The following is a 57,671-nucleotide window of genomic DNA, read 5'->3' as shown; positions in this document are numbered from 1 at the left end:
CCCACTCATGAGCACATTCAAAACCCTAGCTTGTGCCAAAATGCTAAGTGATATGGACAGCGGTAAGCTAAGTAAAAATGCGACCGCAAAAGTCGATGAGCGCAGTATCGTTGTATGGTCTCCAGTGATGGATAAGCTCGCAGGCCAAAACACACGCATAGAGCACGCGTGTGAAGCCGCTATGTTAATGAGTGATAATACCGCAGCCAACTTAGTATTAAATGAAATTGGCGGCCCTAAGGCCGTAACAATGTTTCTGCGAACAATTGGAGATAAAGCAACGCGCCTAGACAGAATAGAACCTCGCTTGAACGAAGCCACACCAGGCGACAGCCGCGACACAACCACACCTAACGCCATACTAAACACTCTTCGAACTTTGGTCGAAGGCGAAACGTTGTCTTATGAGTCTCGTGTACAATTAAAAATCTGGATGCAGGACAACAAAGTTTCAGACTCGTTAATGCGTTCTGTATTACCAACAGGTTGGTCTATTGCAGACCGTTCTGGTGCGGGAGGTCATGGTTCGCGGGGCATTAACGCGATTATATGGAAGGAAAATCATCGACCTGTTTACATTAGTATTTATGTCACAGAAACCGAGCTCTCACTTCAAGCTAGGGACCAACTCGTTGCGCAGATAAGTCAGTTGATTTTACAAAAGTACAAAGACAATTAAGTCACCACTCACCTGACCCTATTTGTATCCTTTTCTAGCCCTTCTCTTCCAGAAGGGCTCATTCTGTACTTCCATCTTAAAAACACCACTTATTGAGTAATGACTTACTTATAAATAGGTATAAGATTTACTTATTTAGGGTGAGTTAACGCCCACATTAAGCAACCAAATTCACACAAATGGCGATAATTAAACCATACTCTTACCAAGAAGCACATTTTCTACAAAATAGCTTCACGTAATTTATTGTTGTTATTTGCAACATTGCCAAGGAGATGTCTATTGAGACTTGAAAGAACTTTTAACCCTGATGACTTATCGATGCAAAACATGGAAAGTCCGATATGTATGCCGATAGGGTTTGTTCACTTTTTAGCTCAATCGGAAACACTACAGCAAGTACTTGATACGGTGGCAGAATGGATAAATCGTATATTTAATTCTGACCGTGCGAGTATCACACTTTATGAAAACAATGATCATTTAAAGGTCTACTCTTTCTCTGGTAGTAAAGCGATTCCCGCTGAATTTTTAGTGCCCATTCATCAAGCGTTTGTTGGCCGAGTGTTCAAAAAGCAACAACTGATGATCTGCGACGATGTTACGCAATCTGATGAGATCGATTGTGTGATGCTCGCATCCAATGGTATGGGGACGTGTATGGACGCGCCTTTAATGCACGGTAAAGTCTGCCTAGGAACGCTTAATGTTGCGCATCATCAAACGCACATTTACACAAACGAACAAGCGGCACAGCTTCAGTGCATCGCTAATTGGATTGCTTTAAACATTGCCCTTCATATACAGATTATGAAAATGGAACACCTCGCCACGACGGATGATCTAACAGGTATTCCAAACCGCAGAGAGTTCATGCGACAAATCGAAAGCCGCCTAAATGAATACCGAACCCTGGGCATTGACTTCCATGTTGCTATTTTAGATCTCGACAATTTTAAAAGCCTCAATGACCGATTTGGTCATGACGCAGGCGATAAATCACTGATCCATGCAGTCAATACTATTAAAAGTCATCTACTTGATTGTGACTTACTTGCCAGAGTTGGCGGTGAAGAGTTTGCCATCGTATTAAGAAGTCGCTCATCACAGCAAGCTCTAGACACATTAGAAACAATTCGTAATGCACTAGAAACGACGACCGTTCAACATTCAGGTTGTGATATGAGCTTCACCGCGAGTATTGGGGTCACTCAAGTCTGTCGTCTCGACGACTCATTTGAACCATTAGTTAAACGCGCCGACTTAGCACTTTACAAGGCAAAAGAAACTGGAAGAAATCGCGTTGAGTTTCATATTGGTGAAGAAAGGTAGAAAAAATAAAAAAAGGTAGCGACTCATTGCGCTACCTTTTATCGATTCTAACCCGCTTAAAATAACTAATACGAACTTTAAGCCAGTTTAAAATAAGAATGAGCAAATTTAATTATGCTTTCTTAAGATCTTTAGCTGGGTAAGTTAGTGTTTTTTCGCCTGCTTTTACATGTGTGTAAAAACCGCCACTGCTTAAACCTGTAACAACCATTTCGCCAAGATCGATACCTTTAGTCGCTACTACTACGTCACCGATTGAAAACATATTGAATACCTTGTTTGTTTAGATTAAGACACTAAGTCGTTGCGCGGTATTTAATACGATATTAGGCAAAGCACCTAATCGAGTTTTTTATCGTAAAGATTAATTTATATTTGTCGTGAACTCTAAGTTTCCACATTGAAAATCACAGGATATTTTCCAAAAAAAGATGCGCTATTCTTGTGAAATACGGTAATATTTTCTAGCATCAAGTGCGGAGGTATTCTCCGCCCTCATTGGAGAAAAATGATGAAGAAAGGCCTAAAAATGCGTGCATTAGAGCGTTCTGATTTGCGCTTTATTCATGAACTGAATAACAACCGAAATATCATGGCCTACTGGTTCGAAGAACCTTACGAGTCTTATGACGAGCTCGAAGAACTTTATCGAAAACATATACATGATGACGCTGAAAGGCGTTTTGTCGTCGAAGATGAAGACGGCATCGTAATTGGCTTAGTTGAGCTGATCGAGATTAACTACATTCACCGCAGCGCGGAATTTCAGATAATCATCGCCCCAGAGCATCAAGGCCGAGGTTATGCGACAGAGATGATTAATCGTGCGTTAGATTACTCATTCTCAATTCTTAATCTACGTAAAATCTACTTATTAGTCGCAGTGGATAACGAAGTCGCTATTCACTTATACAAAAAGTGCGGCTTTATCGAAGAAGGTCACCTTGTAGAAGAATACTTTATTAACGGCGCTTACAGCGATGTTAAGCGCATGTATATATTAAAACACCAATACCAGAAAAAGATCGAAGAAAACAACTCAATTCACTAGTTCATTCTATCAAAGTAAAAACGCAGCTATTTGGGCTGCGTTTTTATTTATTCAAATTGATATTGATATGATAATACGATGCGCTTGTCTGCTTCATCCAAATAGGTGTTGTTGTCCATGACAAACGTCATTACGTTAAAAGAGTGGCGTTTGCTCACGAGGTAACCAAGACCAATACCACCAAAGAAGCCTTTGTAGTTCTCTCCTTCACTGTTTTCTGAGCCGTAAGTGCCTGCTGCGAAGCTGATTAACGTCAGCTCTTTGGTAAACGATTTCAGCGCAAATGCACCAACGTAACCGCTACTGCCTGAAGAGCTCATCATATTGAAGCCATTCTCTGCACTTGGCGTACCCGTAAAGTTAGGCTCGCTACAGAGACTACTTTCTGCACCGTCACAAACAGGAACATCACCAGTGTTGTACGTATAGCCTGCCATTGGGAAAATTTGGAAGCCTGCTGGCTCAATCCCGAAATAACTTAGCGGCATAAAGGTACCAACGCTGTAGTTGGTTTGATCCGCGCCGTTTACGTATTCATTTTTACCGAAGTTGAAGTTCACGATACCGACCGGAAACAACCACGAGCCACCAATACGCCACTCGCTCGCATCATCATTGATACGCAGGTTGATTTTGCGCGCTTGGTCAAGCGCAAGTGAGCCCGAGAATGAGATGTTTTGATCATCAAAATCGTAGTTGTTTGCGTATGAGGCGCCAAATTTCGTGATGACTTTTGTTGGGTCATCCGCCAACTTGTTTTTATTGTCTTTTACTCGATGCTCGGCACCATGAGCCAGCGTACTGACCAACAAAGTCGTACACACTAACGCTAGTTTATTTTTCATTTTTTAGTCCTTTGAGATGTTGAATACCCGCACTTAGCTGCGCAGAGACTTTTTGAATCATCACTCACTGGATGTGACAGAAGCGCCCTAACTACCTTAGATGGTGTGACAGCATCCAGTGCAGGTAGTTAGGGTGGAATGGCCTGTAAGGAAGGCGTTTTAGCGATTAGGAATGATTAGTTTTTCCAGTTGTAGCTCATGCTCATGAAGTACAGAGCAGGCTCATCAAAGCCAGCTTGTAAGCGTGGCGTTTCCGACGATTCCATCAAGATCGCTTCCAACGCGAAACCAATTGAGTTTTCTGAATCCAATTTGTAATCAATGCCTGTACCAATGCGGTACGCCTTGCCAGTAGGAACGGTAATGTCACCGTTTGATTGACTTTCATACATGCTGGTATCGAATGCAAAACCTGCATTCCACATCATTTTTTCATTCAGTTTGTACTGAGTACCTAATGCGATTTGGTAAGTGTCTTGTGTCTCTACGTTCAGCGTGGTTGTGTATTCGCTCCAGTCTTGCCAGTTCACGTTCCACATCACCGCTAGGTCATCATTCACTTCGTGGTAAGCACTGAAGATCAGTTGTTGTGGAGCAATGGAGTTACTCTTGTCGAATTCAAATTCGGCTTCAGAAGAGTAAGACAGACCAAGACGCGTGCCTGATGTTGCCTCATAAAGCACACCTACTCGGCCGTTGACCTGAGTATCTTGGTCTTCGTCATTGAAGTTCAAGACTCCCTTCGTTTCCACTTCATACATACCGTACTGAATACCAAGCGCCGCACCCACAGACCAGTGATCATTGATGCGGTAAGAAGCGGAAGGTTGAATGGTTAAGGCTTGCGTCGTTGCTGTAGGAATATCTAAATGATTATCCAAAAGACCTTCGTACTCGAGGCCAAGGCCGTAGTTGCCATACAGACCAATACCCAGCGTCCATTTGTCGTTTACTTGTTGGCTGTAAAATGCCGACGCCATAGGAACAAAACCAATCACGTTGCCCGCATCGCCAGTCATCGTGTCTAGTTGCGCGTCACCGTAAAGGCCAATCAGGTTACCAGAGAAAGATTTACCAGAAACATTCGCCAGACCAGCCGGGTTTGCTGCCATTACTGAGGCATCTTGCGCACGAGCCGCCATACCAGCGGATGCCAAACCAATATCCGATGCAGTTGTTTCGTAAAGGTATAACCCACCCGCTTGCGCAGCAGCACACGTCAGTAGAGAGCTCGCTACGACGATTTTTGAAAGATTTTTCATGCTAAAACCTATTATTGTTTGGGGAACCCACGCTGCGACGGTGGTTGTATATCAATGAAAGGCATTGGCCAATCGCACACAGCGTGGGGGTGTTGTGGAGTCAGTCAGTTGAAATCAGCGTTATTGCTCGCTCACCTCAAGTTCAGTGGGTTTCTTTCGCTTAAACTTCTCGCGCAGATATTGCATCATCACGAAGAACACTGGCGTCAGTAACGTGCCTACAAACGTAGAGAGAATCATGCCGCCGAATACTGCAAAGCCCAGTGAGTGACGAGATGCCGCACCGGCACCCGATGCAATCACCAACGGGAATACCCCCCAGATGAAGGCAAATGCGGTCATCTGTACTGCACGGAAACGGATTCGAGCAGCTTCTTTGGCAGCATCAATGATGGATAAGCCCTTTTCTTCTCGCAGAACTTTGGCAAATTCCACGATAAGAATCGCCACTTTGGCGGACATACCGATCAAGATGACCACACCAATCTGCACGTACAAGTCGAACGGTTGTCCCACCAGCAGTAGCGTGCCCATTGCGCCGAGAATCGCGACTGGAACCGCCATCATTACCGCTGCAGGAATGGTCCAACTTTCGTACTGAGCCACCAAGAACAAGTATGTGAACAGCAAAGACAATGCGAACGCGATCGGCGCCATGTTGCCTGCTTTCATCTCTTGGTAAGTCATGCCTGACCACTCGTATGAGTAACCACTTGGCAAAGATTCCGCAGCCAGTTTTTCAATGGCTTTTACAACATCACCCGAGCTGTAACCTGGCGCTGGCGCACCGTTCACGGTTGCAGAACTGAACATGTTGTAGTTCGACAAGGTATCTGGGCCGAAGATCGGCTTCACTTTCACTAGCGTTGCCAGTGACACCATTTTTCCAGAGCTTGAGCGAACAAACAGATGGTTGATGTCGTCGATATTGTCACGGTATTGCTCTTCTGCTTGCACTTTCACTTGGTACGAACGACCAAACAAGTTGAAGTCAGAAATGTAGGCGCCGCCCAACTGTGCTTGCAGTGTGCTGAAGATTTCATTCAACGGTACGCCCATCGAAATCGCTTTATCGCGATCAATATCGATGTAACGTTGCGGAATATTCGCACGGAAAATCGAGAACGCACGCGCCACTTCAGGCAGTTGGTTGATTTGGGCAACAAAATCAGCGGTTGTTTTTGCCAACTCTTGTGGAGAACGGCCCAAGTTGTCTTGCAGCACAAGGTTGAAACCATCTACCGCACCCATACCTTTGATTGCCGGCGTCGCGAAAACGAACGAAGCGGCATCTGGTGTTGAGTTCAGCATTTGGTTAACTTTATTCATCAATGCGCGTTGGTGTAGCTCAGGGTCTTTACGTTTGCTCCAGTTATCCAGTTTGATGATCAACATGCCCGAGTTTGGAATCGACGCCATGTTAATTACCGAGAAGCCCGCAACCGAAACCACGTTCTCCACACCTTCCATCTGTTTTAGTTCATCAACGTACTTCTTCATTAATGGTGCAGTACGCTGCAATGCTGCTGCGTCTGGCAAACGCATTTCGACCATGAACACGCCTTTGTCTTCGTTCGGTACGAAAGAGGAAGGTACGGTCATGAACGCAAATGCCAGCACCGCAATAAGCGCGCCATACACACCGATACTCAGCACAATACGACGGCTCAAGAAGCCAACTAAACCTTGGTATTTGCGCGTTATTGCTTCAAAACCTCGATTAAACGCACGCAAAGGCGCAATAGGTTGCGAGTGAGTTGATTTCAACATCAACGCACAAAGCGCTGGCGTTAACGTTAATGCGTTGATCGCAGAGATCAGCACCGACACACAGATGGTGACTGCGAACTGGTTGAACATTCGACCGGAAATACCCGGCAATAGCGCAACCGGTACGAATACCGCCAACAAAATAAGCGTTGTTGCCAATACTGGCCCCGTCACTTCTTTCATAGCTTGGATCGTGGCCGGAATCGAGTCTAAATGCTCTTCATGGATAACCCGCTCCACGTTCTCTACCACGATGATCGCATCGTCCACCACGATACCGATGGCGAGGATCAAGCCAAACAACGAGATCGTGTTAATGGTCATGCCAATCACGCCCATGATTGCGAACGTCGCAATGATGGAAACCGGAATCGCAAAGGTTGGAATGATAGTCGCTCGCCAGTTCTGCAAGAAAACATACACAACGAAGGTGACAAGAAGTACCGCAATCACCAACGTCTCGTACACTTCATCAATCGATGTCTCTACGTATTCGGTAGAGTCATAAGCGATGTCGTAAACCAAATCATCTGGGAACGATTTCTCGTACTCTTTCATTGCCTCTTTCACGCGTTCCATCACGTCTAGCGCGTTCGCTGTCGGCAACTGGTACAATGCCAGAACGGCGGCTGGTTCGTTATTCATACGACCATCAGCTTCGTAACCTTGTGCGCCAACTTCCACACGAGCCACATCTTTCAAGCGAATCAAAGAACCTTTCCTGCTCGCGCGGATGATGATGTTCTCGAACTCTTCCGCAGAAGTAAGGCGGCCTTTGGTTTGCAAAACATATTGATATTGCTGGTCACCCGGAGCTGGCATACCACCGATCTTACCCGCCGCCACTTGGATGTTTTGCGTTTTAATTGCGCCAATAACATCGCTAGCAGAAAGCTTCAAGGTAGCCAGTTTATTTGGGTTCAACCAAATACGCATTGAGTAGTCTTTCTTACCCAGCAGCGTAATGTCACTCATACCTTCGATACGTTTTAGACGCTCGACAATATTGAGATCCGCGTAGTTAGAAAGGTAGATACTGTCGTGAGACTGTTTCGGAGAACGCAGTGTGATAACGCCCAGCATGTCGGAAGATTTCTTCTTAACCGTCACACCGATTTGGTTTACTTCTTGTGGTAGAGACGACGTCGCCTGTGCCACCAAGTTGTTCACACGAACCTGCGCCATATCGCCATCTGCGCCCACTCGGAAGTAAATACGCAATGTGTATGAGCCATCGTTACCAATCACAGAAGACATGTAAATCATGTCTTCAACGCCGTTGACTTTGGCTTCTATCGGTTGTGCTACGGTCTTTTTAACCACGTCCGCGTTTGCCCCCGGATACATGGTGCTCACCGTAATTACCGTTGGAGAGATTTGAGGATACTCAGAAATTGGCAAGACTTTCAGGGCGATCATGCCCATCAATGTCATAGCCAGTGAGATCACCAAAGCAAACTTCGGCCGGTGAATGAAAAATTTACTTAACATCAGTACTCACTCAGCCTTGTTCACTCTGTAGCTCAACGTCTTTCACCGTTGCACCCGGACGCACTTTTTGTAGACCATTGACGATGACTTTTTCGTTAGCCGCCAAACCAGTCAGCACAGCACGTTTCACACCGTAGGTCTGACCGAGTTCAACGTTACGACGAGACACCACGTGATCATCACCAACCACCATGACGTAGTCACCCGCTTGGTCTTGTTGAACAGCCGCCGATGGGATAAGCAAACCATCAATGGTTTTGTTGCGCAGCTTGATGGTCAAGTTGCCATATTCACCCGGCATAAGCGCGTAAGTTGGGTTATCGAATTGTGCTTCTGCTCGAATTGAGCCTGTTTCTAAATCGATCTTGTTGCCAACGGCGTAGATCTTGCCATCAAGTGGATACAATGAGCCGTCTGAAAGCGTCAGTGTTAAATCAACATCCAGTTTGTCATCGTTACGATGAGCCACATCAATGGCACTTCTTACGCGGCGGTAGAGCTTCTCATCCACATCAAAGCCAAAGCGAATTGGGTCGATTTGAGTGATCGAAACAAGAGGAACGAGTTGAATTTTCGAAATACGGTCACCCACTCGGAAGTTGCTGAAACCCACGCGACCAGAGAAAGGAGCACGCACAGAGCTAAATTCAAGATCGAGCCTTGCTGAAACCAGCGTCGCCTTCGCCTCTTCTACCGAAGCAATCGCTGCGGCTTGCGCGGCAATGGCGTCATCGTATTGCTGCTCACTGATGCTTTTATCTTTGATGAGTTTCTTCACACGTTCTGCATCACGCGTAGTTTGAACGAGTTGTGCTTTTGCTTTTTGCAACGACGCTTTTGCATACGCCAGTGCCGCTTTGTAAGGACGGTCGTCGATTTCAAACAGCAATTGGCCTTTTTCGACCATATCGCCATCTTTAAAATGAATCGCGGTTAATTCTCCACCGACTCGAGGCATAATATCAACGTCATTTACCGCTTCAGTTCGACCGATAAAAGTATGATAAGGAGTGATTTTTGTTTCGGTTAGGGTAACGGTTTCAACAGAGGGTGCTTGAGCAGTTTTCGTTGCGATATCGCCAGTTTTGCATCCTGATAGTAATGCAGAAGATATAGCAATAGATACCAACGCAAATTTATATTTGGCTTTCATGATAAACCTACTTTATGTAGAAAGTGCCCTAGCCTAAATATTTAAATATATGGATAAACACACTTTCTATTCTGGAAATAAACGAGGGAGTTAGAATTGGTAGTTAAATTCGATACGGTGATCACCATCACCGAAATTAACGTGATCATTCCAGTTTGCAAAGTAACGAATATTTGCGCGAGGATTAATTTGATAAGACAACGCAAACTCATGAGCCAAGATATTATCTTCACCTGCATAATAAGTATCTTTATATTGACTAGACCCTGACAACGTATGCATATACATTGGGTTGTAGTTAATCCAGATTTTATCGGTTAATTCAATTTTTGAGTACATACCCACAACAGTGAAAGTAACTGGAATTTCATAACCTTTGTCATCACCACTAAAATCATTAGCAATAGTGACACCCGCACCAGCTAAAGGAAATAGCTGCAACATACCAAACTTAGGTAGACCTTGAATAAAGCTATAAGATGCATCTAATTTATCGTTATCAACGTCGTAGTTTACATCTAATTGACGGCCTAGACCTTTTGCGACTTCTACTTGGAAATTACGTAGTCGGAAAGAGTCAATGCTGTCATCAACGTTGGCATATATTGGATCGTCATTGTCGCGAATGCCAAATAGCTCACCACCAATGCCTTTCATTTCAATGATGTTCATCGCCATGGTACCAGGCTGGCTAGATTGGTAAGTTTGACCGATTTTGATGTTCGCGCCTTTATCAGTAATACCAAAGCCAGCTTGGGTGTATACCGCAAGTGGGTCAGACATATCTTGTAGTTCTTCGTTATTGTTTGTCTGCGCATAGGCAGAAGACGCGAGTTGTAGGGCTGCAACCATAATGGCAACAGACGGTTTCACTAAATTCATAAAACTGTATCCATTTTAATGATTATAAAATTATTCACGTCATGAGGTCATCATAAATAGCAAGCAACACAACTCGCTTTGGATAACATAAATTATCAAAGCAAATTCAATAATGACGAAACATTCGACGCTTTAATTAAAATAAAATAAAGCATCGTAAAAGTTCAATCACCGCTACTTATATCTTATATAACTTGAAATTTGGTAATACTAACGAAGAAGGAAATATTAAAACTTATTAAAATTCAATTATCATTAGAACGAATGATTAATTAATCTTACCATATAAATAGAGAGTGCAATGGATTTAGGTGATCGCGATCAATGTTTCATTTCGATCGTACAACACTCTTCAGATTAATTAGAACATTATAATAATTTAAAAAACCTTAGTTTGATTAGCCTCGCATCAGATTAGAATAGTAGCCCTATAATAAATAAAAAGGGAATCACTCTCTGTGATTCCCTTTTTATTATCGAGCGATAAAGCGCCGATGCATTTCGATAACTAAAACGCAAACAATTCGCACTATTGCAGTTTCTCTATTCCCATATTGAACAGTGCAAAACTATAAATATCTGCATTTGTCTCAATTATTTTACGCGTTGGTGTGCCTGCACCATGTCCTGCATTGGTTTCGATGCGAATTAAGGTCGGATTTGAACCCGCTTGCTTCGATTGCAATTCAGCAGCAAATTTGTATGAGTGAGCAGGAACAACACGGTCATCATGATCACCGGTTGTAATCAATGTTGCTGGGTATTCCACCCCCGCCTTTACATTGTGCACTGGCGAATAATCTTTCAGATATTGGAACATCTCTTTACTTTGCTCTGCCGTGCCGTAGTCATACGCCCAACCAGCACCTGCGGTAAAAGTATGGTAACGCAGCATATCCAGTACGCCGACTGCTGGCAGCGCCACTTTAAACAGCTCTGGACGTTGCGTCATAACGGCCCCCACTAACAAGCCACCATTCGATCCACCGTTAATGGCTAACTTGTTTGATGACGTTACCTTTTCATCAATTAGGAATTCAGCCGCAGCAATAAAGTCATCAAACACATTTTGCTTTTGCATTTGAATGCCAGCGTTGTGCCACTCTTTGCCATATTCCCCACCACCACGAATGTTCGCTACCGCGTAAACACCACCAAGCTCTAACCAAGCCGCACGTGTCGGGCTAAAAGATGGCGTGAGGCTAATGTTGAAACCGCCATAACCATATAGGATGGTTGGTGCACTGCCGTCCATCGGTGTCCCTTTTTTATAGGTGATGATCATCGGCACTTTTGTTCCGTCTTTTGAGGTGTAAAACACCTGGCGAGAGTCATACAAAGCGGGATCAAATGGCGCTTTAGATTTGTAGTACACCTCGCTATCACCATCTTTGATGTTCAGACGATAGGTAGTGCTTGGCATCTTGTAGTTGGTGAAAGAATAGTAGACTTCGGTTTCATCTTTTTTACCCGAGAAACCGTATGCGCTGCCAATATCAGGCAATTTGATTTCTCGGATGAGTTTGCCGTTCATGTCGTATTGCTTCACCATCGAGATCGCATCAACAATATAGCTCGCAAACAAATTGCCACCCGCGGTAGAAACACGTAACACGTTCTTTGTTTCAGGAATCAAATCTTTCCAGTTTTTGGGCTGCGGCTGACTTGCATCCACCGTCACGACGCGTTTGTTCGGTGCATTAAGGTTCGTAACCAAGTACAGTTTCGTGCCTTGGTTGTCTATCACCCAAGTATCAGAACTGGTGTTATCTAAAATGGTTTTCAGCGGGCTATTTGGCTTACTCAGGTCTTTGAAGAACAGTTTGTTGCCCGACGTCGATACGCTGGCTGAGATAAACAAGTAGCGTTCATCTTCCGACGTGTAACCCCCAACGTAGCGATACTTTTCGTCCTTTACACCACCGAAAATTAATTGGTCTTCACTTTGTTTCGTCCCTAGTTTATGAAAGTAGAGCTTGTGTTGGTCTGTCTTCGCGGAAAGTTCACTCCCTTTTGGCTTGTCATAACTTGAGTAATAGAAGCCTTGATTGCCGAGCCAACTGATGCCACTGAACTTAATATCCACCAGCGTTTCACCGACGGGCTTTTTGGTTTCTGTGTCTAACACAATGACTTTGCGCCAATCGCTACCGCCTTCCGAAATGCTGTATGCAACCAAAGATCCATCTCGTGAAAAGCTCACTCCCGCTAACGATGTGGTGCCATCTTCACTAAAAGTATTTGGATCGAGGAAAATTTCTGCTTCACCATCACCTAGCTGCCGATAAAGCACGTCTTGGTTTTGTAACCCGTCATTTTTGTAGAAGTAAGTGAACTTACCCTCTTTGAACGGCTGGCTTTGTTTTTCGTAATCCATGAGCTTAGTAATGCGCTCTTCAATCTGCTCGCGGTAAGGGATTTTCGCCAGATAATCAAACGTCACTGCATTTTGTGCCTTAACCCATCCTGCGGTTTCTGGGCTGAGATCGTCTTCCAACCAGCGATAAGGATCACTCACTTTTGTACCAAAGTAGTCATCGACAACATCCACTTTTTGTGTGGTTGGATACGTGATGGTTTTCGGGGTTACCTGTTCAACCGACGATTGCGCCGCTTCATTGGCATACGCCACAGACAACACACTTCCGAGTGCGAGAGCCGTTGTGAGTGCTAGGGTGTTCTTTTTCATGAAATTCCTTTTTATTTTTCTGTTGTCTTTTTGTGCAATACATCAGAACTCTACTATATATCGACAAAATGAATCTAATTTCATTAAACGAGTTGTGAAAGCCATCCTAACTCCCTCATTTTCTTCCAGTTCTACAAACTAGTAAGTGGAAGTGTAGAACTTGGGAACAATACTGAAGAGCCACGATGGCGTTTACTCTCTTTCGTCTAAGTCAGCTCGATTTGGCGCAAAACCCCAGACTCAGAAGCGAAATCTTGGTCGTGACTAATCAGAACAAATCCACCTTTGTATACATTTAACGCCTGACTAAGCATTATTTTTGACTCGAGGTCGAGATGGTTATCTGGTTCATCAAGCAGCAGCAAAGGCTGAGAATTTTGGTTGCTGACTATCAGCATCGCGAGCTTCATCTTCTCGCCACCGCTCAGTAGGCGCCCCAATCGAAACACAGCATCTCGACGAAAACCGATCCCGGCCAATAAGGTCCTCGCTTCACTTTCCGTCATCTCTTGGCAGCTCTCCATTACGTTCTCAAGTAACGAAAGATTTGGATTCACTGCACCAAAATGTTGGTCGAGATAGTACAAAGGCGTATTCACTTGCAACTCACCACTCTGCAACGATAACTCGCCAAGCAACGTCTTTAACAAGGTTGATTTTCCGCAGCCATTTCTCCCTTTGAGATGGACTTTGTCGTTCGCAAAAATCTGCAACGTGATAGGCGTAGAATTCCCAAAAGGTAATATACCTTCTTGTATCGACAACACTTTTCGCGAACGGTTCGGATTATCTGTAAGATAAAGCTTTTGCGCCTTGAGTTGCTCATGTCGCGATTGCAACGCCTGTTCTTTGGCTTGTAAATGCGCTTGTCTGAGTTGCTCATTCTTATTGCGATTTGAAGCGCTGGCGGTCGCGCTATCCTTTTTTCCATCAAGCAAAATTTTGGGCTGACTGCCGTCTTTGCGCAGTTTGTTCCCTTGCGCGGCGCGTTGGTCTGCTTTTTCGCGATTTTTCTGGGCTTGCTCGGCTAACCGTTTTTTCTGTTTATCGACTTGCGCTAACTGCCTCTCAACCGCTTGCAGTTCAGTGCGTTTTTTCTCGGCGTACACATCGTAATTTCCACCAAAAGCCTGTAAACCTAGGCCCGATAGCTCCCAAATTTCCTCCATCTCTCGCAGCAGCTCACGATCGTGACTGATGAGTAAAATCGCACCGCTGAAATGCGTCATAGACTCTATCAACCATTGTTTCGCCTCGGTATCGAGGTGATTGGATGGTTCATCGAGAATCAAAAGCTCCGTTTCGTTTTCAAACAACTGCCATAACTGCAAACGTGCCAACTGACCACCACTGAGCCGAGCACAAGAGAAGTCAGGGTCTTGCGGCAAGCCCATCGCAGCAAGCTGCTGTTTGAGTTTCAGTTCAATATCCCACTGTTCGCCAACCAGTTCGAACCAATGCTCAGAAACATCACCTTGTTCAATCTGCTTCAAAGCATGTAAGGCCGAGTCTGTTCCTAGAAATTGGGCGATCGATTGCTGACCTGAAAGCAGATCAGACGGCTGCTGGCGATACATCATGAAAGAAGAGGGAGCAGTCACAACACCGCTGGCAGGCTGAATTTCTCCCGCTAAAATGGAAGCCAAAAGCGACTTGCCGATGCCATTGCGCCCAACCAAACCAACACGTCGTTTAGTCATGGAACAAGAAATAGACTGGAATAGCGTATCGCCATTATCAAACTGATGGCTAACATTAAAAGCTTGTAAAACTGGCATAATTTGCCTCCTGTATGACAGGGACAACAGCCGTAGCTATGATTTGAAATGGCAACAAAACGCGTGCACAAACGCATTAAGCTCTATGTAAAGCTCGACGATATACGTCAAATCAAAAAGTCGTCTTGTTGCAAAGAAATATCGGAAAGTGAGCTACGCCTACTAACCCTGCAGATCCAAAAAATAAGTAAAAATATGGATGACAGGTTTAGTTCTTCATGTTGGCGTAATCTCCTAGAGAAATGATGCGCAGAGTGTAGCCGCTTTTTTGTTCAAAAAGCAAGCTTTCTAACCAAATGTGAACAAAAAGAAAGTTTCACAATAAGTTGTTATATCACATTAACTTTTTAACAAGTCTTTGAACAATTTCGAGATCTTAGCAACACAATTTTTATCCAAGCCATACTATGCTTAGGGTAAAGATAATCCACATAAGGGCGTGGTTATGAAATACAAACATATCCTTGTTGCACTCGAACTGTCAGATGAAAGCACCGTGCTTATCGACAGAGCGGTATCAATGGCAAACTATCTCGACTCCGATATATCCTTTATTCATATTGATGGTACGCACGGAGAAATCTATCGTGAGCTTGTAGACATTAAAGAAAACCCGGATCAAAGGCCGTTGAATGAGCATTCAATGGAATGTTTAAAAACATTTAGTGATTACATGGATTACCCACTTAAACATTTCTTCGTAGGTACTGGCGACTTGGCTGATAAATTAGAGGTCACCATTAAAGAGCAAGAAGTGGATCTTCTGATTTGTGGTCACCACCAAGATTTCTGGAGCAAGATTATTTCTTACTCCAGACACTTAATTAACAAGTCACCGGTGGATATTCTAGTCGTCCCTATTCATGATTAGTAAAACGTAACGCTTCCCAAAACCACCAATTTATTTGGTGGTTTTTTATTGATATTGAAACAGCTTAAACAGTTTTCCAAACTAGCTTGGCGATCATTTATGAGTTACATTTTCTAACCAACCCGCGCTCCTACTGGGCATGGTTATTTAGATAGCAAGGATCCCTATGGCAAATAAAAAAGTACTCATTCTCTTTGCTCATCCTTCCCAGCATCGTTCAGAAGTGAATACTCCACTTTTCAAAGAAGCTCAAAAAATTGAAGGCGTGACATGTGTTGATCTCTATGGCGAATACCCTCGTTTCGATATTAATATCGACCGTGAGCAGCAACGCTTACGTGAGCATGACGTGGTGATTTTCCAATTTCCACTATATTGGTATTCAACGCCTGCGATTTTAAAAGAGTGGCAAGATCTGGTTTTGGAATATGGCTTTGCTTACGGTACAGATGGCACAGCACTGCAAGGTAAGACCATGCTTTGTGTGCTGTCTGCAGGGGGTAAAGAAGAAGCTTATAAGGCAGAGGGCTACAACCACTTTACGATTCGTCAACTGCTTGCGCCTATTGAACAAATGTCCGCACTGACCGGCATGAACTACATTGCCCCTCTCGCGATGTTTGGCGCACGTACAGCAGATGAAGAAGGGCGAATCCCTCGTCATGTCGAGCGGTACAAGAGCCTGCTAACAGCTTTAGTCGAAGATAGGTTGGATGTTGAAGCTGCGGCGTCATTAATCAAGCTTAACAGCGCATTGCCAGAGCTCATTAAGGAGGCTTCATGACAGGGATATTCTTACAAGCCTTCGTATATTTGATTGCTGCTGTAATTGCAGTCCCACTTGCTAAGCGTTTGGGACTTGGGTCCGTTTTAGGCTATCTCATCGCAGGTGTGGTCATTGGCCCAATTATCGGTTTAGTCGGTGAAGAAACAACAACAATCCAGCACTTTGCCGAGTTTGGCGTGGTGATGATGCTGTTTCTCGTCGGTTTAGAGCTCGAACCCAAAATGTTGTGGGCGATGCGCAATCGCTTAATGGGTTTAGGAGGTCTGCAAGTCGGTGGTACCGTCGCGGCGATTATGGGTATTGCCTTGTACTTTGACCAGCCTTGGACCATAGCCTTAGCCATAGGTTTGATCTTCGCCCTCTCTTCTACTGCGATTGTTTTGCAAACTTTTAGCGAAAAAGGATTAACGAAGACGGAAGGTGGACAAAACGCTTTCTCCGTGTTGCTTTTTCAAGATATTGCAGTGATACCAATGTTGGCGTTCATTCCTCTATTGGCCTTACCTGAATTAATTGAACAGGCACAGTCCGCGGCTCAAACAGCCGCAGCGCACCATGAAGAATTAAGCCTCGTTGCGGGGTTGCCCGGCTGGGCATACGGCATCGTAATCACAGCATCGATTGCAATCGTCGTCGTTGGTGGACACTTTTTAAGTCGACCTCTGCTCAATTATGTGGCTAGCTCTGGTTTGCGAGAAATCTTTACCGCAACTGCACTCATGCTGGTCATTGGTATCGCTGCACTGATGAGTTTAGTGGGCTTATCTCCTGCCTTAGGAACCTTCTTGGCTGGCGTTGTATTGGCGAACAGTGAATTCCGCCACGAGTTAGAATCCAATATCGAACCATTTAAAGGTCTATTGTTAGGTCTGTTCTTTATTACCGTTGGCGCAGGGATCAACTTCTCGGTCCTTTTTGGTGATTTCTGGTTGGTCATGGCATTGACCATTGGCGTGATGGTTTTGAAAGCCTTGGTGCTGTTTATTCTTGCACTGATATTTAGGGTGAAAGGCAGCAACCGCTGGCTGTTTACCCTAAGCTTGGCTCAAGCAGGTGAATTCGGCTTTGTGCTTCTAAGCTTTTCAGTGCAAAACCACGTCATCCCATTTGAACTCTCACAAACTCTTGCGTTAGTGGTTGCGATTTCGATGTTCCTGACACCAGGTTTGTTTATTCTGTTTGATAGAGTGATTCTGCCGCGCTTTGAAAGCCAGTCAAATGAACGCGAAAGCGATACGATTGAGGAAACAGGCACGGTGATCATCGCCGGCATCGGCCGCTTTGGACAAATAGTGAATCGCCTATTGGTATCAAACGGCGTGACTACCGTGGTACTTGACCATCAATCTGACCAAGTCGATAACATGCGCCAGATTGGCACTCGCGCCTATTTTGGCGACGCGACTCGACCAGATATGCTACATACAGCCGGCATTGAGCACGCCGCTGCGTTGGTTGTGGCGATTGATAACCAAGAATCGAGTGTAGAACTGGTGAAGTACGTTAAGCACACGTACCCAAAAGTAACAGTGATTGCACGTGCCTTTGACCGTGGACATGGCTATCTTTTGCGTCAAGCGGGGGCTGATATTATTGAATCAGAGACCTACCATTCTGCATTGGAGATGGGCGGTCACACAATGAAAGCCCTTGGCATTCACCCCTTCTTTGTTGAACAACAGAAGGCGACATATAAGCGTGTTGAAGCACGTAAGTCAGAAATACTTTACAAAGCTTGGGAAGATGATTCTGAAGGTGAACGCTATGACAACAATTTCCGACAACTGTTTATTCAGTTAGAGGAGAAAATGGCGGAAGAGATGCAAAAAGATCGTCATGACAAACTATCGCGGTCAGAACGTGGTTGGACACCGCCACCTAAAGGTTACGCAGATGACTTTAATGAAGATAACGTCCAAGAGCTAACACCACCAAGAGAAGAGCCTATCCAACGATAACGCACTCCATATTAAAAACCTCCCGCTTGGTAGGTTTTTATTTTTTCAGTACAGAGCCACACGCCGTGCAGGATAAAATGATCTTCTCGATATTACATAAGATCATTCATTAAAATCTCATACTCTTCGTTTGCTTCTTCCACTAAATGAGAAAGCTCTAACGCATCAGTAACTGCAAGATTGAACTGCCACGGAGTTGTGTCTTCTTTACCACAGATTCGAGTTTCACACCCACGACTCTCAAAAGACAAATCATCAAACTCTGTGGTGTGGCGCTCTTGAAGTTCAACAATCTCAACTTCTAATTTACCAACAGGGTTGACTTTAACGTGGGCATGTAACTCCGAACTGTTAGACAAACAATAATCTCTATGAACCGCAATCATGGCCGCCTCCTTGGTCTGCCAACTGACAACTCAACATTGAGTGTAGACGAGGGATTTTGAACGTGGCGTGAAATAATAATGAAGATTGATCTGTCTCATTAGAACAGACAATTGTTGTCATGAAGGCATTAGCCAGCATGAATCTCATCTGATTTAAATTGTTCTGAGATCGTAATAGTTGGCATTTACCGAGACTTTCCCTATTATCGAAACAAAATTACTGTGGTCATTCTTTAGAGGTCAGTATGGAGCTTGAAGCCGTTGCTAAAGCACTAAAAGAGTTAGGGCATCCGACTCGTTTAAGTATTTACAAAGAAGTCGTCAAAGCGGGATACAAAGGTATCGCGGTAGGCGGCGTACAAGAAAAGCTTGGCATTCCAGCATCCACTCTCTCTCATCATATCTCGAGCCTTGCTTCAGCCGGTCTTCTCACCCAGCGCCGTGAGGGTAGAACCCTTTTTTGTGTTGCAGAGTATCAGTGCTTAGATGACGTAATTGGTTTTTTAAAAGCAGAATGTTGCGTTAACGAGTGCTCATAAATTTCTAGCAAAAACGAGAGAGTTTGAGTTTATATTGAACTTCAGCAGAACGTGAATGACGATGAAAAACATACACACCGAAGTTGCTAACCTCGGTGTGTACATCTTCTACTTCGCGACGAGTAACATCGACGACTTAGATGGTACGATTAACTTACCGTCAGTTGGAATGATTTGTTCTGTCATCAAATCAACCCAATTACCATCGATTTTTAATGTCAAAGACTGTTGACGCTGTGATTTATTAAGCACCACAATACCTTTGTCACCTCGCTTAAGTACGAGCATGTCATCGTTACCTTCAAGAACACTCATCGGCTCGCCATGCGTCATATTATGGAACTGGATCATTTTTGCCATTCTCGGATCGCTCCATGCACCTTGCCATCTTGGCTGACCATTTTTACCTTTAATACCGCTGGTGTTTAAGTCGGTATAAATCAACGGCACACCACCATCTCGGCCTAGAATATAGGCATAAGCTAACCATTCGTTTTCCTCGTCCATGATGAGATCAAGAAAGACATCATTGTTAGGAATATCATGTGTGATAGCAAATGTAATCGCACGACCGGGAGACAGAGCCTGACCAAAACAATAGGGATCAATCAGAGACTTGAAGCTGCCCTTTTTAGCAAACGCCTTAAACATGGTTGAGAACAAAGGGAAATCGTACGCACCTAGGCGAGTTTCCTGTAGATACGGCTCAAGAAACAGCTGATACTCTTCTTCCGTCGCACCGCCATCGGTAATAATTTCACCAAATATATGCACATCCCGCGTGATGTCGTCTGTCCAAACACGCTTAAGATGCTCTAACGTCATGTGTTTCGCAGCGTCAATACGAAAACCTTTCACACCAATAGCTTTCAGCGCCTTTAGGTACGCTCGCTGCTGCTCAACAACATGGTCACAAACACGAAGAGTTGGCAAGCCAGGATCGGTTGGCCCACCTGTGATACGTCCGTTTTGAACCTGCCACTTATCTTTCCAGTCTTTGATGCCGAATGCTTCAACAAAGTCCTCTTCATCAAAAAGTGGTTGAGATAGATCGCCAAACAACGCTAGCGACTGATATTTCTGTTTGTTGTTCTGGTATTCCTCCAAGACCTCTTGTCTTGGGTACTGAAGGTCTCTGCGAAGGTGGGCCTCATTTGCCATATGGTTAAACACTACGTCGGCATAAACCCACACACCAACTTGCTCCAGTTCACGAACCATATGAATAAAATCTTTGGTATCACCCAAGGCATTATCGATAACACGATAATCCTGTGGTTGATAACGCTGCCACCAGCGCTCATCGTGTGCGCTTTTCATTGGTGGCGAAACCAACACAGAGCCATAACCAAGCTCGCGGATTTCTTTTGCTCGTTGGGCAATGTCAGCATACTTCCAATCAAACGCATGTAAGATAACGTTTGCACCGAATGATTGTGTTTCCTGTGAGCCACTCATGTTGTTCTCCTGCTCGTTTCCACTCACGATTACTTGTTTGCATTTTTTTGTGAGTGAATTCAATAATCGAAATTATAAAAGCTATTCATCAGAGGCACTCACCCTTTTAGCACTAACTCAAGGCTGAAATCGAAGGCGTAGCAACTCATCCATTGCACAGCGATAAATCGTTCTGAGTGAATAACGGGCACACAACATACAACCCAAATAGCCCAACACAAACCTAAAATATTGTTTTTATTGGCAAAAACATCAATCAAAAAAGATGCAACATAAGACCTACGTACGCCCTAAAATAGGCCCAAAGGATAAAAATAGCCAAGCCAACCCGTTGAGTAATCAATTGTTAATAAAACGAAACTGGCAGGTGGATCACGTTTGGCGCGTTTCAAAAATCCAGTAAATCACCATACCTAGCGTTAAAAGACTAAAGATTTCTGTTTGTATCTGTCCCGAAATGACTTCAAAATGCGAAACTTAGCTTATCTCTATGGGGTATGCTCTACCTTGGAGGATAATAATGAATATCAAAGAATTTTCTGACCTCGTCGGGCTATCTGCTCATACACTTCGATACTATGAAAAAATCGGTTTACTTAAACATGTCCATAGAAACGCGAGTGGACATCGAATGTATAGTTCGAAAGATCTAAACTGGATAAGCTTTGTTAAACGTTTAAAAGAAACTGCAATGCCACTTGAAGAGATTCTAGAATATGCCAAATTAAGGGAAGTCGGCTCTCAATCTGTACCACAACGTCAAGCCCTGTTAGAACAACACCAAGAAAACCTCAAACGCCACATTGAGCAACAGAAAAAGCACTTATCGGCTCTAGAAGAAAAAATTGCCTTGTATAAAAGCGGAAAAGTTCGTTGACTTAGAGTTAACTCTAACGATTAAGGTGTGTTTACGTTTATTCACTAGGAACATACCGATGGAACAATCACGCTTTAACAAAGGATTAGAACTACTCTCTCAAATTGATGGCGACGCTGGTCATAATGTCATCGAAACCTTACAAGATATTTGTCCAGATTTAGCTCAGTACACCATTGAGTATCCGTTTGGCGATATTTATGCTCGCCCGGGCTTAGACCTAAAATCGAGAGAAATCGCAACCGTCGCCGCGCTAACGGCTATGGGGAATTGCGCGCCGCAACTAAAAGTGCACTTAAATGCAGCGCTGAATGTAGGCTGTAGCGAGGATGAGATTAAAGAGATCATTTTGCAGATGTCCGTCTACGCAGGGTTTCCCGCGGCATTAAACGGCATGTTTGCATTCAAAGAAGTGCTAGCGGAAAGAGCAGAGCAATAACGACGTTGAAATCAATTTAACCGCAATTAAAAACGGCCCTTGGGGTTCGGGCCGTGATTAAAACAACGAGTGAATTAGCGCTCAGGAGTTTCAAGCAGTTTAACCGCGCAATCTACCGCGTTGTTAATGCCTTGACTGCTCTCCAACTTGCCTGAACTTGCAGGACCAAGGGCACAAGAATACAAAGCCAGCTGCTTATCGAACGGCAGATCCAACTGTTCATAGAGATTTTGTCGGATTCTTGCATGTTGTTCTGGTTCTTGGTTAGCAAGGCTAATCAACGTTTCATAAATAAGCGTTTTCATGTCTTTCCCTTTTCACTTTATTGCACGGGGTGCATATATATTGTATCCATTTGGGAAACACAAATCAGAAGCTAGGTCACAGAACGCGTCGCTAAAAAAGTTTATGTGCGCGGTAAATTGCAATACAAACCTAAAGCCGTTTAGAAAAAGGGCAACTGATAACTCGATAGATCAGCCGATTAACTAGCATTCGCCGCTGTTTGTTTATAATCGTGTCCGATATAAACAAAAACGTCGCTGTATCAGCGACGTTTTATCTCGACTTTAGTTAATCGAACCTGTTTAGTTGAAGTGCACTAGCATTTCAACGTCATCGCCTTGCTCTGGAGCCTGAAGAGCGAAGTGCACGTACCCTGCTTCAGTAACAGGAATCGCAAGGTATTCATTGCTGCCTGCATAGTTGGACGCATACTCGTGCTGCTCTACTGTAGGCCAATGCTCCCTACTCGCGTATAGATCGACATTACCAGTTTGAGAGTGAGCCGTTAGCCATACACGAACCTCTTCTACACCTTCAGGCACATAAACTGCTGCATAACGCTGCTTGTGAACGGTAAGCATTTTGGCTTCACCAGACTCTAGTACCACAGGTGCTAAATCATCTTGCACTTGGGTTGGCGGTGTTTGCGCTTCCACTTCTAACGCAGCCACAAGATTTACTGAGTCATAGCTATCACGTCCAGTTAAGCTGATGTAGTAACGACCCGCTTTAACGTAACCATCTTGCTCTGGTTCAAACACAATCTCTTCATTGCTGCCATCAGCATATTGACTCATTTCGAAATCATAGTAATGCGCGACTTTGTTGTAGCTCATGTAAAGATCCGCATCACCCGCACCCTCAATAGATACATTGAAGTTAACGGTGTTGGCTGGAACATCAACGTAGAACAGTTTTTCGCTGTATGCTTCGCCACTGAGCTGAAGGCTTTGGTTCGCCGTCAATTCAGTCACTTGTGCTTCAGGGCTTGTTGGTTCTGTTGGCTCTTCTGGGTCTGTATCAGGTTGCTCAGGTTCCACTTTTAATGTGTCCAACCAACGTTCAAACTCAGCATCGTATTGTTGACCTAAAGACGTCACCTGCTGTGCCCATTGTTCGAACTGGCCAGAGCGCGACAATGCCAACAAGCTTTCGACGTCTTGTGGATGATTTTCTAACATGAATCGAACAGCTAGATAACCCCAACGATAGATACGATTGGTATCGTGAGAGTACGTGGTATCAAACACAGTGGAAAGGCTCAGTTTACCATCTGCAATCAGCTCAATCGCAGCTTGGTAACCTTGCTTGTAATGCATGTATTCAGCAAAACCTTCTAGCCACCAAACAATATGACCATGAGCCAAGTTATCGCTGAACGAACCGTATTGGTTAAATCGTGCATCTAAATAGTGCGTGTATTCATGTTCTAGGTTCAAGATAGAGAGATCTTCACCATTCGCGTAGCGATAAGCGACGAAACGCGCAGTATTGTCCGCTTTTGAAGGGTCACCTTCTAGGTACTGACCACCGTTGTCCGTTGTATTACCAAATAGGAATGAAGAGTAATCAACGTAACTAGTGTTACTCGCGAATACCGCCACTTCAACACGATCATTCAAATCATCAGCGACAGGTTGATTACCCGTATTCGCAACTCGATGGAAGTCGGCTTCTTTTGCCGCTAGCACTTCACACGCTTTCGATGCTTGAGCATCGGTCAGATCTTCAGAGCGAATAATGGCAGGTCCCTGACATTCAAAACGATTTGGCATTACACGTGCAGCTAAATCTTGCTTGGCTTGCTCAATATTCAGACCATTTAGGCCTTCTGGTGCGTAGTAGCTCATCATTTCAACGGCAGCAAGCCACAGTTTGTCATGCTCACTACCCAGTGGATAACGCTGCATCACCTGTTGCATTACTGCCAATGCTTTGCGTTTGGTCTCCTGATCTGGGCTCGCGAGCAAACGACCAGTTTCACGTAATGCATTGAAAACGATAAAGCTTGCATCCGTATCTAATGCCCAAGCATTATCAGATGCGAATTTCACCAACGTATCAATATGGTGAGTATTGTTTGCCATGTATCGGTAGAACGCATCGTTCGCCGCATGGCCTGCCATAGAGCGGAACAAGTTGTTTAAACCATCGACCCATTGCGTGTCCTGCGCGGTTTCACGATTAAAGTGCATCAACGCGGCCATCATGCTATCCATGGTCAGCGGCAACTGCTTAACGTTATCAACCATCAAAGTCAGGCTCTTCATTGCACCAACTTGTTCACGACCTTGATCCAAAGCATGAGGGTTGTTTAGGAATAGGTTCGTCGACTGAGCAAAACGCTGACTCAACGCTTGCGAAAACTCAGGTGTACCAGTACCAGCGTTGTAGCGAACGTAGTAGGCCGCTCGAATAAATTCGCCTAGGTTCTCTAGAATACGAGCTTGATCTGCTTCACCACGATAGCGAGCGATTTCTTGATCCAGCGCGACTTGGATACGGCTTAGGCTCGCTTCACTATAGATATCATTCAGCGTTTCTGAAGGTGCTGAAAACCAAGCGTGGTAGCAATCATACTCAGCACCAGAAACGGCAGTAGCCAGATCTCGCGATTGTTGTAAATCAGCAACAGCACACTGATTTTGTGCAAAAGAGAAGCCAGACACACTCGCTAGCATACAAGCAAGCGCCAAACGATGGCGCGGGAAAAAACGGATATGAGACATAACAACACTCATTGATTATTAACATACATTGAGTGGGGGTTTATATTCTTTACAGCTCAAACAGTGAAATCAGTGTCATAAAATTTATGAAACCGCTCCCAAAAATAGGTCTTTTACTCTAATTAAATGGGAGCAATCCCACTCCCAAAAAACTCACAATTATCAATAAAAACATTAATTTACCTTTTTCTAAATAACGACTTTATGAGGAAAATTGCCCTTAAACGCCCCCCCTTAACTCTTCCAGATAGAGTTCACGACAATCAAAGGTTCTAAATTAAATTTTGATGCTTGATACCATCTATTTTTATTTGTGACTCATTCCCAATAAGTCATCGAGTGCATATCAAAAGGCTGGCATTAATGGTAAATTCTCCGCCAAATCAAACACATTTACTCCTCCAGTCATTGATGAGTGAATAAAGCAGATATTTGGCTAGGGATAATACATGTCACTTTGGGGATTTTTGGGAGCGGGGATTGCCTACTTCATGACAACGTTTGCCTTTGTTTTTGGTGGCATTTTTTGGTTATGTGCTGAAGGTAATACATTAAGAGAAACAAAGCGCCAATCATCAATAATGTCCGGGGTTATTGCTTGTACTATTGGAACTTGGGTGCTTGCTTTTGGTGTTTACGTTTACGGTTACTTTTGGGATAACTCTTCTCACTATTATTTTTATTTGCTCGCTCCATGGGGACTTGCCATTTTTGGGGTAAAACTTCGTAACCGCTGGGTTAAGCAATACGCGCGTGTAAAACACGCAAAAGAAGAACAGTGGCAAAAGCGCTGGCGAGAATTATTAGGGGAAGATACTGAAGAGCTTCCACCATATACACATGATTACGAGCTCTACTCGGGCATTTGGCAAGCCAATGAAGCGCTCCAAGAACAGTGTTTTGCAGCCCTTCCTCACGGGAAAGCAGTCTACGAGAGAGTGAAAGCCTTCCAAACGATGGCCTCCCCCGCTGGTGACATAAACAATCAAGTTTTGCTGAGTAAACTCGATCAACTAGAGGATGAAATCATTCAAGTTCTTGAGCAACACTCGCAAAAGAAAGTAAGCATTGAAACTGGCGCAGGTACTTTACACAAAGAGTCAAAACGCAATGTTTATCACCATGAGAATGGCCCAACAGAAGAGCAACTGTACGACTCAATCAACCTCCAACATGATTTGGATCGAGAGCTACGCAACATTATCTATGATCGGCTCGGTTACGATGGCGAAGATGAGTACTTTTTCCTCCAAGCGCCACTCGAAGAGCTTACCGAGAATGAAACCGCAATCAACTGGATGCTCTGGGGGTTAGTAAGCGACCATTTTGCTGTTGACCCATACCAAACGGCGTTGGATCTCAGCCTAATGAATGCGGAACCAAGATGGGGGCAAAATGAACGGTTTGTAATGATTACGGCTCAATAAACGCAAGTACTAAGTCTAACTTTAATACAACCTATTCTGAGACCACCCTCGCGTTGGTTAACTTAGCCAGTAAGCGGCCAACGCGATCGCGCATTTCACGTCTATCGACAATCATATCTAGCGCACCATGCGCTAGTAAAAATTCACTTCGCTGAAACTCGTCTGGTAGCTTTTCACGTACCGTTTGCTCAATGACCCGTCTTCCCGCAAAGCCAATACTTGCTTTAGGTTCACCAATATTGATGTCTCCTAACATGGCTAAACTCGCCGAGACGCCACCATAAGTTTGGTCCGTCAATACTGAGATATAGGGTAATCTGTGCTCAGATAAGTGGTTTAACGCGGCGCTGGTTTTTGACATTTGCATGAGTGCCACCAAAGACTCTTGCATGCGCGCCCCTCCGCAAGCGGAAAAACATACTAACCCAGATTTTGTATTAATTGCGCTTTCAACTGCTCGGACAAACTTCTCGCCAACCACTGCGCCCATCGAGCCTGCCATGAAAGAGAATTCGAATGCACACGCAACAACAGGCAGCCCCAATAACTTGCCCTCCATCACCACCAACGCATCTTTTTCTCCAGTCGTTTTCTGCGCTAAAGCAATTCGCTCTTTATATCGCTTTAAGTCTTTAAAACCCAAAATATCTTGTGGCTCCAACTCACTTGCCAACTCTTGTTGTGTTCCATGGTCCAGAAAAGAGATCAACCTTTGACGCGCAGCCATTCTCATGTGATATGAGCATTTAGGGCATACTTCCAAATTTTCTTTTAACGCGGCACGATAAAGTATTTGTTCACACTCAGGACACTTTGTCCAAACGCCCTCAGGGATAAACGCTTTGCGCGAACCTATTATATTTTTATTCTCAAATAACCGTTCTAACCAGCTCATAAATTCACCTCTATTGATTACGTTCTAGCGCGATATCTCGTTGTTTGTTCGCTTAAACTTGTAAATAAAATTGTATGTAACTTAGTACAGGGATAAAGTGCGATATGCTGGCTTGATAATCCAATAAAGTGGGATAATGAAATGTTTGATAACGTTGACCAAATCTGGTTAAAAAGTTTTCACTGTGTTTATGAGAACAACAGCTTTAAACGAGCCGCTGAGTGTTTGAATATACCAACATCAAATATCAGCCGACACATTGCCCTGCTTGAAGAAAAGTTAAACATTAGGTTGTTCAATAGAACAACAAGGCGAATGACGCCTACCGAGGCTGGAGAAGAGCTCTATAGCAGCACTCGTCCGTTATTGGAGCAACTCAACGCCGCACTAGAAACGGTAACGCGCCACTCGCACACGGTAACAGGGGAACTGCGAATTCTTATGCCAGACACACCTGTACTGGCCAAAGCGGTTGTCACCTTTTGCACGCAATACCCGTCAATCTCTTTGTCTTGCGATACAACGCTAAACCCTAAAGATGATGTTATTGACAGCTTTGATGTCATTTTGAGTTTTCATAGAGGGACTTTGTCAGACAGTAACTGGGTGGCGAGAGAGATAAAACGCTGGCCCAGTGCCATTTTAGCCGCGCCTCAATTAATTGAGAAATACGCCACCCCTTACAAAATTACGGATCTAAGTCATGTTCCCTGCATCACGACGCTTACCGCAGTAAATGGTGCACCATGGGTATTCAGAAACCCTGCTGGGGGCCATATTACTCAAACTGTGCAATCTTCATTCAAAGTAAACAGCGGTCATCTCGCCAGATATGGCGCGTTATCAGGGCTTGGATACGCAATATTGCCAATTGAGTCATGCCAAAATGAGATCAAAAATGGTGAGCTAGAAATCGTCACTCTAGAGTACGAACCTGAGGATTTAGTGCTTTACGCCTTTTACTCGTCAAGAAAACATGTAGCTAAGAAAATATCTATGTTTGTTGAACATTTAAAGCAAAACGCAAAACTTAACGCCTAGCTAAGCTTTACTCAACTAATTTATCGTATTCTGTTTTATCGTCTAGAAAGGACAAACACCGCTAAGCGATTTGAGACTCGATTTTTTCAAATAAAAAAGCCAGCAATTAACATTTACTGGCTTTTATTAAAGAGGGTCAGTTGGCGTTTAGATTCTAAACGCTCCCACGTGACGATCGAGTGTTCGCGATAGCTCCGCGAGTTGTTGACTTGATTCTTCTAGTTGCTCACTCGCCGTTAGCGCACTTTTCACTGAGTGGCTGACGGTATCCATGTTCATATTAATTTCGTTTGCTACCGTTGATTGCTGTTCTGTTGCGGTTGCTACTTGAGTATTGATATCTGAAATAGTCGTCACTTGTGCAGCTATTGCTTCTAAAGCCTGTCGAGCTAACTCAGTTTCTGCCGTTCCTTCTTCAATAAGAGTCTTACTATTACTCATTGAATTCACCGCACTTTGAGCTTCAGTTTGTAGCTGGTGAATCATATTGTCAATTTCATCGGTAGAATGAGCCGTTTTAGTCGCTAGGTTGCGAACTTCATCAGCGACTACTGCAAAACCTCGGCCAGCGTCACCAGCGCGTGCCGCTTCGATAGCCGCATTGAGAGCCAATAGATTGGTTTGCTCCGAAATACCTCTAATCACCTCTAGAATACTACCAATCGACTGAGTATTTTCAGCAAGACTCACGATAATGTTGGAAGTGCTGTTCATCTCGTTTTCAAGATTAGTCATCGCCGTTTTGGTTCTTTCTAGCGTCGTGTAGCCATCTTGCGCTTCATTACTTGCTGCACTCGCAGCATTTGCCGCTCCGGCAGCATTGGAGGCAATTTCATTGACCGTCGCAATCATTTCGTTCATGGATGTGACAACCAGCATGGTTTGCTCGTTCTGCTCTTGCCCTCTTGTGAGCGCTTGCTGAGATTGCCCACGCAAAGCGACAGCTGAACTATTAAGCTCCACACCAGTATTTACAACTTGTGTAATAATCTCATGTACTTTCCCAACAAAAACGTTGAAAGCAGAAGAAATTTGCGCGACTTCGTCATTACCTTTCGCTGGCAAACGAACGGTTAAGTCTCCGTCTCCTTTTGAGATGTCTTGTAGAGCGTCTTTAAGCGCAGAAAGCGGTCTCATCAGTTTATTTAGCAGAAGTGACAGAATCAAAACACACATAACGAAGATCGCCACCATAGAGATCAACTGGTAAGTAATAATTCCATTCGTCGCTTGGCTCACTTCGGTAATAGGAATACCAATATCAAAAGTACCGTATAACTGACCATCCACATAAATTGGTGCCATGATGTCAAACACCCATACTTTCTGGACATCGGCATACCACTTTGAGTACTGTTGAACACCTCTCGTCGCGCCTTCAACAGTATATTCATCGTTATAGGTTTTGTTCAGCTTGTGCTTATCACTGTGGGCTACTGCCGTTACGTTACGGTCAATTACAACGGCATAACTCACGTCTGAACGTTGTTTCAGCCCCTCAACAAGCGATTGTAAATCTTGCATTGGATTGGCTGAGTTCTCCAAAATATAACTCGCATTTCCCGCTAGAAACTCAGCTTGAACTTGGGATTTGTTTAAGATGATGTCATCGATTTTCTGACTCGAAATTAGGTACGTTGATGCCATACTCGCCACGACAGCAATACCAAACATGGCGCAGACTGCTAATAAGATGATTCTTTTCATTATAATTGTCTCAATACAATTCAATTGATGCTCATTAATCGAGCGCTAAGCCTTTCTTCTCCAAAACCAACCAAACTGCATTTTGGGTCTGTTTGGCAGAGCAAGACATAACTTTATAACTATGTATCTGCTTGGTTCCCGATTACTTTAGACAGAAGGAAAAAAAGTCTTCAAAACGTCACATTTCTACGAGGTTTGGCGAAGGGACGAGTACGCAAAAGGAAACGTTTGCATAGTTAAATTTAACTATGCGACCAAATTGGTATCGAACATTAAAGAAAAGAGTTCTAATTAGCGTTTTGCCGTCGGGAGCGCTGTGGTCAGTGCTCCCGTTTTATCATTTAGTATCTCAGGTTCAGATATTAGAGCCACAATTGCAGCGGTTGTAATCCGAGATGCTTGGTGAAGCGAGAATGACTTGGTTTGTAGATATGGCAGCGATGTCAGATCGAGTGATTCTCAATCAAGAATCGGCAGCAAAATAGGCAAACCAAGGCATGAAGCTATTACCCATGCAAAAAGAAAGGAAAAGAATCTTTACCACAGAGTTTAACTTGTCAGCGATATGTATCCATGCATACCCATGTACAAACCAACTGCACTGATCAAGACGCCCGATAAGTAAGGAGCTCGACGTGCAACATCATTCAAACCGCTCCATTTAGATGTCGCTTTTTGCACGCCCACTGCTGCCACAACGCCAACAGCAACCAGAGTCAAGGCTAAGCCAATACTGAATGACACAACTAATGTCGCACCAAGAGTCATTGCCTTAAGCTGCAAACAGATAAGCAAAACCGTTACCGCAGCAGGGCATGGAATCAAACCGCCCGTTAATCCAAACAGCAGAATTTGCCCATTCGTCACGTCTCGATTCTCAAAGCGTTTTTGAATGTCTAAAGCGTGAGCGCGTTCGTGAGCATCTTGATATTCCTTATCTTCGTTTTCTAAATGAGAACCAGGACGAAAATGTACATCAAAGTCATGGGTATGATCATGGTGCCCGATGATCAAAGTGACAGAAAGTCCATTAGAGACTTCAATGCAAGACGCCGATTCCAAGTATCCATCACGCTCTATAAAGTGATAAATATCAGCAGGTTGATAACCATCACTCGATACCGAAACCTTGATACCTTCAGCAGTTAAAGGTTTACCGCTGAGTGTTCGCAACTGGAAACGGTGATGCACCCCTTCCTCTGTAATCGAAAGCGAAACATGCCCATGTCCTGTATCCACAACTTGCGTCGTCCAATCGCGAGCATGATCCTGAGCTTTGTTCCAAGCTCGCTCATCGCTCCATGTTCGCCAAAACATCCATACGCCGGTTGTCACGATAATGACCCCAGAGATAAGTTGCATCCATGGTTCAGCCGCTTCAGCGGTGAATTTCTGGCTAATATACATCCCGCCAACAGCGATTAACCATACAATTGCAGTGTGAGAAAGTGTGGCAGCTAAACCCAGCATCACGGCTTGTTTGACCGTTCCTTTCACCGCGACAATGAACGCCGCCATCATCGTTTTAGAGTGCCCAGGTTCTAAACCATGCAAGGCGCCAAGCAAAATGGCACTGGGAATAAAGAACCACCCATTACCTTGTTGTAGTAACGCGACAAAATCCATTGTTGTTCTCTGTTGTTGATTCTAATTTATCGCAAACTATACTCCCCCCTAGTATTAAATACTACCCCCCAGTATAAATTGAGTGCTACATTATCAGTTAGAATAACTCGGCCCGTAACGTAAAGAAGATAAGACATGTCGCATACAACCAGAGATCAAAAGAAGCTCAACACTCGAGTCAGTAAAATACAGGGTCAGGTGAACGGACTTAAAAAAATGCTGGAAGAAGAGCATGAATGCCAAGATGTGTTGCAGCAGATTGCCGCTATTCGGGGAGCAGTAAATGGTTTGATGCGAGAAATAATTAAAGGTCACTTACTTGAGCACGTTGTACTTGAGGAAGACAAAACTCAACGTGAAAAAGATATGGAAGTCGTATTAAAAGTACTGGACTCTTATATAAAGTAACCCTACTTCGCTAGAGTAAAGTCACTAGGGTTAAACTCGAATATATCCTTTATAGGTAGTCGCTTACTAAGCGGGAAATAACAATTCCATTTCATATTGATTAAGTTGAAAATGGAACCTATATCGGTTCAAGTTAAATAGTTTATTTATAAGAACTAAAACGGCCCAAACATAGGGCCGTTCATATTATTAAAAAACTCTAAACTATCTGATAAAAATACATATTGTGATAGGTTTTTACTTTATGGAAGAGTACAAGTAAACCTTTATACCTCTTGTAATTCGACGTGCTTAGCGCTGTAAGATTTTGTAAATGCAACACACCCCAAAAGTACAGCAAGTGGTAACACAGGATCAAAGATTGAACCATGAGATCCGAAGAATAAGTTAAGAATCATGACTAATGAACCACCAATAGCCCAAGCAATTGTTGTTGGAATAGTCCAAATAATGAGTTGTTTCTTAACCTCAGTCACCCCCATTAATCGATTAACAATATGGAATAGCGAGTCATTAAAGTAGCCAGCAAATAGAGATCCCATCGTAGCTGCCGTCGCTGCGAATAAAAGGTTAACGTCAGGAATATTTACTAAAACTGGGGCAGATATAGAAGCAGCGGTTATCATGGAGACTGTACCAGATCCCTGAATAATACGAACTAACGTCGCAATAATAAATGGAATCATAACCGCAGAAATAGGAAGCCCTGCAACTTGGTTAGCAATCTCTGCGCCCGCACCCGTTTCACGCAATACGGCACCTAACGCGCCACCAGCTCCTGTTACTAACAAAATGATGCCACAAGTGGAGATTCCTTGTTCCATCTTTTCATTCGCTTCTTCTTTGGTAAGGTTATTACCCAATGTGTAAACCGCTAATAACGTCGCTATTGATAGTGCAATAGTAGGGCTGCCGATAAAAGCGATAAATTGACCAAATGTTGTTGCAGTCAGCCCTTCGAAACCGAAAGTCCCCTCTAATAAACCCATCACTGATTTCGCAAGTATAAGTAAAATAGGGATAATAATTGGAGCGATAGATTTACTTAAAGATGGTAGGTCTTTCGCTTCTTTACTTGCAATGTACTCTTTGTGATCATTAATCAGTTGCTCACTAGACTTCGAGAAATGTTCGGTTGGAATGAATTCAGGAAACTGCTTTTCTAACCATCTTGCATACCAAACAATACCCATGACACAAGGCGCTGCGATCATCAAACCAAAACCTAACATGCTGGCAAGATCGACACCAAAGATACCAGCAACGCCCAAAGGTCCTGGAGTCGGCGGAATAGCGTGATGCGCTACGACCAAGCCGCCCGCCAGAGCAACCGTAAGCGTTAAAATCGAGCGATTGGACGTTTTTGACAAAGACTTCGCAATTGGATAAAGAATGATAAGCGCGCTATCCACAAAGATTGGGATGCTAACAATATAGCCAGTTACAGCAAGAGCGGCCTCTTCTTTCTTTTTTCCTAACCACTTTATAAAATTATAGGCAATACTTTCTCCTGCTCCAGAAGCCTCTAAAATAGCCCCCATCATAACGCCGAGACCGATGACAATCCCTATACCGCCTAATGTTCCACCAAATCCTTTGCTAACGGTCGCAATCGTGTCGTCAACACTTAACCCACCAATAATACCTGCGATACATGCCGCAATTAACATCGCAATTAACACATGTACTTTTGTACGTAATACAAGAAAAACAAGGACTGATACGGCTACTATTAGTCCAATTACTGAGGTTGGTAACATTAGACAATCTCCATATTGTTAACAGAAATAAATTGTTGTAATACATCCTTGAAATTACTGTCTGCTTTAAATCCAAGCTCCAGTTCTTTAGTACAATCAATTTTTTGTGGCCAACTACTCACAATACGATCAATACCCGCATCATGCTCATAGGTAATATAATTAGAAAGTTGTTTACCCATTAGAGTGTCCATTGTTTGAATCATCTCAGCTGGTGTAGTTTGAATACCAGGTAAATTAAGCGTTCTATAGGACAGATTATTTAACTGCTCATAAGGCATTAGCCCTGCATATTGAATATTGTCCACTACTCTAGACGGGCTCGATATCCAAAGTTTTAGCGTAGGGTCTACAGGACAATTTGATTCTTGAGCATTCAAAGGCTCACGAATAATTCCGCTTACGAAAGAGCTAGCGGCAAGGTTTGGTTTCCCAGGGCGAATACAAATAGTCGGTAAACGTACGGATACAGCTTTAACAAAGCCTTTACGGGCATAGTCGTTCACCAATAACTCACCTATAGCTTTTTGCGTCCCGTAGGATGACTGAGGATGAAGTGCTGTTATTGGTGTAATCGTTTCCGGAAGATCACCACCAAATACAGCTAAAGATGAAGCAAACGTAAAACGAATATTAGGGTTTACTTTACGGCAACGCTCAAGCAATAACTGTGTGGTCGTCAGGTTTACAGCTACGCCTAAATCAAAATCTTGCTCAGCATGGCTCGATACAATTGCCGCTAAATGAAAAATGTGTGTCGTTTCGGCAGTAATAACTTGGTCTATATTTTCTCGCTTTGTCATATCCATGACTAAAGAAACGACTCGGTCATCAATGCCCTCTAAGCGCGACTTTTGAATGTCGACAATAGTAATACTTTCAGCTTTGTTTTCTTTTAATAGTGATTTGGCAAGTAGGGTTCCGAGAAAACCCGCCCCTCCAGTTATGATAATATTCATAGTCACGACCCTTTGTTTTTGTAATTGGTTTCAAGTTATTTATGGATAGAAATTAAAATTGTTATAGGTATGGTTTAACCCAACTAAGGCCCAGCTGCGTGCTATGCCTTGGGTTGTATTCACAACCGATCCAGCCTTGGTAACCAGAGTCATCCAAAACATTGAATAGGTGTGGGTAATTCAGTTCGCCTTCCGATGGTTCGTGCCTTTCAGGCACAGAGGCAATTTGAATATGGCCTGTGTATGGCGCCACATCGCGAATCAACGTACTCAGATCACCGTCCATAATTTGTGCGTGATAGAGATCGAGCTGCAATTTCACGTTTGGACGAGCCACTTGTTTGATGAGTTCCACCGCTTCACGTTGATGTGCAACAAAGTAGTTCGGTACATCGCGATTGTTGAGTGGCTCAATCATCAGCTCAACACCTTGTTCGGCAAACTTATCCGCTGCATAACGAATGTTTGAGATAAAGGTTTCAATATGCTGATCACGAGTGAAGCGTGAATCAACAATGCCAGACATAGCGTGAACCTTTTTACAGTTCAGTGCCTTGGCGTACATCAGCGCAGTCTCGACGCTCGTTTTAAATTCATCCTCACGCCCCGGAATAGCTGCAAAACCTCGTTCACCTGCATCCCAATCACCTGGAGGCATGTTGAATAACGCTTGCTCAAAACCAAACTGCTGTATCTTGCTTGCTAGTTCTTGCGCTTCGAATGCGTATGGAAAAAGGTATTCCACCGCTTTGAAGCCCGCTTGGTGTGCTTTTTCGAAACGATCTAGAAAAGGAACTTCTGTGAATAACATTGTCAGATTTGCCGCGAATTTAGCCATTACTTACCTCTCCCTTTTAGGTCTTGAATCTCAGTATCCGTTAAGTAGCGGATGTTGCTGTCTTTAAGAATGAACGCTAGCTTCGCTGTCTCTTCTAACTCTTCTGCGTTATCCACTGCATCTTCAAAGTCCGTACCCGTGATCACTGGACCATGGTTCGCCAGGAGGAAAGCTCTGTAGTCACTAGCCCGCTGCGCAAGTTCTTCAGCAATCTGAGGGTCGCCCGGGCGCAGGTACGGAATCACTGGCAGTTCGCCAATGCGCATTACAAAGTAAGGTGTAAAAGCTTTGATGGCATTCTCGCGATCTAGACCTTCAAGACAAGAAAGCGCCGTCAAGTAAGTAGAATGCAGATGCACAATCGCATTACACTTTGAGTTATTTCGATAAATCGCCAGATGAAAAGCGACTTCTTTTGATGGCTTTTCACCAGAGATATGGTTGCCATCAATATCCACAACCGAAAGCTCTTCAGCAATCAAGCGGCCGAACGAGGAACCAGTTGGCGTCGCCAGAAAGTGTCCATTAGGCAGCTTTAGAGAAAGGTTGCCAGCGCCGCCAGTCGCATAGCCACGTTCAAACATAGAGCGAGCCATAGTGACCATTTGCTCTCGCAGTTGTTGTTCTGTCATCAATTCTTTATTCATCACAACCTCACCTATTCAAAAAACGACTGTGCTTTGGCAAAGAAGTGTTCATCGCCGAAGTTGCCCGATTTCAGAGCCAAAGAAAGCTCGCCTTCAAGTGACTTCACCCAAGGTACACCTGGTGCGATTTGAGGACCGATATGAAAACCTTTTACGTCTAGGCTTTGGGTTACAACCCCTGAGGTTTCCCCACCCGCAACGATAAAATTTTTCACACCGTGCTGCTGAAGTTTAACTGCAAGTTGGCTAAAGAACTGTTCAACCGCGTGACTTGAAGCATGCGCGCCAAACTCTTGTTGAATCGCTTTTAACGCCGCTGCATCTGCGGTTGCGTAAACCAGTGGTGCGAACTCGCTTTCGATGTTGGTCATGACCCAATCAAACACTTGATTTGAGTAGTCTTCTTCCGTCAGACACGCCTTCACATCAATAGCAAAGTGTGGCGCTTTTTCTTTGTAAACAGCGACCTGTTGGTTGGTCATGACAGAACAAGATCCAGATAACACAACGGTTGGTGCCTTTTTAGGGTTCCCCTCTTGCTTCGCATCACTTTGATCTTCAAGGTTCTCTATCCAGTTCTTAGCAATACCCGCAGCCAAACCAGAGCCACCAGTTACCAGTTTTAGAGACTTCGCCGCTTGACCAAGTGTGACAAGATGCTCTGCATTGAATGCATCAACCACTGCATAGCGGTTGCCTTGTACTTTTAGCTCTTCAAAGCGCTCAATTACCGCTTTTGGACCTTGTTCAATTATTTGGAAGTTCACCAGGCCAGATTTGCCTTGAGATTGAGCATCCATCATACGAACTAGGCTTGAATCAGTCATTGGTGTCACAGGGTGATTACGCATACCTGAGTCGCTTAGCAAGTCTTGGAATACAAATAGATGGCCGTTGTAAACTGTGCGACCATTCACTGGTAATGATGGGCATACAATGGTGAACGCTTCACCTAGCTCTGCAAGCAGTGCATCCGTTACAGGACCAATGTTACCTTCTGCTGTGCTGTCAAACGTTGAGCAGTACTTGAAGTAAAACTGCTGACAGCCATTTGCTTGCAGCCACTTAAGCGCCGCTACTGAATCTTCGATTGCCTCATCTACAGGACAAGAGCGAGATTTAAGACTGATCACGACCGCATCTGCGTTTACATCAATCTCTTCTTTTGGAATACCGTTAAGCTGAACTGTGCGCATGCCGTTTTCTACAAGAAAACCTGCGATGTCTGTTGCGCCAGTAAAGTCGTCTGCGATAACGCCTAATAACATCATTTTTTCTCCGTTTTACGTGCGCTTATTTCTGTTTGTTTTCTACACCTGGAAGCTCAATACCATCAAAAATCTTGATAACGGCACTGTCGTCCTCCTGGCCAAAACCAGCATTGCTTGCACTCAAAAACATGTTTAGTGCTGTGCTTGATAGAGGAAGTGGAAATTTGAGATCTTTTGCTGTGTCCGATACGAGGTTTAAATCTTTCACAAAGATGTCGACCATAGATTTAGGGGAGTAATCACCATCAACTACATGCTTCATGCGGTTCTCAAACATCCAAGAGTTACCCGCTGCATTCGTCACCACGTCGTACATCAGGTCAAGAGGAATGTTTGCACGTGCCGCTAATGCCATTGCTTCAGCACCAGCTGCGATATGAACACCTGCTAGCAATTGGTGGATAATCTTCACAGTTGCGCCTAGGCCAATCGCTTCACCGATGTTGTAGACTTTAGCTGCCGTTGCGTTGAGTACTGGTTCAAGTGCATCAAATGTGCTTTGCGCTCCCGACGCCATAATAGTCATCTCACCTAATTCTGCTTTTGCAGCACCACCAGATACCGGTGCATCAAGCATCACAAGATTGTGTTCTGCCAATTTCGCTTCAATTTGTTTTGCGTCTTCTGCTGAGATGGTTGCTGAAACCATTACTGGCGTATTCGGCTTAAGCGCTGTAGCAAGACCGGTTTTGAACAAGACCGTGTTAACTTGAGCTGCGTTCACAACAAGAACTAGAACCGAATCAAGCTTATCTGCAAACTCAACTGCATTTGTAGAAACAGCTTTTGCACCGAATGAACCTAACTCTTCAAGCGCTTGAGAATTTAAATCGAAACCATAGACATCTAGGCCTGCACGCACACATGACTTTGCGGCGCCCATTCCCATAGAGCCTAAACCGATAACACCTACAGATTGAACTTCACTCATAAAAACAATGCCTTCTGGTCTATTAAACTTTGTTAATTCTTGTTTGGCTGATGTGATTATATGTGAAGATTAATACTAAGACCTCGCTTTGAATCACATTTTTTCACACAAATTAACAATATCGTGATATATACCTCTTTATGGGCAGAGATATTCCGAGCAGTTAACACAAGCGAAGGCTGTTCTTACAACGTTGAGAACATAATTCACAGATATTCACAACAAATGAAAAGATTGATAGGATACTGAAAAACAAGAATATAGAAGTGAAACTATGATCCCAGCAGAACGTCAAAGAACCATATTATCCCTGTTATCACATCAAGAAGTGTTAAGCATTTCAGATTTAACCGACCACCTTGGCGTATCACATATGACCATTCGTCGTGATATCGTGAAGCTTGAATCCTCAGGTAAAGTCGTTTCTGTTTCTGGTGGAGTGCAACTCGCTCAAGCTCTACATTCCGAACTTTCCCATGATGCGAAGGTCGAGCAACAAGCGGATGAAAAAATTCAAATTGGTAAGCTGGCGGCTACGTTAATTGGTCAAGACGCTACGATTTACTTGGATGCGGGAACAACCTCTCTAGAAATCGCCCATCAAATAGCAAATCGTAATGATCTTTTAGTGATCACCAATGACTTCTCTATTGCTGCTTTTCTTATGACGCACAGTGAATGTGAGCTTTACCACACTGGGGGAAAAATTGACCGCGAGAACCAATCCACCATTGGTGGAAAAGTCGCAGAGTTCTTGAATGGGCTAAATATTGATATCGCCTTTATTTCGACTTCATCTTGGAGCTTGAAAGGCTTATCAACACCTAATGAAAATAAAGTTCTCGTTAAAAAAGCAATCATCAAGGCGGCACAAACCAATTATCTGATCTCAGACTCAACTAAATACGGTCAGATAGCGAGCTTTCATGCATTAGACATCGAGCAATTGGACGGAATTATTACCGATCGAAACCTATCCGAAGTGGTCACTCAAGAATTAACGGATAAAGGATTACGTGTGTATAAAGAGTAATACTACCTAAACATCTGAGTTCGCGTAACTTTTATACTCGTTAATTTATAGGTGCTTCCAATATACGTAGACCGTGCTGTGTACTTTCTGGCAGAAAACACATCCTTTTGTTTTCTAAATTACCAAATTACTGATTACATCTGGGATATGGAAGCTCACTTCGCTTTATCGCTGCTCGTCACTTGTCATCAAAAATCAAATTCACCGCAATTGCCATCAAAACCAAGCCTGAGATTGGTAGTAAGACACCTAATGGCGAGCGCTCGATATAAGGCAGATTCTCTGCAATCAATAAGCCCCACTCAGGTTCTGGCGGCTTAACGCCAAGTCCGATAAAACTCAGAGACGTCAGACTGAGCGTAATGTACGGCAAACGCAGAAACGCGTGACGAATCAATGGCGGCAGCACATAAGGCAACAAGTAGTAGCGGAGTACTCGCCACTGATTGGTTCCCCAAATGGGCGCAAGATGCGTATAAGGCTGCGCTTTGGCTTCCATCAACAAGCTCGCACAGTGCGCCGCTAATGGTGCCCATGACACCATAACAATCGCAATCAAGGCACTGTTTGGGTTCATTCCCGTTAGACCAGCGATCAGCAGACCCGCCACAATGTATGGCACACCTTTGGTGATCTCAATTAAGCCTTGGCTATAACGAGTCACAAAGCCGAGCAGCAAACCAATCACCAAACTTAGGAACGTCGCGATGATGCCCATTTTGATTGTCGACATCATACCCCCGCCAACACGAGCAAGCAGATCTCGCCCGACCGCATCGGCACCAAACGGGGCTGCTAAGCTTGGCGATTCAAGGCGAGTAAATTGGATGGTGTAAGGATCGCGCATTAACGCCCATCCCGCACAACCAATCAGCAAGGCAAAGATTGTGGCACTGACGATGCGTTTGGTAGTGCTTTGGGTAAAACGGAACGTACTGTGACTGCTGATCAACTTGCCACTTGTGACACTGTGTCCGAGTAACCAGCGTTGCAATAAAATACTCGCACTGCTGATCAACATCGAGAACACCAGTAACACCAACAAGCCACCTTGCAGCATCGGCAGATCTTGTGACTTCGCTGCACCTAAGATTAGTCGTCCGATGCCCGGAATGGAAAACACTTGTTCCACAGCAACCGCGCCGCCGGTTAAACCAATCACCGTCATTGCGATTTGAGGAATCAAGTTACTAACGGCACGCCACAAGGCAAAGCGTAAGATCTGAAACTTACTGACGTTTGCCGATAGCCAAGTGATCACCCAAGGCTCATCTAATACTCGCTTGAGGCTGTCATTGAGCAAGCGCCCGAACAAACCAGCAGCAGGCAATGCCATTGCCAAACTTGGTAGCCAGAGGTTTTGCACGCCTTGCCAACCATAAGGTGGGAACCAACCCAACCAAATGGAAAATACCATGATCAGCAATGAAGCAATCACGTATTCCGGCAATGAGACCAACACCGAACTGAGCGTGTCGTGATGCTTGTCTAAACGATTCTGTTGCCAACGACGCACGGTGTAAAGCACGCTCGCCATGCACATTACAAATGCTATACCTAACGCTGTAAGCATCAGTAATAGTGACGTTTTTGCGGTTTGTTGAACGCTCTCCATGACGGACGCCCCGCTCACCCAAGAGACACCTAAGTCACCTTGCATGGCAAGCGTCAACCAATCCCACAGTCGCTCAGCAGCGCTGCGGTCAAGTTGAAGATCTTCTCGAATGGCTTGCAGAGCTTCTGCCGTCAGCAATTGTTGAGCACCCGCACGGGCACGGAGGATTGATTGGCTTGGGTCGATACCGGCAATATCCGGCATCAAACCCACCAGCACAACCACTACCCCGAGTGACAGGAAGCGCGACAAAAAACGCGTAAACCATTCAGGCATACAAGCGCTCCAACGAGAGCGCATGTTGGCAACAGACGACATCGAGTTAGTTCACCTCAGTAAACTGGTCGATCAGGCGACGCTCACGTGGGTCACGTTGTGCGTTCTTCACGCGGTCACTCTCACCTTGGATTACACGCTCGTGAAGCAGTGGAATCACAGCGTATTGCTCAAGGATTTTGCTTTCTGCTTCGATGATCGCTTGTTGGCGTTTCTCACCCAATGGTTGACGGTCAGCGTGTTTCAATGCTGCGTCCACTTCTTCAGAGCAGAACTGACCTAGGTTGTAAGAACCTTTACAGCTAAAGTCACTTTGCATGTACGCCACTGGGTCACCAGAATCCAGCACCGTTGCACGTGACAACAAGAACGCATCGAACTTACCTGCTAGTGCATCGTTTTCGATTTGTGCGTATTCACGAACGTCTAGCTCAACCACAAAGCCAGCCGCTTCAAGTTGTTGCTTTAGCAGCACCGCTACTTCTGGCAACTCAGCACGGTCGGTAAATGTACCGATGGTGATCTTCTCACCGTTCGCGTGGCGCATTTCCATGGTTTCCATACGAGGGTTCGCATCACGAATTGGTTGAGCCCATGCCAATGCTGGACCTAACAGACCTTTCGCTGAATCGGCGTGGTTCTCGTAAACCGTTTTGATGATTTGCTCACGGTTAACCGCTTGAGCCGCTGCTTTACGCAAACCGAACTGGCTAAACACATCTGATTTGTTGTTTAGGTAAAGCGTGTTGGTACGTGGCATTGCAACTTCGTGCAGCTGTGAAGATTCCATCATCGCGATTTGCGAAACAGGAACCGCTTCAACTACATCCGCCTCACCGGTACGTAGTGCCGCAGCACGAGCAAAACCGTTTGGTACGTATTCAGCAAAGATACTGTCTACTTTTGCTTTTTCGCCCCAGTAACCGTCAAAACGCTTCAGTTTCGCGCTGGTTGTACCGTTAATTTCTGTCAGAACGAATGGACCCGTACCCGCATTGATTGGCACAACACGACCGTTTTCTTGATATGCAGCACCAGAAAGGATCGCTAACTGTGGGCTAGATAGACGGCTTGGCAACAATGGATCGTTAAAGGTCGTTTTGATTTCAACAGTGAAGTCGTCCAATGCGCGAACTTGCCATTCGATACCATCCAAAATGCGTGGCTTTGGTGCGGCATCTAATGCTTTTTGTAGAGAGTTCACAACCGCGTTGGCATCAAGGTCAGAACCATCGTGGAATTCCACGCCCTTACGTACCGTAAATTGCCACGTCATCGGATCAACTTGTTCCCACTCTGTTGCCAGCATAGGCTCTGCTACCGACTGATCGTTTAAGTTCACTAGCGTTTCTGCTGTGCTCCAACGTGACAGTTTGAACGCGTCATCTGAAAGTGGTGACAAACCTGTGCGTGGTGGTTGCATCATCGCAACGCGAATTTCCGCTGCTTGCGGTGCAGCTGCTTTTTCCGCTTCTGGCTTGCTTTCGCCAGAGTCAAAACAACCCGTCAGCAGTGCGCTTAAAGCCAGCGACAAAGCTAACTTGGGAGTACTAAGGTGCATAAGAAACCTCTCCAATGGTTTTTGTGAATTCATTACTTTTGTGTTGAGCGCTCATCAAGGCTCTCGTGATCAAGTGTGATGGGTTATTTGTCACGTTCTGTGCTGTGCCGTGCTCGACAACACGTCCTTTGTCTAACACTAGGATTTCATCGCATAGGGTTTGTGCCGCATCGAGGTCATGCGTCACCAAAATCAGGCGCATCTGACGACTCTTTTGAATGCCTGCCAACAGGTCAAGAACCTGTTTACGACTGACGGGGTCTAGGCTGCTGGTTGGCTCATCGGCAACCAACACACAAGGCTCGACAATCAAAGCTCTAGCGATAGCCACACGTTGGGCTTGCCCAACTGATAATTGCTGCGGGTTACGATCTAACAATGTGAGATCTAAACCGACATCCGCCAAAACCTTTTCCACCTTCTCGTTAAGCTCTTGCGTTAAACCAATATTGCTTAGCGGCTCCAGTAAGATCTGGCGAACGGTGTAGTACGGATTCAAGCTCGATTGCGGCTCTTGTGGGATCAGCTGAATGTGCTGACACAACTCTTGTCGCTGCTTAGCCGAGCTACGCGATAACGGATAACCACACACATACACTTCACCAGATGTGGGTTTACGAAGACCAAACAGAAGCTCAATCAAAGTCGATTTACCCGCACCAGAAGGACCAACAATCGCAATGTTCTTTGTGTCGATGGCAAGATCCAATTGTTCGAGCGCTTTGAACGGTTTGCCCCCTAACCAACTTGGTTTGGAGTAATAGTGAACACTGGCTTGCTCAAAGCGAACTTCCGCCGATTTAGGCTGTGTGTGCCCGCTCAAGTTGTGCTTAGTCAAAATAGGCTCCAGAGATGAGGTTAAGGCAGCAGTTGCGCAAGTTGTTGGCAGAAAGGATGCGAACTTTGCTGAATGGCTTGCCACGGTGCGCCATAAGCCACCATGGTGTTGTCCGCAATCACCAAGACTTTGTCACACGCCAAAGCCGCAGACAGATCGTGCGTGATCAACAAACCACTGATGCTGCGTTGCTGAACACTGCAGCGGAACAACTCAAGGATCTCCGCTTCGGTGATTGGATCGAGCGCACTGGTGGGCTCATCAGCGATGATCAAGTTGGCACTACCAAGCAATGCAATGGCAATACAAATACGCTGACGTTGACCACCAGATAGCTGACTTGGATGCTGCGCTAATGCTGCTTTTGGATCCGCAAATCCGAGTTGAGACAACAAGGTCGTCACCGTTTCTCGGTTTGCTGAAGACAAGCGTGTTTTGTTGCCCGTCAATGCCAAACACAGTTGTTGTTCGACAGACGCCAATGGATTCAGCGCTTTAAGTGCATCTTGGAAAATGACCGCGGGACGCTGTGATTGACTCCGTTGCAGCATGGCAGTTTGTGCGACTTCACTGCTGTTAAGCTGGATACTTCCGTCTACCCAAATATCTGACGGCAAAAAACCTGCGACGGCTTTCGACAACATGGATTTACCAATGCCGGAAGGTCCCATAATGGCAAGAGCTTCACCTTGAAACAGCTCAAAAGAAATGTCTTTGAAGAGTGTGCGTTCTGAGTCTGTAAGGCTGAGATTATTAACGGAGAGTACTGGTTGAGAAATCACGGCATCAAACTAAATGTAATAATATAACATCACAAATAATATCATGCGGGTTAAAGCAAGGAAACCAGTCGGAGGGGTTATTTCATCACCTTTTTCAGATTTATCAACAAGGGCAGATGGCTCCACCCTTGTTATAAGAACATCTAAATTAGGTCGTTTGTGACAGTGTGAATTACTGACACTTTTGTTTGACTTGTTCGAGGTATGGGAACAAGAAGACAAAGCGCCCAACGTAGAACAGAGTGAATGCCAGCCATAAACCGTGGTTGCCCCAATATTGCACCGCAATAAATTGAGTCACTAAGAACAACACCATGGTTAGAAAGGTAGAGTTACGCACTGGTCGCGTCGTCCCTGTACCGGTAAAGATGCCGTAAAACGTAAGACCAAAACCAGCAACCAACGGGAATGCCAATAACCAAGGGCTCATGTCTAGATACAGTTCAACAAGGTTTGGCAAGGTGGTAAACAACATCACCACTTGGTGTTTGAACAGCACTAACAGCAAGGTCAAGACAACAACAAACGCCGCGGTCCATTGCGTGTTTAGCTTAATCACGTTATCAAGCAATGTCGGATTCTTCTGCCCTACCGCTTTACCGGCAAAGACGCTCGACGCATTCGCCACACCGTCGAACATGTAGCTGACGATAAAGGTCACTTGCATCAAGATTGCGTTCGCAGCAAGCACATCAGAACCAAGCTGAGAGCCTACACGCGCCATCATGTTGAAGAACACCAATAGACACACAGTACGAAGCAGCAGATCCATATTGGAAGACGCAATGACTTTGAGATCTTTACGCGTCATTTTTGCGGTCTGAATGTGATCAAACAGCGGGAAGCGACAGGTTTTCAACACCAGCACCGCACCAATAACAAACGTCGAGATTTGCGCGATAAGTGTCGCCACCGCAACACCAGCAATGCCCATATCAAAGTACAACACAAAGACGATATCCAGCACGATGTTCAGAACGTTACCAAACACTTGCGTGAACAAGGTTGCTTTAGCTTTCGCTTGCCCCATCAACCAACCAATCACGGTGTAGTTCAGCAGTACAAACGGCGCACCAAAGATCATGATATCGAAGTAAGTCTTAGCGTTTTCTGCCACGACTGCATCAGGGGAGATAATCAGCTCTGCCCCCATCCAAATCACGGACTGCAACGCAATGAAAATCAAGCCAAGGCAGAGCGAAAGCACGAAAGGACGGAATAAGCTGCTCGCTTGATCTTCCGGGCTATTTTTACCTAATGCGATTGCACTTTGCCCAGTAGTACTGACGCGGAAAAAGCCAAACAGCCAATACAAGGTATTCATGATGACGGTGCCTATCGCTACACCACCAATCATCTCAGCCACACCGAGTTTACCGATCACCGCGGTGTCCACCGCCCCCAATAATGGTTGGGTAACAGTAGAAACGATGAAAGGAAATGCGATTTTAAAATAGTCTTTATGAGTCAGGGACATCTTAAATTATGAACAGGATTAATTTTTATAAGGTCGCTATCATATGCGAATGGCGCCCGAACATGAACCAAAGTTCGCCAGCAAGGAATAGCATTGATAATTGATACAACCAGCAAACGTATTCTCATACCAAAGCTTGAAATAGGATAACGACTTATGAGAAAAGCCAAGTTAACTGCATATAAATGAGTTTCTAGTTTGGAAAGATTAGCGTTTGGTTGAGCATGGCAGATCAGAATGTATCTGCCATGTCATGACGGTAGTGATTGGTGAAAAGAGACCGTACAGATGATATTCAATGCTTGTGGGTTTCATCTGACAATGTTTAGGTAGATACCAAGCCTTATGTTCTGTAAAGCACCTTCACAACATGCCAACCGAACTTGGTTTTAACTAAATGCGGCGTTAACACTTCGCCAGAAAAGCACACTTTGTCGAACTGAGGTACCATTTGACCACGGCGGAATTCACCAAGGTCACCACCGCGTTTGCCTGACGGGCAAGTTGAATACTTCTTCGCTAATGTCTGAAACTTTGCGCCTTTTTTCAGTTGCTTGATTATGTCTTCCGCTTGCTCTTTGTGCTTCACAAGAATATGTAATGCGGCTGCTGTATTTGCCATTGATCTATCTCTCACTATTCTGGTCGCGCAAGTGTACCCAATCCTTTTTAACAGACCAAACATTTCTTAATAATAGCTCAGCGGTAAAGGCCCTAATACACGAGGAATATAAAATCGTCTACATAATGAGTTTAAAATACAAACAAGTTTTGCTCAGTTAATCACTATGTCTCTAAAAGATTGTCTAAAAAGCTCACATTTGTCTCTCCGATGGTTGAAGCCTTCGTCTGATAAGATTAGATTAGACACAATTCGGTGGTGTTTATAAGGTTATTTTCATGGCAAAAGTCATTAGCAAAGCGAATCAATCTCAGGGCATGTTGATGTTTAAGCTCACCCTGCAACAGAGTTTCGCTATCGGTACGCTAAAAGTCCGTGAAATCGTCCCGTACATGCCAACGACAAAGATCCCTTACTCGCATCATCACGTCATTGGAACCGTTACGATACGTAACTTAACAGTACCAGTGATCGATATGTCAGCGGCTGTTGGCTTTCGTCCTATAAGTGAAGAAGAATATAAAAGCTGCTACTTGATCGTGACAGATTGCTTGCGAACCGTGGTAGCTTTTATGGTTCGTAGTATAGAGAAGATCATTGAGTGCGATTGGAAAGCTATTGAAACGCCACCTCCGAGCGCTGGAAAAAATATTTTCGTGACTGGAATTACTCGCTACGAGGATAAAACTGTTCAAATGCTGGATGTGGAACTGCTACTTTCCAAAATTTATCCGCAGTACGAGAATTCAAAGATCCCAATGCTGACAGATATTGAGCGAGAACGCCTAAAAGCACTCAGTATTCTATTGGTGGATGACTCTTCCATCGCTCGTAAACAGCTGTGTGACGCACTCGATAGCATCAATATTGGGTATCAAATCTGTAAAAATGGTTTAGATGCATTGGAACTGATGAAAAGTGACGCTGCGGCTCATCGCCCAATTGATATTCTGGTCAGCGATATTGAAATGCCCGGATTAGACGGTTATGAATTAGCATTTGAAGTTCAGAATAATTCCTCTCTGAACCATTCATACCGCATTTTACATACATCGTTATCGAGCGAAATCTGTGTAGACAGAGCTCACCAAGTTGGCGCGCATGAGGCACTTGAGAAATTCAATGCAGGAGAACTAATCGAAGCGATGCTTCGCGGAGCAAAAGAGCTAGAAGCCAAAGCTATGACTTCTTAACTCTTATTGGACGAGTTGATTTGAGAATATAATGCAGTGCTTGTCCTATCCCTGATGCTCACATCCGCTAATTTCTCAGCTCACTTCTTTGGCATCGCGTAACTACGAGAAACGAATTCCGTCTCTTTGACTTGATGAGTATGATTAATATAAGAAGCTAGGCTGTAAAGTACATTCGCTAATAAGTTCGCGTAACGAAACAAAATAGGTGCGGGCTGCTTCTTACCTGTATGTTCAACGGCAACTAATGCTCGTACCGTTTTTTTAGCTTGGCAACGGCACAAATGCAATTGACTGGCTGCCGGGTGTCCTCCGGGTAGAACAAAGCCTTTGAAGCCACCATCAATGCGTTGCTTGAGCAAAGCATAATCGGCCTTTAACTCTTCAACTTCCGTCTCTGTAATCGCTAATTTTCCGCGAACCGAACCATTTAGATGATAAACATTAGGCTGCATTCTTGTCAGTATATCACGGCTAAACTCGTCCAACTCCATAGCGAGAACAAGGCCAATACGACTACAAAGTTCATCTGCTGTAATTTCAAAGTCACAAACCGGACTGTCCTCGTAAATAAACGGATAGCAAATCTCGCTCAATTCCTTGCTTACAGGTTTCATGCTTTTGTTCCAATATAAAAAAGGGAGTCAGTATAACCTAACTCCCTTTAAACGTTCATTATGCCAAATAATCGACATTCATATGATCGGTTTACAATCAGGCACTTTCGACTTTCTTGTGACCTTCTTGAAGGTGAACAAAATCGACTAAATCATCACCAGACACTTGATACGCCTGACCAAAACCTTTAACAAATAGCCCCGATTCTGGCTTTAAGTTGAACAAAACGAAATCCTCTAGCTGGCTTAGACCATCAATAATCTCACCAAAACGCTCTTTCATTTGTCCAACAACTTGTTGCCACATCTCTGTGTCTCGCTCAACTACATTTGCTACCGCATCAAAAGTTAAGCGCTTACGAGCAAACAGCTGCTTTGAAGACTCTTCATCTTCGATCATCATCAATGAAACATTTGGATTTTCTAAAAGGTTACGGGCATGACGAGCGATTTTAGAAATGAGAACGAAATAACCTTCCTGGTTTTGAACATAAGGCGCGTAGCTTACATTCGGGCGACCTTCTGCATCGACAGTTGCAAGCTGAAGTGTACGGCGCTCCTGACGAAACTCTTTGATCTCTGGCCCTAAACGACCTTGCAAACGCTCTTGTTTAACTTGTTGATCCATATTGATACCTGACTTTACTAATTAGTATTCGAGTTAAGCCTCGATTATGTTTGTGATTACTTTTTTAATTCGGCTTGTAGGGCGCGAAATGCGGTTACTTGCTCTTCAATCAACTCGCGCTTTTCGTTACGGCCTAAATAAACCTTGAAAATATTGCTTCCGCACTCCGAGAAAAAACCAAAATAGTGACTCTCTCTACCCATAAACGGTTTACTGACTAATGCGACATTTTTAACGTTATCTAATTTAAGGTGGCCGTGCAGTTCACCTTCTCTACCCATTAAATTGTAATAGCCACGCGCCACTTTTCCTTTTGGAAACGGCGCTTTAACTTCAAAGATAGAACCAAAAGAGTGGACGATGGTCGTCACCGGGCCAAAACCAACCAAACTTTCTAGGATGCTTTGCGCTTGCTCTCCTGGTGCAATAGCCACCATTTCCTGAGGTAGAGCCGCAACAACCTCAAACTCGGAAATGCCAAGACGCTCTGCCATCGCAGCTGGCAATAATTGTGGTTCTTGCTCTAGTAATACTTCAACTTGTTGCTTGATTGATTCCATTGTGTCTTCCGTTTTTGTTCAATTTGTTTTCATTAATTATTGGATGCTTTCGGTACGGTTTCGTTCATCTCCGACGTGAGTACCTGAATACAACTTTGAGCCAATGACACTGCCCAGAAGCTGCCTGCAAGAGTAAGGACTGCGCTACGTTCATGTAGTTGTACTAAGCCTTTCGCTTGCCACACTTTAAATAGAGGCAATAAAAACCCGAACGCGTCCTCTCCCATAAATGATGGAAGTTGATTTGCTTGAACAATGCCACGGTCAAACGCAGATTTGAGTGCAGAAAAAAGTGGTTCTAGAGGGCTTTGCTTCATCATCATCGCGATGGTGCTTTGACCTTCTTTGACCGCTTTAATATAGGTCTCTAGTGTGCGGTGTTGCATCATCCCGTAGCCACCGATATTACCTCCAGCACCACAGCCAATTGGCAATACCTCTGCATAAGTCTTGGCTAAACTATTGTATAAACTACGCTCGCGGTTATCGATTGCCCAATGGTTCACACTCAGTTGCTTCATATGGTGTTTGGCCATAAAGTTCACACCGAGCTCATACATTCCCGCTTTTTCTGGTGTGGTCGCAGGTGGCGGGATTTTTCCCTTTTCTACGAGGTTGAGCATGGGAGCTGACCCGCCAACCACTAACTGATACAAATCTAGTCCGTGTGCGCCAGTCGAGAGGAAATCATTTAAATCTTGCTCTAATACTTCTTTGGTTTGATAAGGTAAGCCATAGAGTAAATCGATAATGACCGGAATTTTGTCTTCTTTGGCGATCTCGCTCACTCGTTTGAGGACATCTTCCCTATCATCTAAACGTTTTGCGCTGCGGCGCACTTGTGTATTAAAACTTTGCACACCAAAAGAGAAACGATTAAACCCACCCTCTAAAGCGCCTTGATACAACTCATCAGAAAAACGATTGATGCGACCTTCTAAGGTGATTTCGCAGTCTGCAGCCAAAGGAAAGTGGTCTCGGATAGCCTGGCCTAACACACGAACCTGTACTGGAGATAAATCCGTTGGCGTTCCGCCCCCGATATATACGGCGTGAAAAATACCATTTTGTGTCCAAGGTAATGCCGCTTTCTCTCTAAGCTCCTGCATTAATGCTTCAAAGTACTCATCAACCAGTGTGCGACTTGCAGCATTTTGAAAGAAGTTACAAAAAGTGCAACGAACGCGACAAAACGGAACATGAATATAAAGACAGCGTTTATTGGTCGCTTTAACTGAGTTAGCCGTAATACTCGAAAAAATCGCCTGTTGTTGAGACGAGGGCACAGGTACGCTCGCTCCCCCGGCATGTGCAGAATGCTTCTTAACAAAAGCAAATCGCAATGGATCAGGACTATCACTGCCCAACACTGATTCATCAAGCTTATCGATATCGACGCTCATATATACTCGCTTAACTCCCATCATGTAAGGGATGGAAGCTGATCTTAAAAATTCTGCAAGAATCATAATTTGAGCGTAATGATAATGCAATTGATAATTGATCTTATTTCCATTGTAAGTAATAATCTGCCCAAGTTTTCATAGTTTCCCGAGATATTCCGTGAACGTACAAAGATATGTCATTGCAGGAGGTGCTTCCCTTGCCATCCATGCCGCACTTCTTTTTGTTTCTCAAGAGACAAAGGTGTTCGCGATGCCGGCTGGAAACCCAGCAAGTTCGGTAAGTCTAAATCTTGTGTCTGCTCCTCCCGCTGTCGAAAAATCTACACCAGAAAATGTAGCGCCACCAAAAGAGCAGCCTCAAGACCAACCTGAACCAGAAAAGAAGATTGTAAAAAAACAGGTCGTCAAGAAAGACGCTGTTAAGAAGAAGGTAGTAGAGAAAAAACCTGAACCGGTTAAACAATCTAAACCTAAAGCGGTCGAGCCCACCAAAACCGTAACAAAGCAAAAGGTTCAGCCCGAAGCGAAACCAAAGAAAAAAACGGAACCGGTGAAGAAAGAGACGGTAGCTCAACAATCCGCACCTGCGAGCCAATCCAAAGGGGCAACATCTCAGCCTGTCTTGGTCGACAAACCAACGTTTGTGAGTCAACCAACACAACCCCGTTACCCAAGGTCTGCACAAAGACGCGGTATTGAAGGTGTAGCCTTGTATGAGATATGGCTAGATGAGAATGGTAACCAGATTAAACAGGTTTTGATTGAGTCTTCCGGCACAGAGTCGCTAGATGCCTCAGCACTTCGTGCGATCAAACAGTGGCAATTTACACCACATATTTCAGGTGGGCTAAAAGTCGCTCACCGAGTACAAGTACCTGTTCGTTTTAAGTTGGATGGATAATGGAACAACTACAAGAATTACAAACTCAATTTGGGCTGATGACATGGCCTTTGATCATTTGCTCAGCTCTAACCGTGATGATCATCGCCGAGCGATTATTCCATGTGTTAATTAGCCTTGGTGTAGGAAAGCGAGCCATTCGCCAAAAGCTCACAGGATTAGACCCAACAAATGGGAGCGAGCTTGAAGCACTTGCTGAAGAGTTGTCGAATAAGCGGCCGCTTCTGTACCGTGGTGTTGCGATGTTGCTTGCTCATCATTCTTTCTCGAAATCTTTAAGAGAAGATGCCGCAGGTATTTGGCTGCAAGAAAAACGCCATCAGCTGCATTCCGGCCTTCGTTTGCTGACGCTGATTGGTGTCATCAGTCCTTTAATTGGCTTGCTTGGTACGGTACTTGGCTTAATTGACATGTTTAAAGGCATCGCGGTTTCAACGGGGAATATCACTCCGAATGATTTGGCTGACGGCCTAGGTCTTGCTATGCGCACCACTGCCGCGGGTCTCATTATCGCACTTCCTGCCATTTCAGGAGCGCAGATCATTGGTTTGTGGGCGGATCGTGTAATCGCCAAGCTTGAGCACACTTTAAACTACGTCAACTTATGGCTTGAAGGTATCTCGTTACAGCATGTCTCGCCAGACCACTCAAAAGTAACACTGCGCTCTTCTGAGAAGATTGAGGCTGCAACTCAATGATTAAAACACCACAAGAAAATAGTCGTAACGGTTTAACCCCCGATTTAACACCGCTGTTAGACATTATTTTTATCGTCATGGTTTTCCTGATGTTAACCGCAGCGGTCAAACTCGATTCATTAGACGTCAATTTACCGAGCACAGAATCTCAGGCTGTTGCAGATGTCGATAAGCAATCCATCACGGTAAATATTCTTAAAGACGAGCCTTACTGGGCTATTAACGGCAAGACATATATCGATTGGGACAACTTTACCCTCGCGCTGTTAGAAGAGAGTAAGTCAAGCGATAAACCGATTGTAATTGGAGCAGAAAAAACCGCGAATATTCAGTCGCTAGTACAACTTCTCGGCTTTTTACAAGAAAACGGAATTCAAGCAACTCAGTTACTCACTGAAGAGCCATCATAAAAATAAGTAAGATAGAGATCCTTTCAAAATGAAGAACACACGCATCACTATTCATGCTGTTGTCACGGCAGCTATTTCCCTACTTGCGAGTAGTCAACTTTTTGCCAATGAAACGCCATCCTCAGAGCGCGTTGTTAGCGCAGGCAGCGCCGTCACTGAACTCTTGCTTGAACTCGACGCTAAAGATAGCTTGGTTGCTATCGACGTCACCAGTCAATTACCAAAAGGAATGGAACTGCCTAAAGTGGGCTACCATCGTCGTCTTTCAGCGGAGGGGTTGCTCGCCTTACGTCCGACAAAAGTCATTGGTTCTGATGAGATGGGGCCGAAAACAACATTGAGCCAATTGAAATCGGCTGGCGTAGATGTAGAAATCGTTAATACTGATGCAAATGTCGAGGGCCTTTATCAACGTATTGATCAAATTGCGAACCTTATGGATCGCAAAGCTCAAGCTGAAAGCTTAAAGCAAGATGTCCAGGCGCAAGTACAAGCACTCAATGCAAACCAACCTGATCAAGCGAAGAAAAAGAAAGTGCTCTTTCTGCTGATCCATGAAGGGCGACCTGCAAATGTTGCGGGCTCACAAACGACACCCGATGCAATTATTCAACTCGCCGGCGGACAAAACCCAGCCGCTACACAACTCTCGTCTTACAAGCCTCTATCCACAGAAGCGATGGTAGAGATGCAGCCTGACGTGATTCTTGTTAGTGGTCGCAGCTATGAAACGTTGGGTGGTGCCGATGCAATTTTAAAAGCAATGCCGCTTCTTGCTGCAACACCCGCTGGAAAGAACAAAGACATCATAACGATTGATGGCCATGCTCTGGTAGGTGGTTTGGGCCTTAAAAGCCTTGCAGAAGCTAAACGCTTGAATGCACTGCTTTACCCATAGAGACATGACATGTTGTTAAGACGCATCCCCCTTTCAACGACGTTATCAGTGCTTAGTGGATTTTTAGCATTTATTGCTATCGCCTCTATTACCGTTGGCCCAATGAACATTAGCTTTGCTGACAGTTTGCGTAGCCTAACGGGAGGCAGTTCTGATCTCGCTCCTCACATTCAGTTGGTCATTAACGAAATCCGATTGCCTCGCACCATTTTGTGTATGTTCATCGGCGCCATTTTAGCAATTTGTGGTGTGGTTATGCAGGGCTTGTTCCGTAACCCATTAGCCGAGCCTGGTATCATTGGTGTGTCTGCTGGCGCTGCTCTTGGTGGTGCATTCGCTATTGTTGTATTTGCTGAATTTAGCCAAAACTATCCGCAACTAATGAACTTAGCGGCTCTGCCTCTTTTTGCTTTCATTGGCGGTGCACTAACGACTATTCTCGTTTATAAACTCGGCACAAGTAAGTTTGGTACCTCAGTTACAATTATGTTGTTAGCCGGCGTTGCCATCAGCGCGCTCTCGGGTGCTGCGATTGGCTACATGAACTTTATCGCAGATGATCAGATGCTGCGAGACTTGACGCTTTGGTCGATGGGCTCATTAGCTGGTGCAAATTGGTCAGGGATTGCTCTATCTGCTGTAACACTCGTCATCCTATTGCTCTGGTTTCAGAAGAAGTCGATGGCGCTGAATGCTCTGTTGTTAGGGGAATCAGAAGCAAGACACTTAGGAGTTCCGGTTCAAAAACTCAAACGTCAGCTTATTTTACTTTCTGCACTGGGTGTTGGTATTACGGTGAGCATCAGTGGTGCAATTGGCTTTATTGGGCTCGTGATTCCTCACTTAGGGCGCATGCTCGCTGGGCCTGACCATCGAACGCTATTACCAATATCTGCCTTAATGGGAGCACTGCTTCTTACTGCCGCAGATATGTTTGCTCGTGTTGCCGTGGCACCAGCTGAATTACCAGTTGGAATCGTGACCGCATTGATTGGCGCGCCCTTTTTCATCTACTTATTGTTCCAGCAAAAAGGGAAGATTTTGTAATGAACCAGATCGTTTTATCGGGGAAAAACATTTCGATGACGTATGGCAACCGTGTGGTGCTCGATGACATCAACATTGATATCCGAGCTGGTGAAGTGACCGCCCTACTCGGCCCCAATGGCGCAGGTAAAAGTACTTTGCTCAAGCTTCTATGCGGTGAGATCTCTTCGAATCATCACATCACCTACTTCGGTAAACAAAAGCATGATTGGGAGCCTGAAAAAAGCGCCAAACATATTGCAATGCTCCCGCAGCACAGCACCTTAACCTTCCCATTTCTAGCCAGAGAAGTAGTAGAGCTGGGGGCAATACCGCTATCACTGTCCAATAAAGAAACCACTAAACTGGCTTTACATTACATGGAACAAACCGACGTATTGCATTTAGCAGAAAGCCTGTACCCGTCTTTATCTGGTGGAGAAAAGCAACGACTGCATCTAGCACGAGTGATGACACAACTACATCAATCTGGCGAAAAACGAATCTTAATGCTTGATGAACCTACCTCAGCGTTGGATCTCGCCCACCAACACAACACGTTAAAGATTGCTCGTGAAACGGCAAAAGCACAAAACGCAGCGGTGGTTGTGGTGTTACATGACTTGAATCTAGCCTCTCAGTACGCAGACCGCCTTGTACTCTTGCATAACGGGAAACTAGTTTGTGATGACACGCCATGGAATGCACTAACGTCAGAGCGCATTGAGCAAGTTTATGGCTATCGATCTATTGTGACAAAACATCCGACGCTAGACTTCCCTCAAGTGCATGCCGCAGCATAAAGCGTATCTCCTCTAAGCCGTCTCTAAAACACTTTGATACGACAAAGGCCCGCAATATGAGAATTGCGGGCCTTTGCTTTGATAGTGGCAGAATTTGGTTCTTTAAAGGCTATTACTTGCTCATTTGGATCAATGATCGACCAATCAACCACTCAAGCTCTTTGTCACCACCCGCACCAAACTGGCTTTCAACCATTTTGTATAAGCGGTCAATACCATTAGCAGCAAATTCTTGCGCATTTTCAGCGGTGACAATGTGATGGAATAGCAGTCGTAAAATCGCGAGAAACTCAGCATCTTCCAGCGCTTTAATCCAACTTTGTGAAAATGCATTTAATCCTTTATCAAACTCTAAGTGTTCAATAAACATTTTAAAGATACGGCCATCCAGTGCGGCGGTGAAGTCCGTTTTCTTAGGGAAGTGATGGCTAATACCGGTACGCGATATACCTGTCTGCTGGCTTAGCGTCGTGTACGACATTTTGTCGTAACCTAATCTGAGTAGCTGATCAATAACGGCATCCATGATCTTTTGGATAGTGATTTCGGTATCTTCTTTACTACGCTTTGGCATATTTTAAGCTCTTCTCTTTGTAAATCCATCTAACTCACTATTAAATGAGGCCAGAATGAAATCATTCTTAGCATTATACCCGGCTCGCCGATGCGGTTCGATTAGCGAAAACCTAGAAATCAGGTTGCTAAGCGCTGCACTTGAAAGCGCTTTGGGTATATGTATTGCGACTATTTAATATCATGTCGAGTTCCAAACCATAACGTCTTTACACTGCGTAATGTGTAATTTTCAGTTATGTTTTTGTCAATACATGCTACTCAAAATAAGGCGAAAAGTTAGTCTCATCAAAACCTTGCGCCAATTATTCATCGAAACTATTCAAAGACCAAGAATGATAATTATTAAAAATAATCAATCAAGAAATAGTCTTATAAATTAACCATTAGTTCAACTGGACTGAGCAAAATCTCGTCACTATGTTCGTTAATTGATTTTAAATGTTGATATATATCACATTAACGTTCTTGATGATTTAGTAATCCAATCTTTAACCCTTACTTAACAAGTGCCTATTCTGTTCCTTTTTTACGCAAAAGTCGTCATTTTTGTAGATACAGATCAAATACCTGATAGAATACCCTTAGTATTTACAAGAGGATTCGTTATGAGTGTCGAATTAGAAAAAAACCAAGTATGTGAGGCCTGCGGCTGTGCTGGCGAGATAGGCTTTATCATCAAAGAAGGTGACGAAGTTGCCGACGTAACGGTTTTCGCACAGACAAAAACAGAGCTAGAGTCTGAACTACAAAAATACATCGAGCTCGCTAAATCAGTATGTGCTGATGTTGAATACAATGTTTCAGAAATAACCGAAGAATCGAACCAAGCGACGGCTCGATTCAAATTTGAAGTAAGTGCTGAAAAACTTATCTTTGAATTAAAAACTCGCTCACTCGCGCGTTAGTAAATTACCACCTTCTAAAGAAGGTGGCTTTGTGTGAGCCCCCTAAAAGGGGGCCTTTGTTTAGTCCAGCGCCAA

At 44.4% G+C, this 57,671-nt stretch carries 53 protein-coding genes (1 of these 53 running past the window's edge); 21 read left to right on the top strand and 32 right to left on the bottom strand.

The features are described 5' to 3' along the window. Both R7R24_RS13900 and R7R24_RS13895 read left to right on the top strand, forming a co-directional pair. Window positions 1–679: the 3' portion of a carbenicillin-hydrolyzing class A beta-lactamase CARB-42 gene (locus tag R7R24_RS13900; RefSeq protein WP_005375420.1), read on the top strand. It extends 173 nt beyond the left edge of the window; 679 of the gene's 852 nt are visible here — the last part of the coding sequence; its start codon lies off the left edge, out of view; it ends in the stop codon at window positions 677–679. A 282-nt stretch (window positions 680–961) separates the two neighbouring features. Further along, complete coding sequence (locus R7R24_RS13895; RefSeq protein WP_025998663.1) at window positions 962–2,011, top strand: sensor domain-containing diguanylate cyclase; 1,050 nt, start codon at window positions 962–964, stop codon at window positions 2,009–2,011. Between the two features lie 112 nt (window positions 2,012–2,123). Here the strand turns inward: R7R24_RS13895 and R7R24_RS13890 are convergent, their stop codons facing one another. Beyond that, window positions 2,124–2,276, bottom strand: a complete 153-nt coding sequence (locus R7R24_RS13890; protein ID WP_005375418.1) for a hypothetical protein — start codon at window positions 2,274–2,276, stop codon at window positions 2,124–2,126. Window positions 2,277–2,522: 246 nt separating this feature from the next. Between R7R24_RS13890 and speG the strand changes: the two genes are divergently transcribed. Continuing rightward, the gene (gene speG / locus R7R24_RS13885; protein WP_005375417.1) at window positions 2,523–3,062 is read left to right on the top strand and encodes a spermidine N1-acetyltransferase; all 540 of its coding nucleotides are present in this window, start codon (window positions 2,523–2,525) and stop codon (window positions 3,060–3,062) included. Window positions 3,063–3,109: 47 nt separating this feature from the next. On the opposite strand, the gene R7R24_RS13880 is transcribed toward speG, so the two are convergent. The 7 genes from R7R24_RS13880 to R7R24_RS13850 all read right to left on the bottom strand — a co-directional run bounded on the left by R7R24_RS13880 (window position 3,110) and on the right by R7R24_RS13850 (window position 14,932). After that, window positions 3,110–3,907, bottom strand: coding sequence for a hypothetical protein (locus R7R24_RS13880; protein WP_005385112.1), 798 nt, complete (start codon window positions 3,905–3,907; stop codon window positions 3,110–3,112). Window positions 3,908–4,083: 176 nt separating this feature from the next. Beyond that, complete coding sequence (locus tag R7R24_RS13875; protein ID WP_017635244.1) at window positions 4,084–5,169, bottom strand: OmpP1/FadL family transporter; 1,086 nt, start codon at window positions 5,167–5,169, stop codon at window positions 4,084–4,086. 120 nt (window positions 5,170–5,289) lie between these two features. After that, complete coding sequence (gene vmeQ / locus R7R24_RS13870) at window positions 5,290–8,430, bottom strand: efflux RND transporter permease subunit VmeQ (protein WP_054578672.1); 3,141 nt, start codon at window positions 8,428–8,430, stop codon at window positions 5,290–5,292. A gap of 10 nt (window positions 8,431–8,440) precedes the next feature. After that, window positions 8,441–9,583 (bottom strand): efflux RND transporter periplasmic adaptor subunit VmeP, encoded by a 1,143-nt coding sequence (gene vmeP / locus R7R24_RS13865; RefSeq protein WP_054578671.1) that lies wholly within the window; start codon window positions 9,581–9,583, stop codon window positions 8,441–8,443. Window positions 9,584–9,673: 90 nt separating this feature from the next. Then, window positions 9,674–10,465, bottom strand: a complete 792-nt coding sequence (locus tag R7R24_RS13860; protein WP_206946986.1) for a hypothetical protein — start codon at window positions 10,463–10,465, stop codon at window positions 9,674–9,676. 529 nt (window positions 10,466–10,994) lie between these two features. Beyond that, window positions 10,995–13,154: a prolyl oligopeptidase family serine peptidase gene (locus R7R24_RS13855; protein WP_054578670.1), complete on the bottom strand. Its 2,160-nt coding sequence runs from the start codon at window positions 13,152–13,154 to the stop codon at window positions 10,995–10,997. Window positions 13,155–13,360: 206 nt separating this feature from the next. Continuing rightward, complete coding sequence (locus R7R24_RS13850) at window positions 13,361–14,932, bottom strand: ATP-binding cassette domain-containing protein (protein WP_054578669.1); 1,572 nt, start codon at window positions 14,930–14,932, stop codon at window positions 13,361–13,363. Window positions 14,933–15,377: 445 nt separating this feature from the next. On the opposite strand from R7R24_RS13850, the gene R7R24_RS13845 reads away from it, so the two are divergent. The 3 genes from R7R24_RS13845 (at window position 15,378) to R7R24_RS13835 (ending at window position 18,548) form a co-directional block, all read left to right on the top strand. Beyond that, window positions 15,378–15,803, top strand: a complete 426-nt coding sequence (locus tag R7R24_RS13845; RefSeq protein WP_005375398.1) for a universal stress protein — start codon at window positions 15,378–15,380, stop codon at window positions 15,801–15,803. A gap of 166 nt (window positions 15,804–15,969) precedes the next feature. After that, window positions 15,970–16,587 (top strand): NAD(P)H-dependent oxidoreductase, encoded by a 618-nt coding sequence (locus R7R24_RS13840; protein ID WP_005375391.1) that lies wholly within the window; start codon window positions 15,970–15,972, stop codon window positions 16,585–16,587. Beyond that, on the top strand, window positions 16,584–18,548 hold the full coding sequence (locus R7R24_RS13835; protein ID WP_005375390.1) for a monovalent cation:proton antiporter-2 (CPA2) family protein: 1,965 nt from the start codon (window positions 16,584–16,586) through the stop codon (window positions 18,546–18,548). Before R7R24_RS13840 ends, R7R24_RS13835 begins: the two co-directional genes overlap by 4 nt. 92 nt (window positions 18,549–18,640) lie before the next feature. On the opposite strand, the gene R7R24_RS13830 is transcribed toward R7R24_RS13835, so the two are convergent. Further along, a complete protein-coding gene (locus R7R24_RS13830; RefSeq protein ID WP_005375389.1) occupies window positions 18,641–18,934 on the bottom strand; it encodes a hypothetical protein in 294 nt (97 codons plus the stop codon). A gap of 245 nt (window positions 18,935–19,179) precedes the next feature. Here R7R24_RS13830 and R7R24_RS13825 point away from each other — a divergent pair, with 245 nt between their 5' ends. Further along, window positions 19,180–19,473, top strand: coding sequence for an ArsR/SmtB family transcription factor (locus tag R7R24_RS13825; protein WP_005375388.1), 294 nt, complete (start codon window positions 19,180–19,182; stop codon window positions 19,471–19,473). Window positions 19,474–19,581: 108 nt separating this feature from the next. On the opposite strand, the gene R7R24_RS13820 is transcribed toward R7R24_RS13825, so the two are convergent. Further along, window positions 19,582–20,931, bottom strand: a complete 1,350-nt coding sequence (locus tag R7R24_RS13820) for an alpha-amylase family protein (protein ID WP_017635250.1) — start codon at window positions 20,929–20,931, stop codon at window positions 19,582–19,584. A 520-nt stretch (window positions 20,932–21,451) separates the two neighbouring features. On the opposite strand from R7R24_RS13820, the gene R7R24_RS13815 reads away from it, so the two are divergent. Further along, entirely contained in the window at window positions 21,452–21,808 is a 357-nt protein-coding gene (locus tag R7R24_RS13815; RefSeq protein WP_005375386.1) for a MerR family transcriptional regulator, read from the top strand. A 58-nt stretch (window positions 21,809–21,866) separates the two neighbouring features. Beyond that, complete coding sequence (locus tag R7R24_RS13810; RefSeq protein WP_054574449.1) at window positions 21,867–22,247, top strand: carboxymuconolactone decarboxylase family protein; 381 nt, start codon at window positions 21,867–21,869, stop codon at window positions 22,245–22,247. 74 nt (window positions 22,248–22,321) lie between these two features. Here R7R24_RS13810 and R7R24_RS13805 read toward each other — a convergent pair whose 3' ends face one another. Continuing rightward, window positions 22,322–22,552 (bottom strand): PAS factor family protein, encoded by a 231-nt coding sequence (locus tag R7R24_RS13805; protein WP_005375384.1) that lies wholly within the window; start codon window positions 22,550–22,552, stop codon window positions 22,322–22,324. A 282-nt stretch (window positions 22,553–22,834) separates the two neighbouring features. Next, a complete protein-coding gene (locus R7R24_RS13800) occupies window positions 22,835–25,261 on the bottom strand; it encodes a M9 family metallopeptidase (RefSeq protein ID WP_191115898.1) in 2,427 nt (808 codons plus the stop codon). Window positions 25,262–25,710: 449 nt separating this feature from the next. On the opposite strand from R7R24_RS13800, the gene R7R24_RS13795 reads away from it, so the two are divergent. Beyond that, complete coding sequence (locus R7R24_RS13795; RefSeq protein WP_053303803.1) at window positions 25,711–26,688, top strand: hypothetical protein; 978 nt, start codon at window positions 25,711–25,713, stop codon at window positions 26,686–26,688. Window positions 26,689–26,719: 31 nt separating this feature from the next. Here R7R24_RS13795 and accD read toward each other — a convergent pair whose 3' ends face one another. After that, window positions 26,720–27,583, bottom strand: a complete 864-nt coding sequence (accD, locus tag R7R24_RS13790; protein ID WP_054578664.1) for an acetyl-CoA carboxylase, carboxyltransferase subunit beta — start codon at window positions 27,581–27,583, stop codon at window positions 26,720–26,722. A gap of 141 nt (window positions 27,584–27,724) precedes the next feature. Here accD and R7R24_RS13785 point away from each other — a divergent pair, with 141 nt between their 5' ends. Beyond that, window positions 27,725–28,624, top strand: a complete 900-nt coding sequence (locus R7R24_RS13785) for a LysR family transcriptional regulator (protein WP_047101713.1) — start codon at window positions 27,725–27,727, stop codon at window positions 28,622–28,624. A 147-nt stretch (window positions 28,625–28,771) separates the two neighbouring features. On the opposite strand, the gene R7R24_RS13780 is transcribed toward R7R24_RS13785, so the two are convergent. Continuing rightward, window positions 28,772–30,331 (bottom strand): methyl-accepting chemotaxis protein, encoded by a 1,560-nt coding sequence (locus tag R7R24_RS13780; protein ID WP_017635256.1) that lies wholly within the window; start codon window positions 30,329–30,331, stop codon window positions 28,772–28,774. A 549-nt stretch (window positions 30,332–30,880) separates the two neighbouring features. Continuing rightward, window positions 30,881–31,957, bottom strand: coding sequence for a nickel/cobalt efflux protein RcnA (locus tag R7R24_RS13775; protein WP_054578662.1), 1,077 nt, complete (start codon window positions 31,955–31,957; stop codon window positions 30,881–30,883). Window positions 31,958–32,092: 135 nt separating this feature from the next. On the opposite strand from R7R24_RS13775, the gene rcnR reads away from it, so the two are divergent. Continuing rightward, window positions 32,093–32,365, top strand: coding sequence for a Ni(II)/Co(II)-binding transcriptional repressor RcnR (rcnR, locus tag R7R24_RS13770; protein ID WP_054578661.1), 273 nt, complete (start codon window positions 32,093–32,095; stop codon window positions 32,363–32,365). A gap of 266 nt (window positions 32,366–32,631) precedes the next feature. On the opposite strand, the gene R7R24_RS13765 is transcribed toward rcnR, so the two are convergent. From R7R24_RS13765 to ltnD, 6 genes are all read right to left on the bottom strand, one after another. Next, a complete protein-coding gene (locus R7R24_RS13765) occupies window positions 32,632–34,125 on the bottom strand; it encodes a GntP family permease (RefSeq protein ID WP_005375369.1) in 1,494 nt (497 codons plus the stop codon). After that, window positions 34,125–35,084: a D-erythronate dehydrogenase gene (gene denD / locus R7R24_RS13760; RefSeq protein ID WP_017635260.1), complete on the bottom strand. Its 960-nt coding sequence runs from the start codon at window positions 35,082–35,084 to the stop codon at window positions 34,125–34,127. The genes R7R24_RS13765 and denD overlap by 1 nt, the downstream gene beginning before the upstream one ends. Before the next feature lie 61 nt (window positions 35,085–35,145). Further along, window positions 35,146–35,922, bottom strand: a complete 777-nt coding sequence (gene otnI / locus R7R24_RS13755) for a 2-oxo-tetronate isomerase (RefSeq protein ID WP_047101720.1) — start codon at window positions 35,920–35,922, stop codon at window positions 35,146–35,148. Further along, window positions 35,922–36,569, bottom strand: a complete 648-nt coding sequence (locus R7R24_RS13750) for an aldolase (RefSeq protein ID WP_005385078.1) — start codon at window positions 36,567–36,569, stop codon at window positions 35,922–35,924. The genes otnI and R7R24_RS13750 overlap by 1 nt, the downstream gene beginning before the upstream one ends. An 11-nt stretch (window positions 36,570–36,580) precedes the next feature. Then, complete coding sequence (gene otnK, locus R7R24_RS13745) at window positions 36,581–37,837, bottom strand: 3-oxo-tetronate kinase (RefSeq protein ID WP_054578717.1); 1,257 nt, start codon at window positions 37,835–37,837, stop codon at window positions 36,581–36,583. Between the two features lie 25 nt (window positions 37,838–37,862). Beyond that, window positions 37,863–38,828, bottom strand: coding sequence for an L-threonate dehydrogenase (ltnD, locus tag R7R24_RS13740; protein WP_258470899.1), 966 nt, complete (start codon window positions 38,826–38,828; stop codon window positions 37,863–37,865). Window positions 38,829–39,045: 217 nt separating this feature from the next. On the opposite strand from ltnD, the gene R7R24_RS13735 reads away from it, so the two are divergent. After that, window positions 39,046–39,804, top strand: a complete 759-nt coding sequence (locus R7R24_RS13735; protein WP_005375354.1) for a DeoR/GlpR family DNA-binding transcription regulator — start codon at window positions 39,046–39,048, stop codon at window positions 39,802–39,804. A 178-nt stretch (window positions 39,805–39,982) separates the two neighbouring features. Here R7R24_RS13735 and R7R24_RS13730 read toward each other — a convergent pair whose 3' ends face one another. From R7R24_RS13730 to ppiC, 6 genes are all read right to left on the bottom strand, one after another. Then, window positions 39,983–41,737, bottom strand: coding sequence for an ABC transporter permease subunit (locus R7R24_RS13730; RefSeq protein WP_081008273.1), 1,755 nt, complete (start codon window positions 41,735–41,737; stop codon window positions 39,983–39,985). Window positions 41,738–41,741: 4 nt separating this feature from the next. Then, window positions 41,742–43,256 carry an ABC transporter substrate-binding protein gene (locus R7R24_RS13725; RefSeq protein WP_054578660.1) on the bottom strand — a complete coding sequence of 505 codons (1,515 nt, stop codon included), beginning with the start codon at window positions 43,254–43,256 and terminating at the stop codon, window positions 41,742–41,744. Continuing rightward, window positions 43,246–44,094 carry an ABC transporter ATP-binding protein gene (locus tag R7R24_RS13720; RefSeq protein WP_054577077.1) on the bottom strand — a complete coding sequence of 283 codons (849 nt, stop codon included), beginning with the start codon at window positions 44,092–44,094 and terminating at the stop codon, window positions 43,246–43,248. Before R7R24_RS13720 ends, R7R24_RS13725 begins: the two co-directional genes overlap by 11 nt. A gap of 20 nt (window positions 44,095–44,114) precedes the next feature. Further along, entirely contained in the window at window positions 44,115–44,876 is a 762-nt protein-coding gene (locus R7R24_RS13715) for an ATP-binding cassette domain-containing protein (protein ID WP_081008274.1), read from the bottom strand. A gap of 172 nt (window positions 44,877–45,048) precedes the next feature. Continuing rightward, complete coding sequence (locus tag R7R24_RS13710) at window positions 45,049–46,353, bottom strand: MATE family efflux transporter (RefSeq protein ID WP_054578659.1); 1,305 nt, start codon at window positions 46,351–46,353, stop codon at window positions 45,049–45,051. 343 nt (window positions 46,354–46,696) lie between these two features. After that, the gene (ppiC, locus tag R7R24_RS13705) at window positions 46,697–47,038 is read right to left on the bottom strand and encodes a peptidylprolyl isomerase PpiC (protein WP_080276970.1); all 342 of its coding nucleotides are present in this window, start codon (window positions 47,036–47,038) and stop codon (window positions 46,697–46,699) included. 215 nt (window positions 47,039–47,253) lie between these two features. Between ppiC and R7R24_RS13700 the strand changes: the two genes are divergently transcribed. Next, window positions 47,254–48,168 (top strand): chemotaxis protein, encoded by a 915-nt coding sequence (locus tag R7R24_RS13700; protein ID WP_033906782.1) that lies wholly within the window; start codon window positions 47,254–47,256, stop codon window positions 48,166–48,168. An 80-nt stretch (window positions 48,169–48,248) separates the two neighbouring features. Here R7R24_RS13700 and R7R24_RS13695 read toward each other — a convergent pair whose 3' ends face one another. From R7R24_RS13695 to hutW, 4 genes are all read right to left on the bottom strand, one after another. Continuing rightward, entirely contained in the window at window positions 48,249–48,785 is a 537-nt protein-coding gene (locus tag R7R24_RS13695) for an ATP:cob(I)alamin adenosyltransferase (RefSeq protein ID WP_033906781.1), read from the bottom strand. A 97-nt stretch (window positions 48,786–48,882) separates the two neighbouring features. Further along, window positions 48,883–49,413, bottom strand: a complete 531-nt coding sequence (hutZ, locus tag R7R24_RS13690; protein ID WP_005375331.1) for a heme utilization protein HutZ — start codon at window positions 49,411–49,413, stop codon at window positions 48,883–48,885. A gap of 56 nt (window positions 49,414–49,469) precedes the next feature. After that, the gene (hutX, locus tag R7R24_RS13685; protein ID WP_005385051.1) at window positions 49,470–49,973 is read right to left on the bottom strand and encodes a heme utilization cystosolic carrier protein HutX; all 504 of its coding nucleotides are present in this window, start codon (window positions 49,971–49,973) and stop codon (window positions 49,470–49,472) included. A 32-nt stretch (window positions 49,974–50,005) separates the two neighbouring features. Continuing rightward, entirely contained in the window at window positions 50,006–51,376 is a 1,371-nt protein-coding gene (hutW, locus tag R7R24_RS13680; protein WP_033906779.1) for a heme anaerobic degradation radical SAM methyltransferase ChuW/HutW, read from the bottom strand. A gap of 160 nt (window positions 51,377–51,536) precedes the next feature. Here hutW and R7R24_RS13675 point away from each other — a divergent pair, with 160 nt between their 5' ends. Genes R7R24_RS13675 through R7R24_RS13650 form a run of 6 tightly spaced genes read left to right on the top strand, consistent with a single transcriptional unit; the run spans window position 51,537 to window position 56,115 of the window. Further along, entirely contained in the window at window positions 51,537–52,280 is a 744-nt protein-coding gene (locus R7R24_RS13675; RefSeq protein ID WP_025998667.1) for an energy transducer TonB, read from the top strand. Then, on the top strand, window positions 52,280–52,978 hold the full coding sequence (locus R7R24_RS13670) for a MotA/TolQ/ExbB proton channel family protein (protein WP_005385044.1): 699 nt from the start codon (window positions 52,280–52,282) through the stop codon (window positions 52,976–52,978). Before R7R24_RS13675 ends, R7R24_RS13670 begins: the two co-directional genes overlap by 1 nt. Next, window positions 52,975–53,388: an ExbD/TolR family protein gene (locus R7R24_RS13665; protein WP_005375322.1), complete on the top strand. Its 414-nt coding sequence runs from the start codon at window positions 52,975–52,977 to the stop codon at window positions 53,386–53,388. Before R7R24_RS13670 ends, R7R24_RS13665 begins: the two co-directional genes overlap by 4 nt. Window positions 53,389–53,416: 28 nt before the next feature. Continuing rightward, window positions 53,417–54,286 (top strand): heme/hemin ABC transporter substrate-binding protein, encoded by an 870-nt coding sequence (locus R7R24_RS13660; RefSeq protein ID WP_005375320.1) that lies wholly within the window; start codon window positions 53,417–53,419, stop codon window positions 54,284–54,286. Window positions 54,287–54,295: 9 nt separating this feature from the next. Further along, entirely contained in the window at window positions 54,296–55,333 is a 1,038-nt protein-coding gene (locus R7R24_RS13655) for a FecCD family ABC transporter permease (RefSeq protein WP_054578656.1), read from the top strand. Beyond that, window positions 55,333–56,115 carry a heme ABC transporter ATP-binding protein gene (locus tag R7R24_RS13650; protein ID WP_005385036.1) on the top strand — a complete coding sequence of 261 codons (783 nt, stop codon included), beginning with the start codon at window positions 55,333–55,335 and terminating at the stop codon, window positions 56,113–56,115. The genes R7R24_RS13655 and R7R24_RS13650 overlap by 1 nt, the downstream gene beginning before the upstream one ends. A gap of 112 nt (window positions 56,116–56,227) precedes the next feature. Here R7R24_RS13650 and R7R24_RS13645 read toward each other — a convergent pair whose 3' ends face one another. After that, a complete protein-coding gene (locus R7R24_RS13645; protein WP_005385033.1) occupies window positions 56,228–56,689 on the bottom strand; it encodes a TetR/AcrR family transcriptional regulator in 462 nt (153 codons plus the stop codon). 607 nt (window positions 56,690–57,296) lie between these two features. On the opposite strand from R7R24_RS13645, the gene R7R24_RS13640 reads away from it, so the two are divergent. Then, on the top strand, window positions 57,297–57,596 hold the full coding sequence (locus R7R24_RS13640) for a YfcZ/YiiS family protein (protein ID WP_005375307.1): 300 nt from the start codon (window positions 57,297–57,299) through the stop codon (window positions 57,594–57,596). The last annotated feature ends 75 nt before the right edge of the window (window positions 57,597–57,671 follow it).

It is taken from the genome of Vibrio sp. 704 (assembly GCF_033339295.1).
Note: the sequence above shows the minus strand (reverse complement) of the source record. Positions and strands in the feature narration are given on the sequence as shown.

Bases quoted from the DNA above. Each gene is read 5' to 3' on its own strand.
- R7R24_RS13890 (WP_005375418.1), bottom strand. From the start codon at position 2,276: ATGTTTTCAATCGGTGACGTAGTAGTAGCGACTAAAGGTATCGATCTT.
- speG (WP_005375417.1), top strand. From the start codon at position 2,523: ATGAAGAAAGGCCTAAAAATGCGTGCATTAGAGCGTTCTGATTTGCGC.
- R7R24_RS13880 (WP_005385112.1), bottom strand. From the start codon at position 3,907: ATGAAAAATAAACTAGCGTTAGTGTGTACGACTTTGTTGGTCAGTACG.
- R7R24_RS13875 (WP_017635244.1), bottom strand. From the start codon at position 5,169: ATGAAAAATCTTTCAAAAATCGTCGTAGCGAGCTCTCTACTGACGTGT.
- vmeQ (WP_054578672.1), bottom strand. From the start codon at position 8,430: ATGTTAAGTAAATTTTTCATTCACCGGCCGAAGTTTGCTTTGGTGATC.
- vmeP (WP_054578671.1), bottom strand. From the start codon at position 9,583: ATGAAAGCCAAATATAAATTTGCGTTGGTATCTATTGCTATATCTTCT.
- R7R24_RS13860 (WP_206946986.1), bottom strand. From the start codon at position 10,465: ATGAATTTAGTGAAACCGTCTGTTGCCATTATGGTTGCAGCCCTACAA.
- R7R24_RS13855 (WP_054578670.1), bottom strand. From the start codon at position 13,154: ATGAAAAAGAACACCCTAGCACTCACAACGGCTCTCGCACTCGGAAGT.
- R7R24_RS13850 (WP_054578669.1), bottom strand. From the start codon at position 14,932: ATGCCAGTTTTACAAGCTTTTAATGTTAGCCATCAGTTTGATAATGGC.
- R7R24_RS13845 (WP_005375398.1), top strand. From the start codon at position 15,378: ATGAAATACAAACATATCCTTGTTGCACTCGAACTGTCAGATGAAAGC.
- R7R24_RS13840 (WP_005375391.1), top strand. From the start codon at position 15,970: ATGGCAAATAAAAAAGTACTCATTCTCTTTGCTCATCCTTCCCAGCAT.
- R7R24_RS13835 (WP_005375390.1), top strand. From the start codon at position 16,584: ATGACAGGGATATTCTTACAAGCCTTCGTATATTTGATTGCTGCTGTA.
- R7R24_RS13830 (WP_005375389.1), bottom strand. From the start codon at position 18,934: ATGATTGCGGTTCATAGAGATTATTGTTTGTCTAACAGTTCGGAGTTA.
- R7R24_RS13825 (WP_005375388.1), top strand. From the start codon at position 19,180: ATGGAGCTTGAAGCCGTTGCTAAAGCACTAAAAGAGTTAGGGCATCCG.
- R7R24_RS13820 (WP_017635250.1), bottom strand. From the start codon at position 20,931: ATGAGTGGCTCACAGGAAACACAATCATTCGGTGCAAACGTTATCTTA.
- R7R24_RS13815 (WP_005375386.1), top strand. From the start codon at position 21,452: ATGAATATCAAAGAATTTTCTGACCTCGTCGGGCTATCTGCTCATACA.
- R7R24_RS13810 (WP_054574449.1), top strand. From the start codon at position 21,867: ATGGAACAATCACGCTTTAACAAAGGATTAGAACTACTCTCTCAAATT.
- R7R24_RS13805 (WP_005375384.1), bottom strand. From the start codon at position 22,552: ATGAAAACGCTTATTTATGAAACGTTGATTAGCCTTGCTAACCAAGAA.
- R7R24_RS13800 (WP_191115898.1), bottom strand. From the start codon at position 25,261: ATGTCTCATATCCGTTTTTTCCCGCGCCATCGTTTGGCGCTTGCTTGT.
- R7R24_RS13795 (WP_053303803.1), top strand. From the start codon at position 25,711: ATGTCACTTTGGGGATTTTTGGGAGCGGGGATTGCCTACTTCATGACA.
- accD (WP_054578664.1), bottom strand. From the start codon at position 27,583: ATGAGCTGGTTAGAACGGTTATTTGAGAATAAAAATATAATAGGTTCG.
- R7R24_RS13785 (WP_047101713.1), top strand. From the start codon at position 27,725: ATGTTTGATAACGTTGACCAAATCTGGTTAAAAAGTTTTCACTGTGTT.
- R7R24_RS13780 (WP_017635256.1), bottom strand. From the start codon at position 30,331: ATGAAAAGAATCATCTTATTAGCAGTCTGCGCCATGTTTGGTATTGCT.
- R7R24_RS13775 (WP_054578662.1), bottom strand. From the start codon at position 31,957: ATGGATTTTGTCGCGTTACTACAACAAGGTAATGGGTGGTTCTTTATT.
- rcnR (WP_054578661.1), top strand. From the start codon at position 32,093: ATGTCGCATACAACCAGAGATCAAAAGAAGCTCAACACTCGAGTCAGT.
- R7R24_RS13765 (WP_005375369.1), bottom strand. From the start codon at position 34,125: ATGTTACCAACCTCAGTAATTGGACTAATAGTAGCCGTATCAGTCCTT.
- denD (WP_017635260.1), bottom strand. From the start codon at position 35,084: ATGAATATTATCATAACTGGAGGGGCGGGTTTTCTCGGAACCCTACTT.
- otnI (WP_047101720.1), bottom strand. From the start codon at position 35,922: ATGGCTAAATTCGCGGCAAATCTGACAATGTTATTCACAGAAGTTCCT.
- R7R24_RS13750 (WP_005385078.1), bottom strand. From the start codon at position 36,569: ATGAATAAAGAATTGATGACAGAACAACAACTGCGAGAGCAAATGGTC.
- otnK (WP_054578717.1), bottom strand. From the start codon at position 37,837: ATGTTATTAGGCGTTATCGCAGACGACTTTACTGGCGCAACAGACATC.
- R7R24_RS13735 (WP_005375354.1), top strand. From the start codon at position 39,046: ATGATCCCAGCAGAACGTCAAAGAACCATATTATCCCTGTTATCACAT.
- R7R24_RS13730 (WP_081008273.1), bottom strand. From the start codon at position 41,737: ATGTCGTCTGTTGCCAACATGCGCTCTCGTTGGAGCGCTTGTATGCCT.
- R7R24_RS13725 (WP_054578660.1), bottom strand. From the start codon at position 43,256: ATGCACCTTAGTACTCCCAAGTTAGCTTTGTCGCTGGCTTTAAGCGCA.
- R7R24_RS13710 (WP_054578659.1), bottom strand. From the start codon at position 46,353: ATGTCCCTGACTCATAAAGACTATTTTAAAATCGCATTTCCTTTCATC.
- ppiC (WP_080276970.1), bottom strand. From the start codon at position 47,038: ATGTTTGGTCTGTTAAAAAGGATTGGGTACACTTGCGCGACCAGAATA.
- R7R24_RS13700 (WP_033906782.1), top strand. From the start codon at position 47,254: ATGGCAAAAGTCATTAGCAAAGCGAATCAATCTCAGGGCATGTTGATG.
- R7R24_RS13695 (WP_033906781.1), bottom strand. From the start codon at position 48,785: ATGAAACCTGTAAGCAAGGAATTGAGCGAGATTTGCTATCCGTTTATT.
- hutZ (WP_005375331.1), bottom strand. From the start codon at position 49,413: ATGGATCAACAAGTTAAACAAGAGCGTTTGCAAGGTCGTTTAGGGCCA.
- hutX (WP_005385051.1), bottom strand. From the start codon at position 49,973: ATGGAATCAATCAAGCAACAAGTTGAAGTATTACTAGAGCAAGAACCA.
- hutW (WP_033906779.1), bottom strand. From the start codon at position 51,376: ATGAGCGTCGATATCGATAAGCTTGATGAATCAGTGTTGGGCAGTGAT.
- R7R24_RS13670 (WP_005385044.1), top strand. From the start codon at position 52,280: ATGGAACAACTACAAGAATTACAAACTCAATTTGGGCTGATGACATGG.
- R7R24_RS13665 (WP_005375322.1), top strand. From the start codon at position 52,975: ATGATTAAAACACCACAAGAAAATAGTCGTAACGGTTTAACCCCCGAT.
- R7R24_RS13660 (WP_005375320.1), top strand. From the start codon at position 53,417: ATGAAGAACACACGCATCACTATTCATGCTGTTGTCACGGCAGCTATT.
- R7R24_RS13655 (WP_054578656.1), top strand. From the start codon at position 54,296: ATGTTGTTAAGACGCATCCCCCTTTCAACGACGTTATCAGTGCTTAGT.
- R7R24_RS13650 (WP_005385036.1), top strand. From the start codon at position 55,333: ATGAACCAGATCGTTTTATCGGGGAAAAACATTTCGATGACGTATGGC.
- R7R24_RS13645 (WP_005385033.1), bottom strand. From the start codon at position 56,689: ATGCCAAAGCGTAGTAAAGAAGATACCGAAATCACTATCCAAAAGATC.
- R7R24_RS13640 (WP_005375307.1), top strand. From the start codon at position 57,297: ATGAGTGTCGAATTAGAAAAAAACCAAGTATGTGAGGCCTGCGGCTGT.